Annotated in this window: 53 protein-coding genes (2 of these 53 running past the window's edge); 18 read left to right on the top strand and 35 right to left on the bottom strand. The window is 60.4% G+C overall.

The features are described 5' to 3' along the window. From clpB to rluD, 3 genes are all read right to left on the bottom strand, one after another. Window positions 1-2365, bottom strand: the 5' portion of a protein-coding gene (gene clpB / locus HX821_RS19425) for an ATP-dependent chaperone ClpB (RefSeq protein ID WP_003215904.1). Its footprint begins 200 nt before the window's first position; the window shows 2365 of its 2565 coding nt (coding positions 1-2365); its start codon is at window positions 2363-2365; the stop codon falls past the left edge of the window. A 151-nt stretch (window positions 2366-2516) separates the two neighbouring features. Next, on the bottom strand, window positions 2517-3242 hold the full coding sequence (gene pgeF / locus HX821_RS19430; protein ID WP_008432852.1) for a peptidoglycan editing factor PgeF: 726 nt from the start codon (window positions 3240-3242) through the stop codon (window positions 2517-2519). Next, on the bottom strand, window positions 3239-4201 hold the full coding sequence (gene rluD / locus HX821_RS19435; RefSeq protein ID WP_003215899.1) for a 23S rRNA pseudouridine(1911/1915/1917) synthase RluD: 963 nt from the start codon (window positions 4199-4201) through the stop codon (window positions 3239-3241). The genes pgeF and rluD overlap by 4 nt, the downstream gene beginning before the upstream one ends. 149 nt (window positions 4202-4350) lie before the next feature. Between rluD and HX821_RS19440 the strand changes: the two genes are divergently transcribed. Both HX821_RS19440 and HX821_RS19445 read left to right on the top strand, forming a co-directional pair. Beyond that, complete coding sequence (locus HX821_RS19440) at window positions 4351-5376, top strand: outer membrane protein assembly factor BamD (protein WP_177036240.1); 1026 nt, start codon at window positions 4351-4353, stop codon at window positions 5374-5376. A gap of 126 nt (window positions 5377-5502) precedes the next feature. Beyond that, the gene (locus HX821_RS19445; RefSeq protein ID WP_003215896.1) at window positions 5503-5736 is read left to right on the top strand and encodes a PP0621 family protein; all 234 of its coding nucleotides are present in this window, start codon (window positions 5503-5505) and stop codon (window positions 5734-5736) included. Here HX821_RS19445 and thiO read toward each other — a convergent pair. The 5 genes from thiO to pilV all read right to left on the bottom strand — a co-directional run bounded on the left by thiO (window position 5723) and on the right by pilV (window position 9024). Continuing rightward, a complete protein-coding gene (thiO, locus tag HX821_RS19450) occupies window positions 5723-6832 on the bottom strand; it encodes a glycine oxidase ThiO (RefSeq protein WP_003215894.1) in 1110 nt (369 codons plus the stop codon). The two genes, HX821_RS19445 and thiO, sit on opposite strands and share 14 nt — an antisense overlap. Before the next feature lie 62 nt (window positions 6833-6894). After that, window positions 6895-7296 (bottom strand): type IV pilin protein, encoded by a 402-nt coding sequence (locus HX821_RS19455; RefSeq protein WP_003215892.1) that lies wholly within the window; start codon window positions 7294-7296, stop codon window positions 6895-6897. Between the two features lie 12 nt (window positions 7297-7308). Further along, complete coding sequence (locus HX821_RS19460; RefSeq protein WP_087695242.1) at window positions 7309-7836, bottom strand: PilX N-terminal domain-containing pilus assembly protein; 528 nt, start codon at window positions 7834-7836, stop codon at window positions 7309-7311. A 7-nt stretch (window positions 7837-7843) separates the two neighbouring features. Then, window positions 7844-8551 carry a PilW family protein gene (locus HX821_RS19465; RefSeq protein ID WP_102369925.1) on the bottom strand — a complete coding sequence of 236 codons (708 nt, stop codon included), beginning with the start codon at window positions 8549-8551 and terminating at the stop codon, window positions 7844-7846. Next, window positions 8548-9024, bottom strand: a complete 477-nt coding sequence (gene pilV, locus HX821_RS19470) for a type IV pilus modification protein PilV (protein ID WP_177027818.1) — start codon at window positions 9022-9024, stop codon at window positions 8548-8550. The genes HX821_RS19465 and pilV overlap by 4 nt, the downstream gene beginning before the upstream one ends. Window positions 9025-9242: 218 nt before the next feature. Between pilV and HX821_RS19475 the strand changes: the two genes are divergently transcribed. Then, complete coding sequence (locus tag HX821_RS19475; RefSeq protein ID WP_003215883.1) at window positions 9243-9824, top strand: GspH/FimT family pseudopilin; 582 nt, start codon at window positions 9243-9245, stop codon at window positions 9822-9824. On the opposite strand, the gene ispH is transcribed toward HX821_RS19475, so the two are convergent. The 6 genes from ispH to murJ form a co-directional block, all read right to left on the bottom strand. Beyond that, complete coding sequence (ispH, locus tag HX821_RS19480; RefSeq protein WP_003215881.1) at window positions 9778-10725, bottom strand: 4-hydroxy-3-methylbut-2-enyl diphosphate reductase; 948 nt, start codon at window positions 10723-10725, stop codon at window positions 9778-9780. The two genes, HX821_RS19475 and ispH, sit on opposite strands and share 47 nt — an antisense overlap. Window positions 10726-10841: 116 nt before the next feature. Further along, entirely contained in the window at window positions 10842-11279 is a 438-nt protein-coding gene (gene fkpB / locus HX821_RS19485) for an FKBP-type peptidyl-prolyl cis-trans isomerase (protein ID WP_177036251.1), read from the bottom strand. Between the two features lie 7 nt (window positions 11280-11286). Next, window positions 11287-11796 carry a signal peptidase II gene (gene lspA / locus HX821_RS19490; RefSeq protein WP_003215877.1) on the bottom strand — a complete coding sequence of 170 codons (510 nt, stop codon included), beginning with the start codon at window positions 11794-11796 and terminating at the stop codon, window positions 11287-11289. Next, window positions 11789-14620 (bottom strand): isoleucine--tRNA ligase, encoded by a 2832-nt coding sequence (ileS, locus tag HX821_RS19495; RefSeq protein ID WP_087695246.1) that lies wholly within the window; start codon window positions 14618-14620, stop codon window positions 11789-11791. Before ileS ends, lspA begins: the two co-directional genes overlap by 8 nt. Before the next feature lie 13 nt (window positions 14621-14633). Beyond that, window positions 14634-15572: a bifunctional riboflavin kinase/FAD synthetase gene (ribF, locus tag HX821_RS19500; protein ID WP_003215874.1), complete on the bottom strand. Its 939-nt coding sequence runs from the start codon at window positions 15570-15572 to the stop codon at window positions 14634-14636. Between the two features lie 118 nt (window positions 15573-15690). Beyond that, window positions 15691-17229, bottom strand: coding sequence for a murein biosynthesis integral membrane protein MurJ (gene murJ / locus HX821_RS19505; RefSeq protein ID WP_003215872.1), 1539 nt, complete (start codon window positions 17227-17229; stop codon window positions 15691-15693). A gap of 254 nt (window positions 17230-17483) precedes the next feature. On the opposite strand from murJ, the gene rpsT reads away from it, so the two are divergent. Then, on the top strand, window positions 17484-17762 hold the full coding sequence (gene rpsT / locus HX821_RS19510) for a 30S ribosomal protein S20 (RefSeq protein ID WP_003215870.1): 279 nt from the start codon (window positions 17484-17486) through the stop codon (window positions 17760-17762). Between the two features lie 100 nt (window positions 17763-17862). Here the strand turns inward: rpsT and HX821_RS19515 are convergent, their stop codons facing one another. From HX821_RS19515 to rplU, 5 genes are all read right to left on the bottom strand, one after another. After that, window positions 17863-18327, bottom strand: a complete 465-nt coding sequence (locus HX821_RS19515; protein WP_008432835.1) for a CreA family protein — start codon at window positions 18325-18327, stop codon at window positions 17863-17865. A gap of 17 nt (window positions 18328-18344) precedes the next feature. Further along, window positions 18345-19463 carry a glutamate 5-kinase gene (gene proB, locus HX821_RS19520; RefSeq protein WP_177036241.1) on the bottom strand — a complete coding sequence of 373 codons (1119 nt, stop codon included), beginning with the start codon at window positions 19461-19463 and terminating at the stop codon, window positions 18345-18347. A gap of 123 nt (window positions 19464-19586) precedes the next feature. Then, a complete protein-coding gene (cgtA, locus tag HX821_RS19525) occupies window positions 19587-20810 on the bottom strand; it encodes an Obg family GTPase CgtA (protein WP_003215864.1) in 1224 nt (407 codons plus the stop codon). Between the two features lie 193 nt (window positions 20811-21003). Next, window positions 21004-21279: a 50S ribosomal protein L27 gene (gene rpmA / locus HX821_RS19530; protein ID WP_003215862.1), complete on the bottom strand. Its 276-nt coding sequence runs from the start codon at window positions 21277-21279 to the stop codon at window positions 21004-21006. A 34-nt stretch (window positions 21280-21313) separates the two neighbouring features. Continuing rightward, window positions 21314-21628, bottom strand: a complete 315-nt coding sequence (gene rplU / locus HX821_RS19535; RefSeq protein ID WP_003176051.1) for a 50S ribosomal protein L21 — start codon at window positions 21626-21628, stop codon at window positions 21314-21316. Between the two features lie 239 nt (window positions 21629-21867). On the opposite strand from rplU, the gene HX821_RS19540 reads away from it, so the two are divergent. The 3 genes from HX821_RS19540 (at window position 21868) to HX821_RS19550 (ending at window position 23821) form a co-directional block, all read left to right on the top strand. After that, window positions 21868-22836, top strand: a complete 969-nt coding sequence (locus tag HX821_RS19540) for a polyprenyl synthetase family protein (RefSeq protein ID WP_003215860.1) — start codon at window positions 21868-21870, stop codon at window positions 22834-22836. Window positions 22837-23024: 188 nt separating this feature from the next. Further along, window positions 23025-23366: a zinc ribbon domain-containing protein YjdM gene (locus HX821_RS19545; protein WP_003215858.1), complete on the top strand. Its 342-nt coding sequence runs from the start codon at window positions 23025-23027 to the stop codon at window positions 23364-23366. A gap of 197 nt (window positions 23367-23563) precedes the next feature. Beyond that, window positions 23564-23821 (top strand): hypothetical protein, encoded by a 258-nt coding sequence (locus tag HX821_RS19550; RefSeq protein WP_003215856.1) that lies wholly within the window; start codon window positions 23564-23566, stop codon window positions 23819-23821. Between the two features lie 54 nt (window positions 23822-23875). On the opposite strand, the gene HX821_RS19555 is transcribed toward HX821_RS19550, so the two are convergent. Then, window positions 23876-24493 carry an FKBP-type peptidyl-prolyl cis-trans isomerase gene (locus HX821_RS19555; protein ID WP_003215854.1) on the bottom strand — a complete coding sequence of 206 codons (618 nt, stop codon included), beginning with the start codon at window positions 24491-24493 and terminating at the stop codon, window positions 23876-23878. 113 nt (window positions 24494-24606) lie between these two features. Continuing rightward, a complete protein-coding gene (locus tag HX821_RS19560; protein WP_003215853.1) occupies window positions 24607-25095 on the bottom strand; it encodes a TIGR00645 family protein in 489 nt (162 codons plus the stop codon). Window positions 25096-25261: 166 nt separating this feature from the next. Between HX821_RS19560 and HX821_RS19565 the strand changes: the two genes are divergently transcribed. Beyond that, the gene (locus tag HX821_RS19565; RefSeq protein WP_177036242.1) at window positions 25262-27097 is read left to right on the top strand and encodes a hypothetical protein; all 1836 of its coding nucleotides are present in this window, start codon (window positions 25262-25264) and stop codon (window positions 27095-27097) included. Between the two features lie 51 nt (window positions 27098-27148). Here the strand turns inward: HX821_RS19565 and HX821_RS19570 are convergent, their stop codons facing one another. Next, window positions 27149-27475 (bottom strand): hypothetical protein, encoded by a 327-nt coding sequence (locus HX821_RS19570; RefSeq protein ID WP_003215849.1) that lies wholly within the window; start codon window positions 27473-27475, stop codon window positions 27149-27151. 200 nt (window positions 27476-27675) lie between these two features. Beyond that, entirely contained in the window at window positions 27676-30114 is a 2439-nt protein-coding gene (locus HX821_RS19575; RefSeq protein WP_003215847.1) for a Lon protease family protein, read from the bottom strand. A gap of 267 nt (window positions 30115-30381) precedes the next feature. Between HX821_RS19575 and HX821_RS19580 the strand changes: the two genes are divergently transcribed. From HX821_RS19580 to HX821_RS19595, 4 genes are all read left to right on the top strand, one after another. Beyond that, complete coding sequence (locus HX821_RS19580; protein WP_003215845.1) at window positions 30382-30870, top strand: DUF3015 domain-containing protein; 489 nt, start codon at window positions 30382-30384, stop codon at window positions 30868-30870. Between the two features lie 93 nt (window positions 30871-30963). Continuing rightward, the gene (locus HX821_RS19585) at window positions 30964-32817 is read left to right on the top strand and encodes a DUF4105 domain-containing protein (protein ID WP_087695249.1); all 1854 of its coding nucleotides are present in this window, start codon (window positions 30964-30966) and stop codon (window positions 32815-32817) included. Window positions 32818-33206: 389 nt separating this feature from the next. Beyond that, a complete protein-coding gene (locus HX821_RS19590; RefSeq protein ID WP_003215838.1) occupies window positions 33207-33563 on the top strand; it encodes a hypothetical protein in 357 nt (118 codons plus the stop codon). 70 nt (window positions 33564-33633) lie between these two features. Further along, window positions 33634-34131 (top strand): GreA/GreB family elongation factor, encoded by a 498-nt coding sequence (locus tag HX821_RS19595; RefSeq protein WP_177021861.1) that lies wholly within the window; start codon window positions 33634-33636, stop codon window positions 34129-34131. On the opposite strand, the gene gdhA is transcribed toward HX821_RS19595, so the two are convergent. After that, the gene (gdhA, locus tag HX821_RS19600) at window positions 34128-35465 is read right to left on the bottom strand and encodes an NADP-specific glutamate dehydrogenase (RefSeq protein ID WP_003215835.1); all 1338 of its coding nucleotides are present in this window, start codon (window positions 35463-35465) and stop codon (window positions 34128-34130) included. The two genes, HX821_RS19595 and gdhA, sit on opposite strands and share 4 nt — an antisense overlap. 349 nt (window positions 35466-35814) lie before the next feature. Further along, entirely contained in the window at window positions 35815-37479 is a 1665-nt protein-coding gene (gene ettA, locus HX821_RS19605) for an energy-dependent translational throttle protein EttA (RefSeq protein ID WP_003215833.1), read from the bottom strand. A 285-nt stretch (window positions 37480-37764) separates the two neighbouring features. Here ettA and HX821_RS19610 point away from each other — a divergent pair, with 285 nt between their 5' ends. Together HX821_RS19610 and glyA are read left to right on the top strand one after the other, a co-directional pair. After that, window positions 37765-41616 carry a bifunctional diguanylate cyclase/phosphodiesterase gene (locus HX821_RS19610; RefSeq protein ID WP_023659180.1) on the top strand — a complete coding sequence of 1284 codons (3852 nt, stop codon included), beginning with the start codon at window positions 37765-37767 and terminating at the stop codon, window positions 41614-41616. A 241-nt stretch (window positions 41617-41857) separates the two neighbouring features. Next, window positions 41858-43111: a serine hydroxymethyltransferase gene (glyA, locus tag HX821_RS19615; protein ID WP_008432824.1), complete on the top strand. Its 1254-nt coding sequence runs from the start codon at window positions 41858-41860 to the stop codon at window positions 43109-43111. Between the two features lie 196 nt (window positions 43112-43307). Here the strand turns inward: glyA and yjiA are convergent, their stop codons facing one another. The 3 genes from yjiA to HX821_RS19630 form a co-directional block, all read right to left on the bottom strand. Beyond that, window positions 43308-44267, bottom strand: a complete 960-nt coding sequence (gene yjiA, locus HX821_RS19620) for a GTPase (RefSeq protein ID WP_003215828.1) — start codon at window positions 44265-44267, stop codon at window positions 43308-43310. A 147-nt stretch (window positions 44268-44414) separates the two neighbouring features. Further along, complete coding sequence (locus HX821_RS19625) at window positions 44415-44612, bottom strand: YbdD/YjiX family protein (RefSeq protein ID WP_003176208.1); 198 nt, start codon at window positions 44610-44612, stop codon at window positions 44415-44417. 15 nt (window positions 44613-44627) lie between these two features. Continuing rightward, entirely contained in the window at window positions 44628-46694 is a 2067-nt protein-coding gene (locus HX821_RS19630) for a carbon starvation CstA family protein (protein ID WP_177036243.1), read from the bottom strand. Between the two features lie 173 nt (window positions 46695-46867). On the opposite strand from HX821_RS19630, the gene HX821_RS19635 reads away from it, so the two are divergent. Next, window positions 46868-47236 (top strand): PilZ domain-containing protein, encoded by a 369-nt coding sequence (locus HX821_RS19635; RefSeq protein ID WP_003215824.1) that lies wholly within the window; start codon window positions 46868-46870, stop codon window positions 47234-47236. 115 nt (window positions 47237-47351) lie between these two features. Here HX821_RS19635 and radA read toward each other — a convergent pair whose 3' ends face one another. From radA to katB, 3 genes are all read right to left on the bottom strand, one after another. Next, on the bottom strand, window positions 47352-48719 hold the full coding sequence (radA, locus tag HX821_RS19640) for a DNA repair protein RadA (RefSeq protein WP_003215821.1): 1368 nt from the start codon (window positions 48717-48719) through the stop codon (window positions 47352-47354). Window positions 48720-48754: 35 nt separating this feature from the next. After that, window positions 48755-49294: an ankyrin repeat domain-containing protein gene (locus tag HX821_RS19645; protein ID WP_087695252.1), complete on the bottom strand. Its 540-nt coding sequence runs from the start codon at window positions 49292-49294 to the stop codon at window positions 48755-48757. A 105-nt stretch (window positions 49295-49399) separates the two neighbouring features. Next, on the bottom strand, window positions 49400-50941 hold the full coding sequence (katB, locus tag HX821_RS19650) for a catalase KatB (protein ID WP_003215817.1): 1542 nt from the start codon (window positions 50939-50941) through the stop codon (window positions 49400-49402). Window positions 50942-51227: 286 nt separating this feature from the next. Between katB and mscL the strand changes: the two genes are divergently transcribed. After that, window positions 51228-51644, top strand: coding sequence for a large-conductance mechanosensitive channel protein MscL (gene mscL / locus HX821_RS19655; RefSeq protein ID WP_003215816.1), 417 nt, complete (start codon window positions 51228-51230; stop codon window positions 51642-51644). A 40-nt stretch (window positions 51645-51684) separates the two neighbouring features. Here the strand turns inward: mscL and HX821_RS19660 are convergent, their stop codons facing one another. Further along, entirely contained in the window at window positions 51685-52461 is a 777-nt protein-coding gene (locus tag HX821_RS19660; RefSeq protein ID WP_177036244.1) for a ferredoxin--NADP reductase, read from the bottom strand. Between the two features lie 405 nt (window positions 52462-52866). Here HX821_RS19660 and HX821_RS19665 point away from each other — a divergent pair, with 405 nt between their 5' ends. Beyond that, entirely contained in the window at window positions 52867-53577 is a 711-nt protein-coding gene (locus HX821_RS19665; RefSeq protein WP_003215813.1) for a LuxR family transcriptional regulator, read from the top strand. Between the two features lie 128 nt (window positions 53578-53705). Further along, the gene (locus HX821_RS19670; protein ID WP_177036245.1) at window positions 53706-54830 is read left to right on the top strand and encodes a methyltransferase; all 1125 of its coding nucleotides are present in this window, start codon (window positions 53706-53708) and stop codon (window positions 54828-54830) included. Between the two features lie 41 nt (window positions 54831-54871). On the opposite strand, the gene HX821_RS19675 is transcribed toward HX821_RS19670, so the two are convergent. The 3 genes in view from HX821_RS19675 to HX821_RS19685 are tightly spaced (at most 12 nt apart) and all read right to left on the bottom strand, a layout consistent with a single transcriptional unit that may run on beyond the window. After that, window positions 54872-55039, bottom strand: a complete 168-nt coding sequence (locus tag HX821_RS19675) for a DUF2474 domain-containing protein (RefSeq protein WP_003215809.1) — start codon at window positions 55037-55039, stop codon at window positions 54872-54874. A 12-nt stretch (window positions 55040-55051) separates the two neighbouring features. Next, window positions 55052-56059 carry a cytochrome d ubiquinol oxidase subunit II gene (gene cydB / locus HX821_RS19680; protein ID WP_008432810.1) on the bottom strand — a complete coding sequence of 336 codons (1008 nt, stop codon included), beginning with the start codon at window positions 56057-56059 and terminating at the stop codon, window positions 55052-55054. A 3-nt stretch (window positions 56060-56062) separates the two neighbouring features. Further along, a protein-coding gene (locus HX821_RS19685; protein ID WP_008432808.1) for a cytochrome ubiquinol oxidase subunit I crosses the window boundary here: on the bottom strand, window positions 56063-56613 show its 3' portion. It continues 889 nt past the right edge of the window; the window shows 551 of its 1440 coding nt (coding positions 890-1440); its start codon lies off the right edge, out of view; its stop codon occupies window positions 56063-56065.

A 56613-nucleotide genomic window follows, 5' to 3' on the forward strand; every position in this document is an offset into this window, starting at 1 on the left:
ACTCGCGCTCCGCCAGACGGCTGCGCAGGCGGCCCAACTGGATCTCGGTAATGCCCGCGATCTGATCCCGCGCCAGAGGCTCGAAGATCACCACTTCGTCGACCCGGTTGATGAACTCCGGCCGGAAGTGGCTGGTCAGCGCGTCCATTACGGCTGCACGCTGGGCCTCACGATCACCCACCAGCTCCTGAATCTGTACCGAGCCCAGGTTGGAGGTCATCACGATCACCGTATTGCGGAAGTCCACGGTGCGCCCGTGACTGTCCGTCAGGCGGCCATCTTCCAGCACTTGCAGCAACACGTTGAACACATCCGGGTGGGCCTTCTCGACCTCGTCCAGGAGGATCACCGAGTAAGGCTTGCGCCGTACCGCTTCGGTCAGGTAACCGCCTTCCTCGTACCCTACATAGCCTGGTGGCGCCCCGATCAGGCGAGCCACGGAATGTTTCTCCATGAACTCGGACATATCGATCCGCACCATCGCCTCTTCGGTATCAAAGAGGAATTCGGCCAGGGCCTTGCACAGCTCGGTCTTGCCCACGCCGGTCGGGCCGAGGAACATGAACGAGCCGCTCGGACGGTTCGGATCGGACAACCCCGCCCGCGAACGCCGCACCGCGTTGGACACCGCGACCACCGCCTCTTCCTGGCCGATGACGCGCTGGTGCAACAGGCTTTCCATCTTCAGCAGCTTGTCGCGCTCGCCTTCGAGCATTTTCGACACCGGGATACCGGTCCACTTCGAGACGACTTCGGCGATTTCTTCCTCGGTCACCTTACTGCGCAGCAGCTGGTTCTCAGGCTTGCCGTGCTGGTCGACCATCTGCAGGCTACGCTCCAGGTCCGGTATCACCCCGTACTGCAACTCGGCCATGCGGTTCAGGTCGCCTTTACGGCGGGCTGCTTCCAGTTCCTGACGGGACTGCTCGATCTTTTGCTGGATCTGCGCAGAACCCTGCACTTCGGCTTTTTCCGAGGTCCAGATTTCTTCGAGGTCCGAATACTCGCGTTCCAGGCGAACAATTTCTTCCTGGAGTTTTTCCAGGCGTTTCTTCGCCGGCTCGTCTTCTTCTTTCTTCAGGGCCTGGGATTCAACTTTCAGCTGAATCAGGCGCCGATCCAGACGGTCCAGCACTTCGGGCTTCGAATCGATCTCCATCCGAATGCGGCTGGCCGCTTCGTCGATCAAGTCGATGGCCTTGTCCGGCAACTGCCGATCAGTGATGTAGCGATGGCTCAGTTTCGCCGCCGCGATGATCGCACCGTCGGTGATCGCGACTTTATGGTGGACCTCATACCGCTCTTTCAAACCACGCAGGATCGCGATGGTGTCTTCTTCGCTCGGTTCTTCCACCAATACTTTCTGGAAGCGACGCTCAAGGGCCGCGTCCTTCTCGATGTACTGGCGGTATTCGTTCAGCGTGGTCGCACCCACGCAATGCAACTCGCCCCGCGCCAGTGCCGGCTTGAGCATGTTGCCCGCGTCCATCGAGCCTTCGCCTTTACCGGCGCCGACCATGGTGTGCAGTTCGTCGATAAACAGAATGATCTGCCCTTCCTGCTTCGACAGTTCGTTCAGCAGGGATTTGAGGCGCTCTTCGAACTCGCCACGGAACTTGGCGCCGGCAATCAGCGACCCCATGTCCAGGGACAGCAGGCGCTTGCCTTTAAGGCCGTCCGGCACTTCACCATTAATGATGCGCTGGGCCAGGCCTTCGGCAATCGCGGTTTTACCCACGCCAGGTTCACCGATCAGCACCGGGTTGTTCTTGGTGCGACGCTGCAGGACCTGGATGGTGCGACGAATTTCGTCGTCACGACCGATCACCGGGTCAAGCTTGCCTTCTTCGGCGCGCTTGGTCAGGTCGACGGTGTATTTGTCCAGGGCCTGGCGGGACTCCTCGTGGTTAGGGTCATTTACCGCCTCGCCGCCGCGCAGGTTGTTGATGGCGTTTTCCAGGGCTTTTTTGCTCACGCCCTGGCCCAGCAACAATTTGCCAAGTTTGCTGTTGTCGTCCATCGCGGCGAGCAGCACCACTTCACTGGAGATGAACTGGTCACCCTTTTGCTGCGCCAGTCGATCCGCCTGGTTAAGCAGACGCGCCAGATCCTGGGACATGTTCACGTCGCCAGTCGGGTTTTGGATTTTCGGCAGTTGGTCGAGCTCTTTGCTCAACTCCTTGCGCAGGCTGTTGACGTCGAAGCCCACCTGCATCAGCAAGGGTTTGATGGAACCGCCTTGCTGCTCCAGGAGCGCTTGCATCAAGTGCGCAGGCTCGATGGCCGGATGATCCAGGCCAACCGCCAGAGATTGGGCATCGGATAAAGCCAACTGCAATTTGCTGGTTAAACGATCAATACGCATTAGTCACCTTCCTTTTGAGCAGGCCGGAGCTATGAACAAACACATCCTGAATGAAGAAACCTGCCAGATACCCTTATAGATGGGGTGGATTCTGGAAGATTCAAGCGGGCGACCGCTGACTTGCGTCAGGATTGACCCAAGTCAAAGGAGTCTAGCGTTCAAGCCAGACAAGGGAGGCAAACCGACCGGTGCGCGGGCTGCGACGGTAGGAATAGAAGCGGGGATCCGTCACGGTGCACAAGCCACCACCGTACACGGCAGTGACGCCGCGGGCGGCAAGCCGCAGGCGAGCCAGTTGGTAAATGTCGGCCATGAACTTGCCCGGGTTCTGACTGGGCACGAACGCCTCAATCGTTTCCGGAAGTTGCTGCATAAAGGCTTCACGCACTTCCGGGCCGACTTCAAAGGCTTGCGGACCGATGGCCGGCCCCAGCCACACCAATACGTCGGCAGGCTCGGTATCCAGGCTTTCAACGGTCGCTTCCAATACGCCAGCGGCCAGGCCACGCCAGCCGGCATGGGCTGCCGCGACGCGGGTACCGGCGCGATTGCAAAACAAGGCAGGCAGGCAATCAGCCGTCATCGAAGTGCAGGCGATGCCCGGAGTGCTGGTCCAACTGCCATCGGCTTCGGCAGTCCGGCCGGGATCCGCCTCGACGACAACCACACCGTGAACCTGGCGCAACCAAGCGGGCTGGATATTGAAGGCAGCGCAGAGACGACGGCGATTTTCGAGCACGGCATCGAGGCTGTCCTCGACATGATCGCCGAGATTTAGGCTGTCGAACGGCGCCACGCTGACGCCGCCCGCACGGGTAGTAACGCAGGCTTTCACCCCGGCCGGCGCGGGCCAGTCAGGAATCAGCCAGTCACTCATCCGATAAACGCCTCGCGATCCTGCTTGAGCAGCGACAACAACCAGACAAAATCGTCTGGGAGTGGCGATTCCCAGCTCATCCGTTTACCGCTCGTCGGATGATCCAGCTCCAGGAAGCGTGCATGCAGCGCCTGGCGCGGGAAGGTTTTCAGCGAATCAACCATGGTTGCACTGGCCGCCGGCGGAATGCGGAAGCGCCCACCGTAGGCCGGATCTCCGACCAACGGGAAGTTGATGTGCGCCATGTGCACCCGAATCTGGTGGGTACGACCGGTTTCCAGCTTTACCCGCACGTGAGTGTGGGAGCGGAAACGCTCAAGCACGCGGTAGTGGCTGACGGCTTGCTTGCCGCCTTCCATCACCGCCATGCGCTGGCGCTGCTGGCCGTGGCGGCCGATCGGGGCATTGATTTTGCCACCGGCGGTTACCACGCCGATCACGATGCATTCGTAGATCCGGCTGACGCTGCGGCTCTGCAGTTGTGTGACCAGCTGCGTCTGCGCCTGAATGGTCTTGGCTACCACCATGAGGCCGGTGGTGTCCTTGTCCAGGCGGTGCACGATGCCGCAGCGCGGGACATTGATGATGTCCGGCACGTGGTGCAACAAGGCATTGAGCAGCGTGCCATCAGCGTGCCCGGCGGCCGGGTGAACCACCAGGCCGGCAGGTTTGTTGATCACCAGGATGTCGTCGTCTTCGTAGACGATGTCCAGTTCAATGTCCTGGGCGATCCATTCTCCCTGGGCTTCCTGCTCGGCAGTCAGCTCAAGAATCGCACCACCATGGACTATGTCTCGCGGGCGGATAACCGCTCCATCCACAGTCAGGCGGCCGTCTTTGATCCAGGCGGAAAGGCGCGAGCGCGAGTGCTCAGCGAATAATTGTGCGGCGACTTGATCGAGGCGTTGGCCGCCCAATTCGGACGGCACCTCTGCGCGAAGTTCAATTTTATCGGACATGCTCAGACTAGGCGTGGCACAGCCTTTGGTTTCGGCTGCGCGCTTGTGGTTAAATACGGCGTCTTTTGCCCCGAGGCTTTCCAAGGGGCGCTCATCATAACAGGACGGCCCCGCCCAAGACAGCGGCCGTCATAGGGACGCAAGCCGCCATGCAAGTGAAACACCTGCTGCTGATCGCCATCCTCGCCATGACTGCTGCTTGCTCGTCAACAAAGGAAGTCGTCGACGAAAACCTGAGCGAGGTCGAGCTGTACCAACAAGCTCAGACCGACCTGAACAACCACAGCTACACCAGCGCCACGACCAAGCTCAAGGCACTGGAGTCGCGGTATCCGTTCGGGCGCTACGCCGACCAGGCCCAGCTCGAGCTGATCTACGCCAACTACAAGAACGCCGAGCCGGAAGCTGCCAAGTCCGCCGCCGAGCGTTTTATCCGCCTGCACCCTCAGCACCCGAACGTGGACTACGCCTACTACCTCAAGGGCCTGACCTCGTTTGACCAGGACGTTGGCCTGCTGGCGCGCTTCCTGCCGCTGGACATGACCAAGCGTGACCCGGGCGCTGCCCGCGACTCCTACAACGAGTTCGCCCAGCTCACCAGCCGCTACCCCAACAGCCGCTACGCGCCGGACGCCAAGCAGCGCATGATCTACCTGCGCAACCTGCTGGCTTCCTACGAGATCCACGTAGCCGACTACTACCTGACCCGCCAGGCGTATGTCGCTGCCGCCAACCGTGGCCGTTACGTAGTGGAAAACTTCCAGGAAACCCCATCGGTGGGTGACGGCCTGGCCGTGATGACCGAGGCTTACCAGCGCCTGCACCTGGACGCCCTGGCGGCCACCAGCCTGGAAACCCTGAAGCTCAACTACCCGGACCACCCAAGCCTGAAGGACGGCCAGTTCGTACCGCAGGTTGCCGAAGCCGACAACCGCTCGTGGTTGAGCAAGTACACCCTGGGCCTGATCGAGTCCCGTCCACCGCTGCCGCCGGGCGAAACCCGCGCCAACCAGGACATCATCAAGCAATACCAGGACGCCAAGGATTCGATTCCATCGGACCTCAAGCCGCGTGACGAAAACGGCGACATCATCGAAGAGCAAGGGCCTCAAGCCCTGGGCAATAACGAAGATCGCTCGTGGTTCAGCTACATGACTTTCGGTATCTTTGACTGATTGTTCGCCGCGATGCAAAAAGGGAGCTCTTCGGAGCTCCCTTTTTTATTGCGCTGCATAATTGCGCTGTGCGCCCATCACGTCCTTGGCTAAACTGCGGGATTCCTTGTCGAGAAGCTGCCTACCATGGTTCGTCTACTGTTCTGGATCGCCGTTATTGCTGCCGCGGTATGGTTTTGGCGCAAATTCAAAAGTCCGGCCGCCAAACAGCAGCGGCCCAGCGAACAGGGCCCGATCCAGATGGTTCGTTGCGCCCACTGTGGCCTTCACCTGCCACAGGATCGAGCCTTGAGCCTGCGCCAGGAATGGTATTGCACCCAGGCGCATCTGGAGCAAGGGCCGAAACCTATCCAGCGTTGATTCGGCCTGCCGGCGCATACGGGGCCGGATCAATGATCGGCTCATGTCCCAGCAACAAATCGGCAAACAGTTGGCAGGACGCCGGCGCCAGCACCAGGCCGTTGCGGTAATGCCCGCAGTTGAGCCACAGCCCGTCGAAACCTGGCACCTTGCCAATATACGGAATGCCCTCCGGCGAGCCGGGCCGCAAACCGGCCCAATGCCCCACCACTTCGGCATCGGCCAGGGCCGGAATCAACTCGACGGCAGAGGCTTTCAGGCTTTCCAGTGCAGAGTCGGTGGGCGTCTTGTCGAACCCCTCGTGCTCCAGCGTGCTACCAATCAGAATGTGCCCATCCCGCCGGGGAATCGCATAACGCCCCTTGGCCAGGACCATGCACGACAAGAAGTCCGACGCACACTTGTACAAGATCATCTGCCCCTTGACCGGCTCCACGGGCAACTCAAGCCCCAGGCGGCCCAGCAACTCACCGCTCCAGGCGCCGGCGGCCAGCACTACCTGATCGCCATGGATCGGCCCGAGCGCCGTATTCACCCCAACAACCTTGCCGCCCTGCTGAATAAACCCATCAACCGCACACTGCTCGTGAATCGTCACGCCCGGCAGGGCCAACAAGGCCGCCTTGAGGGATTTGACCAACCGCGGATTACGCACATTGGCCACATCCGCCATATAGATCGCCTGGGAAAACCCGGCACCCAGCACCGGCACAGCGTCATGGGCAGCTGAAACATCCACCTTGCTCAGCGGGCGCCCTTCGCGGGCTGCCCAGGCAAGCGCCTCGGTTTCATCATCCAGGTCCAGCCAATACAGGCCGGTGGTGTGAACTTCCGGGTCAATGCCAGTAGCCGCGAACAGACGCTCTGCCAGTTGCGGGTAAAAATCCTGGGACCAGTGCGCCAGGGCCGTCACGGCCGGGCTGTAGCGCCACGGGTAGAGCGGGGAGACAATGCCGCCGCCGGCCCAGGAAGACTCCTGACCGACCGCCGAACGATCCAGCAACACAACCGCTTGCCCTTGGGTCGCCAGGTTGAACGCCGTCAACAACCCGATTACCCCACCACCCACAACCACTACTTGCTGTTGCTTAGCCATTGTTCGATCCAGCCGATAAAAAGAAAAAGGCACGCCCGGCGCCCAATCGTCCAGCTTCCTCATCATTGCCCCCAGCACGCCTTGCGCGTCATATCAGGCGCGGCTCCCGGATTGCTTCGCGCACCGGTACTGCTCAGGCTGAAGGCGGCACAGGGATCGCCCGCCATCACCGAGTCAATTGCCGGCGTGGCAAGCAGAACGAAATCCTGAGGGTTCAATGCAGGGGTGATTCTATAGCGATCATTGCCGGCGATGACGCCAGTTGCATCAATAAAAGTGCCGTTCCTCGCGTAATAACGCTCAAGGTACTGTGCCTGCTCACTCAGCAACCCGGCAATTTCCGCGCGATAGACCTTTTTCATATGGCTGAGATACCCGGGATAGGCGACGCCCGCCAGGAGTCCGACGATCGCCACGGCGATCAGTAATTCGATCAGGGTGAAGCCTGTGCAATCCTTGCCCATCGTGCTGCTCACCTATTGAAGTTGTCGCCACATGATTCGTCGAAAACGCTCGCCGGGCCCACTGCCCACACGGGCATACACAGACTCCAGGACGGAGCGTGAGTGCCCACTGACGCCCACTGATGTCACGCGATAGACCGTGGCCTGGGCCTCTGCCGGGAGCTGAGCCAAACCCGTTCCCGGCCCCAGGTTTTGAATACCGTAGACGCCATCTTTCATCCCTATCCAGGTCACAGTCGATACGGGATTCGTCCCCGGCCCCACTACCGAAACCGATTCGGCAGGTGGCGCGCACGCAGCCGTCGAGTGGCAAGGGCGCAGGGCGAAACCTGACGCCTGCACCAAAGACTCGCCAAGCCTGAGGCCGCTTTCGGCCTGCTGAAACGACTGGTTGCGCTGCCGAAGGCTGCCGGTAATTTTTTCTTGCGAGATTGCTCCCTGCATCGAAGACAATCCGAGGAGTGCCAACAGCAGCAGGAATACCAGGCTGATCAGCAAAACCATGCCTGCCTGCCTCGAACGGGAGAGGTAATAACCCATGGGCACGCTACTCCAGGCGATTACGTAGTGCCGCGACCACGCTGTAGGCCTGGTCTTTCACCAACCCATTTGGATCCTGAAGTGTCAGCAGAATCCGCACGCTGCGGATGAGCGACTCATCGCCGGGGTTGGGGTCATATCGGCTGACAACCGTTGAGCCAGGCTTGTCGGCCACGCCGAAACTGATATCGAATGCCCCCACGTTATCCACCAGCACCGCTTTGCTCGGGGCCGCCAGCGTGCTGAACTTCAACTGCCCGCCCTCAAAGGTGTAGGTCAGCTTGCGCAGAGGGAAATGGATTTGCCCGGGCGTCGCTGCCGGCGCGCTTCCAACATAGGCGTGGGCAGAACCGGTGCAATCGGAAAGCACCGTCCAGTCCGGCTTGCTGCCACCCTCCCCGACGTCGGCGGTCACCAGCGTCAGGGACCGGGAACTGCCGGTGGTACCCCATCCAATGGGACGATCAAAACCTGCGGGAGCGTTGCTGATTGATGCAGCGGACAAGCAGCCAAACATGCCCGCCTGGCGTATTTCCTGAATCAGCTTGCCAAGGGCGAACCGTGCATCATCCTGCAACAGCGAAGCCGCACTCTGGCTGGCATAAGTGGTTCGGGAGCTGAGTGCAATCTGGGTCACCCCCAGGATCAACATCAGGCCGAGGGCCAATGCCAGCAGCATCTCCACCAGGCTGAAACCGCACACTGGACCTCTCATGGCAACACCCTCGGGTCGACTGCAACCCGGCTGGTCAGGGTGAATGTTTCCCGGGTGCCTTGAGCCTTCGCTCCACGGGAGTCGTCCCAACTGATGCTGATGGTCACCTCTCGCTGATTGACCGCAACCGACCCCTTGGCGCTTTCCCCGGCGAACCCGGCGATATTCGCTTCAAAGTCGTGCAGGTCCAGATCACGCACACTCGCGACCGAGGTACTGGAGGGCGCGCGTTCACCCTGGCCCCAGGAGTAATCAGCACCCGAATTGGCACGGATCCGGTCGAGCATGTCGTAGGCAATGAAACTGGCCTGACTGGTCATCCTGGAACTGTCGGTGTATTTCAATGCATTGAGCTGAATGACTGCCGCCCCTAGCAGGCCGACAGCGAGGATCAGCACAGATACCAGGACCTCGATCAGCGTCATTCCGGCCTGGGTCGGTTGCGGGTGGGGCGTTACGGGAAAAGCGTTCATTACCATCGCCATCCATGTCGAAGGTCATCAGAAAGCAGCGCAAACCTGCTGTGCGACGCAAGACTAGCGCCGGTATTGCCTGGGCGCTGCCCCCCGGAACAAAGCGAAATACTTTGGACAGAATGGCCACCATTCGACCCGCCGGACTGGGCGCTATAACTATGTCTGCCATCCGGCACCGACTGAAAAAGCACACCGCGTCCACGGAGGGACGGCCCATGAAACAACGAGGTTTCTCGCTGATTGAACTGATACTCGGCCTGTTCCTGAGCGGCATCCTGGCCAATCTGGCAGTGCCGAGCCTCAAGGGGCTGCTCGAGTCGCAACGACGCCAGAGCGCCGCCGAATCCCTTGCCGGCGGACTGCGTTATGCCCGCACAGAAGCCATCGCACGCAATCGCACGGTGGTTATCCATGCATTGGACGATGACTGGAGCCGGGGTTGGAGGGTGATACTGGACCTGAACGGTCGCGGCCATCTGGACGACAAAAACCCGGTGCTGCTGGAGCGCCAGGACAGTGGGCAGATACCGATTGTGGGGAATACGCCGGTGAGAACCCAGATACGCTTCAGCAGCCTGGGCGAACCGCTGCTGTCAGCAGGGGCATTCAGCGCCGGCACCGTCCACGTGTGTGCGACGGACCAGCAACTGAGCCTGTATCAAATAGTGCTGGCCGCCAGCGGGCGTATCAGCCTGCGCAGTAACAAGACCGAGCAGGCTTTGTGCCGGGGCTATGCCGGTACTCCGGGCCTCAGAGCAGCGAACGAACCCGCAGCTCCTTGGGCATGGAGAAAGTGATGTTCTCTTCACGGCCAGCCAGTTCATCAGCGCCCGTGGCGCCCCAGGCCTGCAGTTGCTGAATAACGCCACGCACCAGGACTTCCGGGGCCGAGGCTCCGGCAGTGATGCCGATGCGTTCGACACCGTCGAACCAGCTGCGCTGCATGTCTTCGGCACCATCGATCAGGTAGGCCGGGGTGGCCATGCGCTCGGCCAGTTCGCGCAGGCGGTTGGAGTTGGAGCTGTTGGGGCTCCCCACCACCAGCACAACATCGCATTCGTCGGCCAATTGCTTGACCGCATCCTGGCGGTTCTGGGTGGCGTAGCAGATGTCATCCTTGCGTGGGCCGCCGATGGCCGGGAAGCGCGAGCGCAAGGCATCGATGACGCGGCTGGTGTCGTCCATGGACAAGGTGGTCTGGGTAACGAAAGCCAGCTTTTCAGGGTTGTGCACCTGCAATGCAGCGACGTCTTTTTCGTCTTCCACCAGGTAGATCGCCCCACCATTGCTGCCATCGTACTGGCCCATGGTGCCCTCGACTTCCGGGTGACCGGCGTGGCCGATCAGGATGCACTCACGACCATCACGGCTGTAGCGCGCGACCTCGATGTGCACCTTGGTCACCAGCGGGCAGGTGGCGTCGAACACTTTCAGGCCACGGCCTGCTGCTTCGGTGCGTACCGCCTGGGAAACGCCGTGGGCGCTGAAGATGACGATAACGTCGTCCGGCACCTGGTCCAGTTCTTCAACGAAGATGGCCCCGCGGCTGCGCAGGTCTTCGACCACAAACTTGTTGTGGACGACTTCATGGCGCACGTAAATCGGCGGCCCGAAAACTTCCAGGGCGCGGTTGACGATTTCAATCGCCCGGTCCACGCCGGCGCAGAAGCCACGGGGGTTGGCGAGTTTGATTTGCATGCTGTGCCTCGTGTCTTGCCCTGTAGGATCGAGCTTGTGTGGCGAGGGCGCTTGCTCCCGCTGGGCTGCGAAGCAGCCCCAACAAGCTCGCCCCTGCAGTAGGCCGATTTCGTTAGTTACAGCGCTTTAACGTCGATGATTTCAACATCAAAGGTCAAGGTTTTCCCGGCCAACGGGTGGTTGAAGTCGATGGTCACTTGCGCGTCATCAAAGGCCTTCACCACACCCGGCAGTTCAGTATTCGCCGCATCGTTGAAGATCACCAGCAAGCCTTCCGACAGCTCCATGTCCTGGAACTGCGAACGCGGGATGATCTGCACGTTTTGCGGGTTGGGCTGGCCAAAGGCGTTTTCCGGCAGGATCTGCAGGTTGCGCTTGTCGCCGGCCTTGAAACCGAACAGTGCCGCTTCAAAACCCGGCAGCAGGTTGCCGTCGCCGACCTTGAAGGTCGCCGGGGTCTTGTCGAACGTGCTGTCGACCGTGTCGCCATTCTCCAGGCGCAATGCGAAATGCAAGGTGACTTCCGTGTTCTGGCCAATGCGTTGCTCAGCCAATACCTGTTCAGTCATGAACGGTCTCTCCGGTTTTCTTGCTTTTGAACATATCCAACGCCAGCATGATTGCACCGACGGTGATCGCGCTGTCGGCAAAGTTGAACGCCGGGAAGTACCAGCGGTTCTGCCAATGCACCAGAATAAAGTCGATCACATGGCCCAGGGCAATGCGGTCGTACAGGTTGCCCAATGCGCCACCCAGCACCAGCGCCAACGCAACGGCCAGCCAGGTGTCGTTACGCCCCAGGCGCTTGAGCCAGACTACCAGCACGGCACTGACCACCACGGCAATCAGGGCAAACAGCCAGCGCTGCCAGCCGGAGCTGTCAGCCAGGAAGCTGAACGCAGCGCCGGTGTTGTAGGCCAGGGTCCAACTGAAGTAGTCGGGAATCACCACGATCTGCTGGTACATCTCCAGGGCGCCTTCGAAGTGAGCCTTGCTGAGCTGGTCAATGACCAGCACCAGCACGCTCAACACGAGCAAGCCCAGGCGTCCAAAACGACTGGCTTCAGGCATAGTGACGAACCTCGCCAGCGCCAGAGATGTTGTCGACACAGCGACCGCAGATTTCCGGATGCTCGGGGTTCACGCCGACATCTTCACGGCAGTGCCAGCAACGGGCGCACTTGGCGAAGGAGGACTTGACCACCTTGAGCTTGAGACCCGGGACTTCGGTCGCGACGGCATCTGCAGGCGCCTGGGCAAACGGCGCCAGGCTGGCGGTCGAGGTGATCAGGACGAAGCGCAGTTCGTTGCTCAGCTTGGCCAGGTCAGCGGTCAGGCCTTCTTCGGCAAACAGCGTAACTTCGGCCTGCAGGTTGCCGCCAACGGCCTTCGCCGCGCGCTGCACTTCCAGCTCCTTGTTCACGGCAACCTTGACGGCCATTACGCCTTCCCAGTACTCGCGGCCCAGCTCGAAGTCGGCCGGCAATTCGGTCAGGCCTTCGTACCAGGTGTTGAGCATCACGGACTCGTTCCGCTCGCCCGGCAGGTATTCCCACAGTTCGTCGGCGGTGAATGCCAGGATCGGGGCGATCCAGCGCACCAGCGCTTCAGAGATGTGGTACAGCGCGGTCTGCGCCGAACGGCGGGCCTTGCTGTTGGCGCCGGTGGTGTACTGGCGGTCCTTGATGATGTCGAGGTAGAAACCACCCAGCTCCTGCACGCAGAAGTTGTGGATCTTCGAGTAGACGTTCCAGAAGCGGTATTCGCCGTAGTGCTCTTGCAGCTCGCGCTGCAGCAACAGGGTACGGTCCACGGCCCAACGGTCCAGGGCGAGCATTTCCTCGGCCGGCAGGATGTCGGTGGCCGGGTTGAAACCGGTCAGGTTCGACAGCATGAAGCGTGCGGTATTACGGATCCGGCGGTAGGCATCGGCGCTGCGCTGCAGGATCTGCTCGGAAACGGCCATCTCGCCCGAATAATCGGTAGAGGCGACCCACAGGCGCATGATGTCGGCGCCCAGGGTGTCGTTGACCTTTTGCGGCGCGATCACGTTGCCCAGGGACTTGGACATCTTGCGACCGTTCTCGTCGACGGTGAAACCGTGGGTCAGCAGCTCGCGGTACGGGGCGTGATCGTCGATCGCGCAACCGGTCAGCAACGAGGAGTGGAACCAGCCACGGTGTTGGTCCGAACCTTCCAGGTACAGGTCGGCACGCGGGCCGGTCTCGTGGCCCATCGGGTGCGAGCCGCGCAGTACGTGCCAGTGGGTGGTACCCGAGTCGAACCAGACGTCGAGGGTGTCGCTGATCTTGTCGTACAGCGGTGCTTCGTCGCCCAGCAGCTCGGCGGCGTCCAGCTTGAACCAGGCTTCGATGCCCTCTTGTTCAACGCGCTGGGCAACCTCTTCCATCAGCTCGACGGTACGTGGGTGCAACTCGCCGCTTTCCTTGTTCAGGAAGAACGGGATCGGCACGCCCCAGTTGCGCTGGCGGGAGATGCACCAGTCCGGACGGTTGGCGATCATCGAGTGCAGGCGCGCCTGGCCCCAGGCCGGAACGAACTTGGTGTCTTCGATCGCCTTGATCGCACGCTTGCGCAGGGTTTCGCCGCGGGTAGGCTCCTTGTCCATGCCGATAAACCACTGCGCAGTGGCGCGGTAGATCAGCGGGGTCTTGTGACGCCAGCAGTGCATATAGCTGTGGGTGATGGTTTCGGTGTGCAGCAGCGCACCGACTTCCGCCAACTTGTCGACGATCGCCGGGTTGGCCTTGAAGATGAACTGGCCACCGAAGAATTCCAGGGACGGCACGTACACGCCGTTGCTTTGCACGGGATTGATGATGTCGTCGTTGACCAGGCCGTACTGCTTGCAGATCACGAAGTCGTCTACGCCATAGGCAGGCGAGCAGTGAACCACGCCAGTGCCGGCGCCCAGCTCAACGTACTCGGCCAGGTAGATTGGCGACAGGCGGTCGTAGAACGGGTGACGGAAGTTGATCAGTTCCAGCGCGGACCCGGTAGTGGTCGCGATCACCGAGCCTTGCAGGTTGTAGCGGGCCAGGCACGCCTCCACCAGCTCTTCAGCCAGCACCAGCAGTTTGTCACCGACGTCCACCAGGGCGTAGGTGAATTCCGGGTGCACGTTCAGCGCCTGGTTGGCCGGGATGGTCCACGGGGTGGTGGTCCAGATCACGATGGAGGCTGGCTTGGCCAGGCTCGCCAGACCGAAGGCTTGCGCCAGTTTGGCTTCGTCGGCGATCGGGAAGGCCACGTCGATGGTCGAGGACTTCTTGTCTTCGTACTCGACTTCGGCTTCAGCCAGGGCCGAGCCGCAATCGAAGCACCAGTTCACGGGCTTGAGGCCCTTGAACACGAAACCGCCCTTGACGATTTCGGCCAAGGCACGGATTTCACCGGCCTCGTTCTTGAAGTTCATGGTCTTGTACGGGTTGGCCCAGTCGCCCAACACCCCCAGGCGGATGAATTCGGACTTCTGCCCTTCGATCTGCTCGGTGGCGTAGGCACGGCACAGTTCGCGGGTTTTATCCGCGCCCAGGTTCTTGCCGTAGGTCACTTCGACCTTGTGTTCAATCGGCAGGCCGTGGCAGTCCCAGCCCGGGACATAAGGCGCGTCGAAACCCGAAAGGGTTTTCGAGCGGATGATCATGTCCTTGAGAATCTTGTTCAGCGCATGACCGATGTGAATCGTGCCGTTGGCATAAGGAGGGCCGTCGTGCAGGACGAATTTCGGACGATCCTTGCCAATCTCGCGCAACTTTCCGTACAGGCCAATACTGTCCCAGCGCTGCAGGATCTGCGGTTCGCGCTGTGGCAGGCCGGCCTTCATTGGGAAGGCGGTGTCCGGAAGGTTTAGCGTGGCTTTATAGTCGGTCATTTAAGGCTCTTCATTAGCGATGGGCGCTAGGTGCGGCTAGTGCACGGGCGGCGGCGACATCCGCATTGATCGCCGTTTTCAACGCCTCCAGGGAGGCGAAACGCTGCTCTTCACGCAGCTTTTGGTGGAAAGCCACCGTCAAACGCCGGTCATACAAATCACCGGCAAAATCCAAAAGGTGAACTTCCAGGTGGGCTTTGCCATCACCTGCAACCGTGGGCCTGACGCCTATGTTGGCGACTCCGGGCCACGATTGGCCGTCGATGTCGACACTCACCAGGTAAACCCCGGTCAGTGGCACACGACGGCGCTTGAGCTGCACGTTGGCGGTTGGCGTGCCCAGTTGGCGCGCCAGCTTCTGGCCGTGCAGCACCCGCCCGGCAATCCGGAACGGGCGACCGAGCAAACGCTCGGCCAAGGCGAAGTCGGCAGCGGCCAGGGCGTTACGCACCTGGGTACTGCTCACGCGCAGGCCGTCCAGTTCGACGGTTTGCGCGGCTTCGACGGTAAAACCCTGGGTGACGCCGGCCTGCTGCAGGAAATCGAAATCCCCTACCCGGTCGCAACCGAAACGGAAGTCGTCGCCGACCTCCAGATGCTGCACGCCAAGGCCGTCCACCAGGATACGGTCGACGAACTCGGCGGCGCTGAGGCTGCGCAAGCGCTGGTTGAAAGCCAGGCAGAGGACGCGGTCCACACCTTCTTCAGCCAGCAGTTGCAGCTTGTCCCGCAGGCGGGCCAGACGCGCCGGCGCCGTCTGCGGGGTAAAGAATTCGCGCGGCTGTGGTTCAAAAATCACCACGCAGCTGGGCACGCCCAACTCAACCGCACGCTCACGCAGGCGGGCCAGGATAGCCTGGTGGCCACGGTGAACACCGTCAAAGTTGCCAATAGTGGCGACGCAGCCCCGATGCTGGGGGCGCAGGTTGTGGAGACCTCGAACCAGCTGCATAACGCGCTTCTTGCTCATAAAGTGGTCGATTATAACCACACCCGGCCCCGGACGACAGGCAACAGCGCAGGCCATTTGCGCGAATCGATAAAACAACCGTCTTATCGACGAAAAGTCTCTAGCTCAGCGACTTGCGATTGAAATCCCGCAAGCGGAAGCCCATCAGCAGCAACATGCCGAAGTACACCAGCACACCAGCCGCCACCAACGCTCCCAGGCGCATGAAGCGCTCGAGCATATGGCCCTGCTCCCAGGCCGGCATGAAGTGCATCAGGCCCAGCAGTACCGCGGCCATCGTCCCCACCGCCACCACCAACTTGAGCGCAAACAAGCCCCAGCCCGCCTGAGGCTGGAACATTTTCTGTTTACGCAGCTGATAAAACAGCAGCCCGGCGTTGATGCAGGCCCCCACACTGATCGCCAGCGCCAGCCCGGCATGCTTCAGCGGACCGATGAACGCCAGGTTGAGCAGTTGGGTAACCACCAGGGTGAAGATCGCGATCTTTACCGGGGTACGGATGTTTTGTTGAGCATAAAAGCCGGGAGCCAGCACCTTGATCACGATAATGCCCAGCAGCCCAACGGAATAGGCGATCAGCGCACGCTGGGTCATCGAGGCGTCAAACGCAGTGAACTGGCCGTACTGGAACAGCGCGACCGTCAGTGGCTCGGCGAGCAACCCCAGGGCCACGGCACACGGCAGCACCAGCACGAAGCACAGGCGCAGGCCCCAGTCGAGAATCCGCGAATATTCGTGGCGGTCTTTGCTGGCATAGGTACGCGACAGCGTTGGCAGCAGGATGGTGCCGAGTGCCACGCCGAGCACGCCGGACGGCAATTCCATCAGACGGTCGGCGTAGTACATCCACGACACCGAACCCGAGACCAGCAGCGAGGCGAAGGCGGTGTTGATGATCAGGGAAATCTGGCTGACGGAAACCCCGAGGATGGCCGGCAGCATGTTGCGCATCACCCGCCAGACGCCGGTGTCCTTGAGATTCAAACGCGGCAGCACGAGCATGCCGATTTTCTTCAGGTGCGGCAGCTGGTACAGCAGTTGTGCCAGGCCACCAGCCAGGACCGCCCAGCCGAGGGCCATCACAGGCGGATCGAAATACGGTGTCAGGAACAGCGCAAAAATAATCATGCTGACGTTAAGCAGGGTCGGCACGAAGGCCGGCACCGAGAAACGGTTCCAGGTATTGAGGATCGCCCCGGCCAGGGACGACAGGGAAATCAGCAATATATAAGGAAAGGTCACCCGCAACAGATCAGTGGTCAGGGCGAATTTTTCCGGTGTATTGGCAAAACCGGGGGCCGTGGCCCAGATCACCCAGGGCGCGGCGAGCATCCCGGCGATCGTCACCAGCGTCAGCACCAACGTCAGCAAACCCGAAACATAGGCAATGAAGGTGCGGGTCGCCTCCTCGCCTTGCTGGGCCTTGTACTCCGCCAGAATCGGCACGAATGCCTGGGAAAAAGCCCCCTCGGCGAAGATCCGCCGCAGCAGGTTGGGCAGTTTAAAGGCAATGAAGAAGGCATCCGTGGCCATGCTGGCGCCAAAAATACGTGCCAGCAGCGTGTCACGCACAAACCCCAGAACCCGGGAAATCATAGTGATAGAGCTGACAGCGGCCAACGATTTGAGCAGATTCATTGAAAGAGTTTTTGCCTATAGATAAAGAGCAGGCGAACAAACGGCCCACATATGCGATACTCCGCGCCTGCAACAAGCACAGAGCCAAAGCTCGCGAGTTTACAGGTCAAGCGCCGGAAATAAATCACCCGCCTCTTAAGATCGACCACTCAGCAGTTCGCATCACACGCCCTTGACAAGACTTCAACTCATCGGCATGATTCGCGGCCTATTTTGTTTGCTATTTCCTAAAAAGTCTTTCGAGGAGCTCGACGGTGGCCAACACACCTTCCGCCAAAAAACGTGCAAAACAGGCTGAGAAGCGTCGCAGCCACAACGCCAGCCTGCGTTCCATGGTTCGTACCTACATCAAGAATGTAGTTAAAGCCATTGACGCAAAAGACGCTGAAAAAGCTCAAGCTGCTTACGTTCTGGCTGTGCCAGTTATCGACCGTATGGCCGATAAAGGCATCATCCACAAGAACAAAGCTGCTCGCCATAAAGGTCGTCTGAATGGCCACATCAAGGCTCTGAACCTTGCTGCTGCAGCCTAAGCGATAAGCTTGTTAAAAAACCGACCCCAGGGTCGGTTTTTTATTGCCTGCGATTTGGGAAAGCCAAAAAAAGAGCCGGCATGCCGGCTCTGCTTCAGATTTATTGCGCTGTGGGCCACGGCAGGATCGGAATCGCCGTCACCGCATTCTGCGGGCTGCCTTCGATCAAGCGGTCGCTGTAGACCAGATACACCAGGGTATTGCGCTTCTTGTCGAGGAAACGCACCACCTGCATGGTCTTGAAGACCAGGGACGTGCGCTCCTTGAACACCTCATCCCCATCCTTCAGCTCGCCCTTGAAGCGAATCGCGCCCACCTGGCGACAGGCAATCGACGCCTCGGCGCGATCCTCCGCCAGACCCAACCCACCCTTTACCCCGCCCGTCTTGGCGCGAGACAGGTAGCAGGTCACGCCATCCACCTTCGGGTCGTCAAAGGCCTCGACCACGATCCGGTCATTGGGGCCGACAAACTTGAACACCGTCGACACCTGGCCAATCTCTTCGGCCGACGCCAGCAACGGCATCGCCAGCAGCAAACCGAGCAATCCCTTCATTACGCGCATCGAGACTTCCTTTTTACTTAAACCAGAATCAGGTTATCCCGGTGAACCAGCTCCGGCTCAGCCATGTAACCCAACAGACCGACAATCGCCTCAGACGACTGCCCGATGATTTTCTGCGCCTCAAGGGCGCTGTAGTTGGCAAGGCCACGGGCAATCTCACGACCGTCCGGCGCCACACACACCACCATTTCGCCACGGCGGAAGCTGCCCTGGACCAGTTTTACACCCACCGGCAGCAAGCTTTTGTTGCCTTGGGACAACGCTGAAACCGCACCAGCATCCAACACCAGGGTACCGCGCGTCTGAAGATGCCCCGCCAGCCACTGCTTGCGCGCCGCCAGCATGCCACGCTCAGGCGACAGCAGCGTACCGATGCGCTCGCCCGCCTTGAGGCGATCCAGCACCCGCTCAATCCGACCGCCAACGATGATGGTATGTGCGCCGGAACGCGCCGCCAGACGTGCCGCACGCAGCTTGGTCTGCATGCCGCCACGCCCCAGGGCACCGCCGACACTGCCAGCCACCGCATCCAGCGCCGGATCATCGGCACGCGCTTCGTAAATCAGCTGAGCCTCAGGGTTATTGCGCGGGTCAGCGTCGAACATGCCGTCGCGATCCGTGAGGATCACCAGCAAATCAGCCTCAACCAGGTTGGCCACCAGCGCTGCCAGGGTGTCGTTGTCACCGAAGCGAATCTCGTCGGTCACCACGGTGTCATTCTCGTTGATCACCGGGATCACCTTGAGTTCAACCAGGGCGCGCAGGGTGCTGCGGGCATTCAGGTAGCGCTTGCGGTCGGACAAGTCGTCATGGGTCAGCAGAATCTGCGCCGTGTGGCGCCCGTGCTCGGCAAAGCTGGACTCCCAGGCCTGTACCAGGCCCATCTGACCAATCGCGGCGGCAGCCTGCAGCTCATGCATCGCGCTGGGTCGCGCGGTCCAGCCGAGGCGGCTCATGCCGGCGGCAACCGCCCCGGACGACACCAACACCAACTCGACGCCGGCCTCATGCAAGGCCACCATCTGGCCCACCCAGACACTCATGGCCGCACGATCCAGCCCCTTGCCATCCGCCGTCAGCAGCGCGCTACCGATCTTAACGACCCAACGCTGCGCACCTGTCACCTTGCTCCGCATCATCTTCAACCTTAGATAGAGGGCCGCGCGACCCAGCGCCGCCCATAACGTTATTCGTGACTACCGATTTCCAGATACCAAAACGCCGCTCGATTGAGCGGCGCTTAAGTTTACTGCAACGAATCAGTCGCGCACGTAAATGATTTCCGGACCATCTTCATCATCCACGTCTTCCTCGTCCCAATCATCGTCACCGATATCATGGACCGACTTGACGCCACTGCGACGCAGGGCACGCTGATCATCCAGCGCCTGCAACTGGGCACGAGCCTCGTCTTCGATGCGCTGATCCAGTTCAGCCAGCTCGGCCTTGTAGACAGGGTCGGCGGCCAGGCGATCGGCACGGTCTTCGAGGTAACGCATGATGTCGCGAGTCAGGCGCTCAGTGCCTTCTTTGGCAATGGCCGAGATCACGTAGACCGGACCGGTCCATTCCAGGCGATCAACGATCTCCTTGACGCGCTCTTCGTGCTCTTCCTCGAGGATCTGGTCGCACTTGTTCAGCACCAACCAGCGATCACGCTCAGCCAGGGACGGGCTGAACTTGGTCAGCTCGCTGACGATCACTTCAGCAGCGTCCGGTGCACTGGTGTCATCCAGCGGCGCCATGTCGACGAGGTGCAGCAGCAAACGGGTGCGGGACAAGTGCTTGAGGAAACGGATCCCCAGGCCTGCGCCGTCGGAAGCGCCTTCGATCAGGCCCGGAATGTCCGCAACCACGAAGCTTTTCCAGCGGTCGACGCTGACCACACCCAGGTTCGGCACCAGGGTAGTGAACGGGTAATCGGCGACTTTCGGCTTGGCAGCAGACACCGAGCGAATGAACGTACTTTTGCCGGCGTTCGGCAGACCCAGCAGGCCCACGTCAGCCAGCACCTTCATTTCCAGCTTCAGGTCACGCTGCTCGCCTGGCTTGCCCGGCGTGGTCTGGCGTGGCGCACGGTTGGTACTGGACTTGAAACGGGTGTTGCCCAGACCGTGCCAGCCGCCATGAGCCACCAGCAGGCGCTGACCGGCTTTGGTCAGGTCACCAATGACTTCCTGGGTTGCGGAGTCGATCACGGTGGTACCAACCGGAACCCGCAGCACCAACTCTTCGCCTTTTTTACCGGTGCAGTCAGTGCTGCCGCCGTTGGAGCCACGCTCGGCATCAAAGTGCCGGGTGTAACGGTAGTCCACCAGGGTGTTGAGGTTTTCGTCGGCGATCATGTAGACCGAGCCGCCATCACCACCATCACCACCGTTAGGACCACCGTTTTCGATGAATTTTTCCCGACGGAAACTCATGCAACCGTTACCGCCGTCGCCAGCTTTTACTCGGATCGAAACTTCATCAACGAACTTCATAACAAAACGCCTCTCGCCACACGGACGAGCTTAAGAAACCAAGACATAAGACTCTTGCAAAAATGAGCGCAGCGACCTCAAGCAACGACCGCAAATCCACTGCTTTCGCCCATCACAAACAGCTTTGCAAGAGACTCACCCCACAAACGAAAAAGCCCCGTCGCGAGACAGGGCTTTTCCAGCAACTACGTAATTATGCCGCGACGACTTCAGTCTTCGGGACAATGCTCACGTAACGGCGGTTGAAAGCGCCTTTTACTTCAAACTTGATCACGCCGTCGATTTTAGCGAACAGAGTGTGATCTTTACCCATGCCAACACCGTAACCGGCGTGGAATTGGGTGCCGCGCTGACGCACGATGATGTTGCCCGGAATGATAACCTGGCCGCCATACATCTTCACGCCAAGGCGTTTGGCTTCTGAGTCGCGACCGTTACGGGTACTACCACCAGCTTTTTTGTGTGCCATGAGTCAATTCTCCTAGTGAGGAATTAGGCTGAAATTAAGCCTGAATACCGGTGATTTTGATCTCGGTGTACCACTGGCGGTGGCCCATACGCTTCATGTGGTGCTTACGACGACGGAACTTGATGATGCGGACTTTATCGTGACGACCTTGGGAGATCACTTCAGCCACAACGGTAGCGCCTGCAACAACTGGAGCGCCGATGTTCACGTCATCGCCATTGGCGACCAACAGAACGCGATCAAAAGTAACGGATTCGCCAGTAGCGATTTCCAGCTTCTCGATCTTCAGGTATTCACCTGGGGCGACCTTGTATTGCTTGCCACCAGTAACAATTACTGCGTACGACATGGTATTTCTCCGATAATCCTGCTCACCCAGCGCTTTATAAGAAGAGGTATTGGCTGGCATGGCTGCATGGGATGGACGTCCCGAATGCAATTGCGTAAGGCAGGTGCTGCCCAGGAAGTTCAGGGTGCGCGATTGTACGCAAGCTATGGAGGTGTTGCAAGTAGCCGTCTATCGCGCCTTGACACTACGGGACGCGGGTCCTAGCATGCCGCGCAACCCTTCTGGAGCGACTGTCGCTGATGCAACCCCAAGCTTTCTACCGCGCGGTGGCGGACGATTTTAGCGCCGTCGACGGCATCATCAAGAAGCAGCTGACTTCTAAAGTGCCGCTGGTCTCCAAAATTGGCGACTACATTACGTCGGCCGGCGGTAAACGCCTGCGTCCTTTATTAGTGTTGCTGTGTGGCAAGGCCCTGGGCCGCGAAGGCGATGACCTGCGCCTGCTGGCCGCGACCATCGAGTTCCTGCACACCGCCACCCTGCTGCACGACGACGTGGTCGACATGTCCGGCATGCGCCGTGGTCGCGAGACGGCCAACGCGATGTGGGGCAATGCGCCGAGCGTGCTGGTGGGCGACTTCCTGTACTCGCGCTCGTTCGAAATGATGGTCGAGCTGGGCTCGATGCCGGTGATGAAGATTCTTTCACAGGCCACGCGCATCATCGCCGAAGGCGAAGTGTTGCAGCTGTCGAAGGTTCGCGACGCCAGCACCACCGAAGAAACCTACATGGAAGTGATTCGCGGCAAAACCGCGATGCTCTTCGAAGCCTCGACCCATAGCGCCGCCGCCCTGTGCGAAGCGACGCCCGAGCAGAGCGAAGCCCTGCGCACGTTCGGCGATCACCTGGGCGTGGCCTTCCAGCTCGTGGACGACCTGCTGGACTATCGCGGCGACGCCGAAACCCTGGGCAAGAACGTCGGTGACGACCTGGCCGAGGGCAAGCCGACCTTGCCACTGATCTACACCATGCGCGAAGGCACGCCGGAACAGGCCGCCCTGGTGCGCAAGGCGATCCAGAAAGGCGGGATCGAAGACCTGGAAAGCATCCGCGAAGCCGTGGAAGCCTCGGGTTCCCTCGAATACACGGCGCAACTGGCCCGTGACTACGTGGCTCGCGCGATCCAATGCCTGGAAGCCCTTCCAGCCAGCGAATACCGGGACGCCCTGGTTGAGCTGAGTGAGTTCGCGGTCGCCCGTACTCACTGATTCTGCTCTGCTCCATGCAGGAGCTGGCTTGCCTGCGATTGCATCACTGCGGTGTAACAGACAAACCGAGGTGCCTGCATCGCAGGCAAGACAGCTCCCACAGCGTTCTCTGGCGTTGCTGCCCCCTGCCCGGCTAAAACCCTATACAATGTGCGCTTTTTAGCCATCCTGAAACCAAAGGAGCTTTAGTGAGCACGTTGCCACCCTGCCCGAAATGCAATTCCGAATACACCTACGAAGATGGCGCCCAGCTGATTTGCCCGGAATGCGCCCATGAGTGGGCCGTCGGCGGCGAAGCCGAGGCGGCCAGCGATGAATCTGTGAAGAAAGACTCTGTGGGCAACGTCCTGCAGGACGGCGACACCATCACCGTGATCAAGGACCTCAAGGTCAAGGGCACGTCCCTGGTGGTCAAGGTCGGCACCAAGGTCAAGAACATCCGCCTGTGCGATGGCGACCACGATATCGACTGCAAGATCGACGGTATCGGCCCGATGAAACTCAAGTCCGAGTTCGTCCGCAAGGTCTGAATATGCTGCCTCCATCCCGTGCCCTGCACGGGATGGCGCTTCACCCTCCCAGCGTCAGCTCCGCACTGGCGGCAAAAGGCCAGGCCTTTTGATCAAAAACAATATCCACACAGAAAAGTCCGGAAATGGCCAATAGGGACTTGCTATTCTACGAATAAGAATTATTCTCATTGAAACCCATCAAGGAGATACTTCCCATGACTTATTTGATCGATGCCTGGCTGGACCGTCCACACCCTTACCTGCGAATCCTCCATCGGGAAACCGGGGAAGTCTGCGCGGTGCTGGAAGAAGAGGCGTTAAGCGAACTGCAGGATCAGGGCGACCTGGACGTCAATGGCCTGAGTTCCAGTGAGCCCGGGGTGCTGAAGGAAGTGGTGAGAAATCTGTTTCTGTTCTGCTATGCCCGAGCGTTGCGCCCGGTGACGGATCTCAATGGCAAGTTTCATCCATGAGCAACCGCGCAAAACACTGCAGGAGCGAGCAGGCTCGCTCCTGCAGGTAAGGTCTTACAGAACGTCGAGCAGCTCGACGTCAAACACCAGAACGCTGTGCGGCGGGATGCTGCCAACGCCTTGAGCGCCGTAAGCCAGTTCGCTCGGCACGTACAGGCGCCATTTGCTGCCGGCATTCATCAGTTGCAGGGCTTCGGTCCAGCCGGCGATCACGCCGCCAACCGGGAATTCCGCAGGCTGGCCGCGCTCGTAGGAGCTGTCGAACACAGTGCCGTCGATCAGGGTGCCGTGGTAGTGCGTACGCACCTGGTCTTCACGGGTCGGCTTGGCGCCGCTACCTGCAGTCAGCACTTCAAATTGCAGGCCGGAAGCCAGGGTGGTGATGCCGTCACGCTTGGCGTTTTCAGCCAGGAAAGCCAGGCCTTCGCCAGCAGCAGCTTCAGCCTTTGCAGCGGCTTCGGCTTGCATGATTTCGCGGATGACCTTGAAGCTGGCGGCCATTTGCTCCTGGTCCACACGGCTAGGCTTGCCGGCAAAAGCGTCGGTCAGGCCAGCCAGGATCGCGTCCAGGCTCACGCCCGGTGGCGGGTTGTCGCGCAGCTGGTCGCCCAACTGACGGCCAATGCCGTAGCTCACGCGGGTTTCGTCGGTGGACAGATTAACTTCGGACATGGAAAGGCTCCGCTGTAGGACGACACAGGTGCCGTCCAAACTAAAAGGGCGAGCAGACTAGCACACAAGCCACACCCTTGATGAGCCCCGCGCAGGAGAGCGCCAGGGGCTGATTAATGCTTGGTAACCTTGTCCAGGTAGCCCATGGCAAACGCCGACACCACGAAGGTCATGTGAATGATCACGTACCATTTCAGGTGCTCGGGATCGACGTTCTTGGCGTCCATGAAGACCCGCAGCAGATGGATCGACGAAATCGCCACGATGGACGCCGCGACCTTCATCTTCAGCGACGAGGAGTCCATGGTCCCCAGCCAGTTGAGCTTCTCCTTGCTTTCGTCGATGTCCAGCTGGGAGACGAAGTTCTCGTAGCCGCTGATCATCACCATCACCAGCAGGCCGCCCACCAGGGCCATGTCGATCAACGACAGCAGCACCAGGATCACATCCGACTCGCTCATGGTGAACACGATGGGAATCACATGAAACACTTCCTGGAAGAACTTCAGGCCCAGCGCCAGCAGCCCCAGGGACAGCCCGAAATAGATCGGCGCCAACAGCCAGCGTGAGGCATACATTGCATTTTCGATAAAGCGTTCCATTGAATCTCACACAGCTTGGCTAAAAATGGCGGCGAGTATACCAGCCGCACCCAAACCCCAGAAACCGTCGAGAAAACTGATCTGTACGGCATCTGTTAAGGAATTTTTCTGCTAGTGTCGAGCTCATCAACTCGGCTCGATGATGTCGGACAGGAAAACTCAGATAATGGATGTGCGATCCCCTTTGGCCAGCCTTGGCCTGTGTGCGGCGTTGCTGATGGGCAGCGGTTGTTCCCCAAGCGATGAACACAAGCAAGCCAGTCTCGAAGAGAAAACCGCCAAGTTCGAACAATCCCTGGACGCCATCCAGGACCCCAAGCTCAAGGACGCCGTGTCCGAGCTTGGAGGCTCGCTGCTGTTGCTGGAACGGGCACGGGCCAAGCTCGCCACCAAGCCCATCGAGGCCGAGTACAGCGAAGACGCCCTGGCGCTGCTCAAGCATTACCCTACACCGCAGGCCCTGGTCGATACCTACATCAATGGCCTGTTTGTCCTGCGCAAGGCGTCCCATTCGGACTACCTGACGGACCTGCAGCCGATCTTCCCGTTCAACTTCAACGTGCCCGACCAGTTCCCCTTCCCTCACGGCCTGGAATGGCAGTCGGTGACCCTGAGTAACAACAAGGTCATCCCGTTCCAGCCGGAATGGTCGGAAACCGATCCGGGCATCCAGTTGAGCCCCACCAGTTCCAACCTGACCAACCCCGATGACCTGACGGTGACCTACCCGTTCGTCGAAGGCGTCGAGACGGAGAACAAAAGCCAGCCGCAGCCCGTCACCCTCAAGGGCAAGGTGGAAGTGATTGCCCCGCGTAAAGTCTTCACCTTCGACTTGTCGAAAAAGGACGTGGGCCGCAAGCGCACCGAAGAAAACGTCACCGTCACCCTGCTGGCCCTGGAAAAGAACTACGCCGAGATCGAACTGACCAACAGCGCCCCGCTGGCGCCGGAAGTCGCGGACGAATCGCCGAACCCGTTGCTGGTGCAGGCTCGTGACACCACCGGGCAATTTCTCTCGCGCTCGGGCTCGATCAACGAAAACGCCGCGCAACTGGCGTTCTACGAGAAGCAACTGGCCGAAATGCAGAAGCAGAAGGCCTGGTCCGACGCCTTCGAGAAACAGCTGGAAGACGAGCAGAAAGCCTTCGAGCTCAAGCAGAATAGCCATTACACCAAGGTGTACTTCAATGGCCTGATCGACAATGTGCAAGTCAGCGTGCTCGACTTTTCCCAGGCCACGGTGACCCGCAAGGACCTGGACCTGCCCGTACGGCGCTTCGACAAGAACAGCCTGGAAAAAACCGTACAGCCGTTGCCGATGCCCGTCACGGTGTATGACGACCAGGCTGCGGATTGGCTCAAGGACGCCACCCTGTCCGAAGACCAACTGAAGAAAAGCGTCACCATCAACCAGTCGGTGGATGACGCCAGTGCGGCGCACGTTGAGTTCGATCACCCCTACACCTTCAACGACGACCTGCTGGGCGAGGACCGCGGCGGCGGCGATGCCCCGGTGACGTTCCTCACCGCCAACGACGAAGGCAAGCTTGGCGAGCCGATCGAACTGCCCGCCGAAGCCTACGAGGTCGACCCGGGGCGCGGCACCATCACCTATGACTTGAACCTGTTTCCTGAAAACCCGGGGTTTGCCGTCGGATCGATGCCGCTGTTCCTGGCGACCATCGAGAAAGGCAGCCTCACTGCCGGGCAACTGCCCAAGGGCCTGGAGCTGAAGGACAACGCGCTGATTGTCGACCAGAAGCTGTTCCCCTCTGACAGCTGGCGGTTCTATGCCAAGGACGCCAGCGGCAACTACCTGAAGGAAATTCTCGGCGTCAGCCACCGCGCCGAGGAATACGGCACGGCGCTGTTCGACGTGCATTACTTCTACGGCCAGCCGACGACATTGGAAACCTACCAGCGCACCGGCCTGGACACGGTGCAGTATGGGTTCGAGGTCAAGCTGGACAAACCCGAGGCGGCCCCTGCCCCCAAGCCATAGCCCCTCCCCCGTAGCAGCTGTCGAGCGCCAGCTGCTACGGGGGGAGTGCGGTCAGCGGATATCGCTTAGCACCGTCTGCCGCCCACCGTTGAGTTGTCGCAAGTGCGCCTGCAGGTGCAGGCACCAGATCTGCGGGTCGTCAGCCAGCTCGTACCCGTGCAGGGTCAGGCTTTCAACAATCGAATCGAGGATGGTTTGTGCCACGAAAGGTCCGTGGAACGGGCCTTGGGACTTGATGGTGGAGGGTTGTTCGCCGGTCATTCCGGCGGCAAACAACAAGGTCCACATCCCGGTATCCCCCGCGAGAGGGCGAATGGAACATTCGATACGGGTGACCAGGCCCAGGCACTGGCGGGTGAGGCAGAGGTTGCGCGACATGGCGGCGACCCTCGGTAGATCCGGTATTCAGCCTCGCAGGGCAAGACTGTTTCTATCCAGCGACTCCTGTGGCTATCCCTTGAGCTGAGAATAGAAGAAACCCGGTACAAACCAAGGCTGGGGGACCAACGGATGACTGCCGTCACGACGGCGTCAAAAATATGCCGAAGGGACCTGGAACCAGGCCCCTTCGGCATTGATTACACCGGCTTGGTCTCAGCCAGTGCTTCCTGCGCCAACTCCTTCTCGGCTTCCTTCAGGTCATCTTCACTGATCATCTCGGCGATCGCCCGCAGACGCTCCACCACCCGCGCATTGACGCTGCCTTCGGGGAATTGCCCCTCCTCGTCGGGCGAACCCGCAGGCTCACCCACCAGCAGGCTCAAGGCCTCGTCGGCCTGACGCACCGCATAGACGTGGAATTGCCCCTGCCGCACGGCCTGCAACACCTTCTCATCGAGCATCAGTGTCGCGACGTTGGCCTGGGGAATGATCGCCCCCTGCTCGCCGGTCAGCCCGCGGGCCTCGCAAAGACGGAAGAAACCTTCGATCTTCTCGTTGACCCCGCCGACCGCCTGCACCTCACCAAACTGGTTGATCGAGCCGGTGATGGCAAAGCACTGCTTGAGCGGCGTCTTCGACAGGGCCGAGATCAAGGTGCAGGCTTCGCCCAGGGACGCGCTGTCGCCGTCGACATAGCCGTAGGACTGCTCAAGGGCGATACTCGCCGATATCGCCAACGGGAATTCCTGGGCATAACGGCTGCCCAGGTAACCGGTGAGGATCATCACGCCCTTGGAGTGAATCGGCTGGCCGAGGTTAACTTCACGCTCGATATCGACGATGCCGCTGCCGCCCGGGTACACCGTGGCAGAAATCCGCGCCGGCACACCAAACGCCGAGTCACCCACCTCCAGCACCGTCAGCCCGTTGCACTTGCCCACCGCCGCGCCGGCGGTGTCGATCAGGATCACCCCGGCGAGCATGTCGTCGAGAATCCGCGCCGACACCCGCCCGGTGCGCGTGGCCTTGGCCTTGAGTGCGCGCTCGATGTGCCCGGAGTCGGTGCGCTCATCACCGGCCAGGTGACGAATGAAGTCCGCCTCGCTGACCAGCTGGAACAAATCACCGATACGCGCCGACAAGCGGCCCTGGTTCTCCGCCAACCGCGCGCTGTAGGTCGCCAGCCGCGCCACCGCATCGGAGGTCAACGGCGCCATGCCTTCTTCCGAGGTGCGGGTTTTCAGCAACTGGGCGAACTGCTCCAGGCTTTCATCCACCATCGGGATGTCTTCGTCAAAATCCACCAGTACCCGGAACATCTCCTGGAAGTCCGGATCCGCGTCCTGCAACGCGTAGTACAACTGGCGGGAGCCGATGATGATCACCTTGAGCTGCAACGGGATCACTTGCGGGTTGAGGGTCACCGTGGCCAGGCGGCCCAGTTCGCCCAGCGGTGATTCCATCTTCAGCTTGCGCGATTGCAAGGCACGCTTGAGGGCGTCCCATACAAACGGCTCGCTGAGCATCTTCTCGGCTTCAAGGATCAGGAAACCACCGTTGGCACGGTGCAGCGCACCCGGACGCAATTGGCGATAGGTGGTGTAGAGCGCGCCCTGGTCGGTGCTGTATTCAATACGGCCGAACAGGTTGTCGTAGGTCGGATGCGGCTCGAAGACCACCGGCGCGCCACCGTTGATCGGATGCCCCACCACCAGGCTCGGGCAGTACTGTTCTTCCAGCAACTTGCGGGCCTGGGCGTCGGTTTTCGCATCGTCCACCAGTTGCTCGACCACGGTTTTCAGCAGGTAGACCTGCATCGCCTGCAAGTAGCCGCAGACGGCCGCGTTCTCCGCATATTTTTCGGACAACGGCGCCAGCAGTGGCTGCAAGGCCAGCGTGATGGTTTCTTCGTTGAACTGGCGCATCTGGTTATTGGACTCGCGCTTCCACTGGGGCAGGCTGGCGAGTTCTTCGTTGAGGCGTTCTTCCAGTTCGGAAATATCGGTGTGGAAACGCTCGCGGTCGGCTTCGGGCAACTGCGAGAACTCGGCCTCGTCCAGGGCCTTGCCGTCGAGCATCGGGGTAAACGCAATGTTGGTGCTGTCACGGTACAGCGCCACGTCTTTTTCCAGGGCCAGGCGCTCGATGACGTCCAGGGCACGGTCGTAACGCTGGTTGAAGGCACGGTCGATGGCGCTTTTGCGCTGTTGATACGTCGGGTGTTCAAACACCGCCGGGAAGGTCGCGACCAGGTTGTCGATCAGGCCGTTGATATCGGAGATGAACGCGGCAGCACCGCCCGCAGGCAGTTCCAGCGCGCGGGGTTCGCGAGGCTCATCGAAATTATTGACGTAGACCCAGTCGGCCGGGGTCTGCAGGCGCTTGCCTTCGGCCTTGAGGTAGCGTTTGACGAACGAAAAGCGCCCGGTACCGGGCTCGCCCATCACAAATACGTTGTAACCGGGGCGTGGCATGGCCACACCAAACTGCAAGGCTTCGACCGCACGTTCCTGGCCAAGCACACCGCGAAAGGGCTCCAAATCATTGGTGGTCGAGAAGCTGAACTGTTCAGCGGAAAAAGGACGAGTCAGCGCTTCGGGCGCTAGACGCAAGCTGGCAGCAACAGGATCAGGCATCGGGCTTCCTTACATCAGGCGGGGCAGATGACGGCATTCTGGCGCCGGGTTGGGCCGGCTGGCAAGGACGGCTTGGGGAAAGCATAGACCCGTGTTCGGGGCTGTAAAAAAACCGAGTGTTTCCGGCTTGTTTCATAAAAAGTCACGGAACCCTTGGATCATGCCTAAACTCCAACCTGCTGCGGGTTGGACTAATAACCGACCCCTAGGGTGCTGTCAGGCACCTGAACCCTTGTCCATTGGTTTGCACACAAAGAGAACAAAGCTATGAAACGGATCCTTCTCGGTACTCTCTTCACCGTCGTCTCCCTCAATGCAATGGCAGAAGCGCCAGGTGGCCCGAACTGCGGTTGGGGCAACATGTTGTTCGAAGGCCAACGCGGCACTCCGGCTCACTTCCTGGCCTCCACCACCAACGGTACCTCGGGTAACGCCACGTTCGGCATGACCTCGGGCACCAACGGCTGCAGCACCAACAGCGCACTGACCTACGGTGGCAAATCGTGGATTGCCATGAATGGCATGATGAACGAGCTGTCCGAAGACATGGCCAAGGGTAACGGCGAAGCGCTGACTACCTACGCTGTAGTACTGGGCGTTGCTCCTGAAGATCGCGAGCACTTTGCCGCTGTGACTCACGAGCACTTCCAGCAAATCTTCAGCAAGGCTGACGTAACCGCTGATGACGTGCACAACAACACCCTGGCTGTACTGAAAAGCGACACCCGTCTGGCGAAATACGCTACCCAGGCTTAAGCTCGACCCGCCCGTGCCTTTCGAGGCACGGGTTTTATTATTTTTGGACCTGCCTCCCCTTTGGGTCTTTTTATCTCGACTTAAGTTGCCCACATGCTCAAACGCCTTGCCTACCTGGCACTCTTCGCCTGCGCCCCGCTTTATGCGGCGCCGCACCTTGATGATCAACGTTTGCAGCAGCTGGCCAACGACCCGTTCTGGCTTTCGCTGGGGCACTACGAATCCGGTAAGTTCAAAGGCTGGCGCAGCTATGTCAGCGACAAGAAATTCTTCCTCGCTCCCGATGGCGCCCACCATCCGGACCAGGAGCTGAAGGCCACTGTCGAGGCGCTGTATGCCCCGGCCAGCCTCGGCGAAAAGCACGCCCAATGCGTTTACCCGGCACGTACACGCTGGCTCAAGGACCAGTTGCACCTGAGCGACTTGCCGGCGCTGGACTGCAAGGAGTTCAAGCAATGGTTCAAGGACGTCGCCCCCCACAGCGCGGTGATGATCTTCCCGGCGGCCTACCTCAACAGCCCATCATCAATGTTCGGCCATACCCTGCTGCGCATCGACCAGGCTGACGTGCAGAGCAACAACACCGCCCTGCTCAGCTACGCGATCAACTTTGGCGCCTATATCGAAGGCTCGGACAACAGCATCCTCTACGCCTGGAAGGGCCTGATGGGCGGCTACCCGGGCCTGTTCGCGCTGGTGCCCTACCAGGAAAAACTCTCGGAATACCGTAGCCTGGAGAACCGCGACCTGTGGGAATACCGCCTGAACCTGACCCAGGTCGAGACCGAGCGCATGGTCGAGCACGTGTGGGAACTCAAGCAGATCCAATTCGACTATTTCTTCTTCGACGAAAACTGCTCCTATCGCCTGCTGGAACTGCTGCAAGTGGCCCGCCCAAGCCTGCGGTTAACCGAACAATTCCCGCTGACCGCGATCCCTACCGACACGGTAAAAGCCGTGAAAGAAGCCGGCCTGGTGGAGAAAATCGATTACCGCCCTTCCCGTGAACGGGAGCTGCTGGAACGCGCCAAGCCGCTGGACAGCGACGAGCAGCAATGGGTGCTGAAGATCAGCGACGACCAGAAACAACTGCAGGACCCGGCGTTCAAGGCCATCGCCAAAGACCGCCAGGCCCTGATCATCGACGCCGCCTACCGCCTTGGCCGCTACCGCGCCAACGGCCTGGAGCGCGACACCGAACGTTCCCAGCGCAGCTTCGAACTGCTGAGGGCGATCAACCAGAACCCGGCGCCGGACCTGAAGATCGAACGCCCCGGCCTGCCCGAAGACGGCCACGAATCCCGCACCTGGCAAGCCGGCATCGGCACCCGGGGCGACAAGGCTTTCGGCGAATACGGCCTGCGCATGGCCTACCACGACCTGAACGACAACGCCGAAGGCTTCCCCTTGGGCGCACAGATTGAAATCCTGCAAATGAAACTGCGCCAGTACGAAGGCAACCACTGGCAATTGCAGCAACTGGATCTGGCAACCATCCGCTCACTGACCCCACGCAACGAGCTGCTGCAGCCCTGGTCGTGGCAAGTCACCGGCGGCCTGGAGCGCGTACCGGGCAAGCATGACGACGAGACACTCGTCAGCCACGTCAACGGTGGCGCGGGCGGCACCTGGCAACTGCGCGACGACATGCTTGGCTTCGCCCTTGGCACGGTGCGCGTGGAGCACAACAGCGACTTCGGTGAAGCCATCTCCCCGGCTGCCGGGTTCAATACAGGTGTGTTGTGGCGCAACCCGCTGGGCAACCTGAGCCTGGAAGCCAAGGGTGACTTCTTCACCAATGGCGAGGTGCGGCGCAGTATCAGCCTGAATCAACAGTGGGAATTGTCGCGCAACCTGGGGCTGAGACTGAGTGCGCAGCGGGAATACAGCCACCTCGCGACACCGGTGAACGAAGTGATGCTGGAAGTGAAGTGGTATCACTATTAATCCCTGAGCCGTAGATCGTTCCCACGCTCCGCGTGGGAATGCATCCTGTGACGCTCTGCGTCACGACCTTTAAAAGCGGACGCAGAGCGTCCAGAGCGGCATGCCCACGCAGAGCGTGGGAACGATCTCTAATTAGTCCATAAGGAGCTTGCTCCCGCTGGGCTGCGCAGCAGCCCCAAAACCAGACACCTCACCCTCTCTGGAATATCTCAATACCCTGAACAGGGGCCGCTTCGCGCCCCAGCGGGAGCAAGCTCCCTCGCCACAGGGCGCGCGTGATCGCCCGAAGCCGCAGCGTCACACGGATTTCTCACATCCGTTTCACATACCCCGAACGAATCCACTCCTACACTTCCCCCATCAGCCGTTCAACGGCCAGGGAGCAAGCGATGTGGCGGTACGCTGTAGTGCTGGGCCTGTTGGCCCTGCTGTCGGGTTGCCAATCAACCCATGAGGATTTGCTGGCCAAGGGCTATCCACCCGCCTTCGCCGATGGCTATGACGACGGTTGCAGCAGCGGCCGCCAGGCTGCCGGGGTGATCACCGGGGAATTTCGCAAGAACGTCCCGCGCTACCTGAAAGACCGCACCTACGCCGAAGGCTGGGATGATGGCTTTCGCCAATGCAAGGCCATGCGCGAGAACGAAGACCTGAACGACTACAAGAATCGCCACTGGGACGACCGCGAACGCGCCTGGCAACAGGAAAAAGACCGCGACGCTGCCAGGGCCTTTCGCTCGCAATAGGTCGCTTCCAGACATCCAGCGAAACTTAACCCCTGCGACCATGGCCCAAACTCCATAGCAGGAGAACGTCATGAGTCGAGCTTTCGTCAACGAAGACAGCGCCGCTGCCCAGGCCAGCCAACCGGTGGAACGCCAGGTCAGCGCGCAACCCAATCACCTCACTGCCCGCGGACTTGCACAATTGCAGGCCAGGGTCGCGCAGTTGCAGCATGAGCACAGCGAAGAATCCGCCAAGGGCGAGCAGGCCGATAAACAGCGCCAGGCCGACCTTGAGCGGGATTTGCGTTACTTCAACCAGCGCCTGCAAAGCGCACAGGTGGTGGCGCCGGCAACCTCCACCGACAAGGTGCAAATCGGCAGCTGGGTGACCTTTGCCAACGAACAGGACGAAGAGCAGCGCATTCAGTTAGTGGGCGAAGACCAGGCCGACGCCACGGTGGGCCTGATCAACTGGGGTTCGCCACTGGGCCGCGCGCTGCTGGGTGCACAGGTGGGCGACGAGGTGCTGTGGAAGCGCCCCGTCGGTGATCAGTTGATCGAAATCCTGCGCATCGAACCCGAGGGTTAAACGATGCCCTGGGCCAGCATTGCATCCGCAACCTTCACGAAGCCTGCAATGTTGGCGCCCTTCACGTAGTTGACCCGGCCGTTCTCTTCGCCGTAGTGCACGCACGCATGGTGGATCGACTGCATGATGTTGTGCAGCTTGCTGTCCACTTCACCGGCGGTCCACAGCAGGCGCATGGCGTTCTGCGACATCTCCAGCCCGCTCACCGCCACCCCGCCGGCATTGGACGCCTTGCCTGGCGCGAACAGGATGCCGGCCTCGATAAAGATATCCACCGCCTCCAGAGTGGTCGGCATGTTGGCGCCTTCGGCCACGCAGACGCAGCCATTGCGCAACAGGGTGCGCGCCGCTTCGGCGTCCAGTTCATTCTGGGTGGCGCAGGGCAACGCGATGTCGCAGGCCAGTTCCCATGGTGCTTTGCCGGCGCGGAATTCCAGGCCGAAACGCGATGCCAGCTCGCTGATGCGCCCGCGCTGTACGTTTTTCAGTTCAAGCAATGCCGACCATTGTTCTTCGGTCAAACCGCTTTCGCAGTACAGAGTGCCTTCGGAGTCGGACAAGGAAATCACCTTGCCGCCCAGGTCCATGACCTTGCGCGCCGCGTACTGGGCGACGTTGCCGGAGCCGGAGATGGCCACGCGCTTGCCTTCGACCCGCTCGCCGTTGCGCTTGAGCATTTCTTCAGCGAAGTACACGCAGCCAAAACCGGTGGCCTCCGGGCGAATCAGGCTGCCGCCGTAGCTCATGCCCTTGCCGGTCAGCACCGAGGTGAACTGGTTGCTCAGGCGCTTGTACTGGCCGAACAGGAAGCCGATCTCCCGGGCGCCCACGCCAATATCACCGGCGGGCACGTCCACGTCCGAGCCGATATGGCGATACAGCTCGCTCATGAACGCCTGGCAGAAACGCATCACCTCGGCGTCGCTCTTGCCCTTGGGATCGAAGTCCGAGCCGCCCTTGCCGCCGCCCATGGGCAGCGAGGTCAGGGAGTTCTTGAAGGTTTGTTCGAAGGCGAGAAATTTCAGCACGCCCAGGTTCACCGACGGGTGGAAGCGCAGGCCGCCTTTGTAGGGGCCGATGGCGCTGTTCATCTGGATCCGGAACCCGCGGTTGACCCGTACTTTGCCTTGGTCATCTTCCCACGACACCCGGAACACAATCGCACGCTCCGGCTCGCAGATGCGCTCCAGGATGCCCGAGTTCAGGTAGTGGGGATTGGCTTCAAGAAACGGCCACAAACTGCGCAGGACTTCTTCCACGGCCTGGTGGAATTCCGGCTGGTCGGGGTCGCGTTTCTTGAGGCGGGCAAGGAAGGATTCAACGGATTCGATCATGAAAAGTCTCGGCAAATTTATTGTCGTTAAAGGAGATTTGTCCCGGACTTTATCAATTCATGTCGCACCGCGACAGGGCAAAATGTCGCCTTTGTGAATTTAAATGGTGCATTAGATATAAATACAGGCGTTTTTTGCACCTTAATGAGGATTTCAATCCAGGCTTTGCACCAACAGTTAATCCGCTATCGCAGGCAAGCCAGCTCCTACATTTGATCCAGTACATCCATGACAATGCGGTCAACTGTGGGAGCTGGCTTGCCTGCGATGCAGACGACGCGGTCCACCTGAAAACACGCAAAAAAAAGCGGAACCCGAAGGCTCCGCTTGTTCAAACCACCAACCCGGATCAGGCCAGCTTCTTGTGCCGTACACGATGCGGCTGGGCAGCAGCTTCGCCGAGGCGTTTCTTGCGATCGGCTTCGTATTCGGTGTAGTTGCCTTCGAAGAACACCGCCTGGGAGTCGTCTTCGTACGCCAGGATGTGAGTGGCCACGCGGTCAAGGAACCACCGATCGTGAGAGATCACAATGGCGGCGCCCGGGAAGTCCAGCAGGGCTTCTTCCAGGGAACGCAGGGTTTCAACGTCGAGGTCGTTTGACGGTTCGTCGAGCAGCAATACGTTGCCGCCTTCTTTCAGGGTCAGGGCCAGGTGCAAGCGACCGCGCTCACCACCGGACAGGTCCTTGACGAACTTCTGCTGGTCGCCGCCCTTGAAGTTGAAGCGACCCACGTAGGTGCGCGACGGGATTTCGTAGTTGCCGATGCGGATCTGGTCGGAACCGTCGGAAATCTGCTGGAACACCGTCTTGCTGCCGTCGAGGTCGTCGCGGCTCTGGTCAACGCAAGCCAGTTGCACGGTTTCGCCGACTTCGATGGTGCCCGAGTCCGGTTGCTCCTTGCCCATCAGCATGCGGAACAGTGTGGATTTACCCGCACCGTTACCGCCGATCACGCCAACGATGGCGCCTTTTGGCATGGAGAACGACAGGTTGTCGATCAACACGCGGTCGCCGTAGCCCTTGCAGACGTTCTTGAACTCGATGACCTTGTCACCCAGGCGCGGACCGGCCGGGATGTAGATTTCGTTGGTCTCGGAACGCTTCTGGAATTCCTGGGACTGCATCTCTTCGAAACGCGCCAGACGGGCCTTGGATTTCGACTGACGCGCCTTGGCGCCTTTACGCACCCATTCCAGCTCGTCTTTCATGGCCTTTTCATGGGCCGACTGTTGCTTGGATTCGGCGGCCAGACGGTCGGACTTGGCTTCCAGCCAACCGGAGTAGTTGCCCTCGTAAGGGATACCGGCGCCACGGTCGAGCTCGAGGATCCAGCCAGCAACGTTGTCCAGGAAGTACCGGTCGTGCGTGATCGCAACCACGGTGCCCGGGAAGTCGTGCAGGAAATGCTCCAGCCAGGCGACGGAATCGGCGTCCAGGTGGTTGGTCGGTTCGTCGAGCAGCAGCATGTCGGGGGCCGACAGCAGCAGGCGGCACAGGGCCACACGACGCTTTTCACCACCGGACAGGTGTTCAACCTTGGCGTCCCACGCCGGCAGGCGCAGCGCGTCGGCGGCGACTTCCAGTTGGCGGTCCAGGTTGTGACCGTCGGCGGCTTGCAGGATGGCTTCGAGCTTGGCCTGTTCTGCCGCCAGTTTGTCGAAGTCGGCGTCTTCTTCAGCGTAGGCCGCGTAGACCTCGTCCAGGCGGGCCTGGGCGTTCTTGATCACGCTGACCGCTTCCTCGACCACTTCACGCACGGTCTTGGTCGGGTCCAGGATAGGTTCCTGTGGCAGGTAGCCGATGTTCAGGTCGGGCATCGGGCGGGCTTCGCCGTCGAACTCGGTGTCGACGCCGGCCATGATTTTCAACAGGGTGGATTTACCCGAACCGTTGAGTCCGAGCACGCCGATCTTGGCGCCCGGGAAGAAGGACAGAGAAATGTTTTTCAGGATTTCCCGCTTCGGCGGAACAACTTTTCCCAGCCGATGCATGGTGAAGACGTATTGAGCCATGGTGAACCTAGCGTCAGTGACTGATGAATTAAGCGGGCGAAACCCGTGCCAGGCCATGCGCCGCGCGGGCCGTTGATGTCTACCAATGCCTGCGTGCGGTAGATGCCTGATTGTCTGGGGCTGGAACGCCCTCGCGTAACCGGCAAAGCTACCTGAATGCGGGTGGGCAGTCCAGCCAGGCGGGGCTGGCACTTTGCCACAACACAAGGCATGCTAGCCGCCCTCCGGGCGTCCGGCTTATAGTGCACGTCGCGCGCCAGTCCAGCCAAACCGCAGGATCACAGTTTGTCCAACGTAACGCCGCCAACTCCCCTGCGCGCCGCTCATATAGCGCCGGGAGCGCCCCTGCACGGAACCCTGAAGGGCGCATTGGCGACGCTGGTTTTGTTGCTGCTCGCGTTATTGTTCTGGCAACTGCTGGACCAGTTGCAGCAAAACCAGAAAAACCAGCAGCAATACACCATCGACTACAGCGCCGACCTGGCCGAACAGATCAGCCTGAACATGGCCCTCAGTGCGCAGATTGCGCTGAACCTGCTGCCGATCGTCGAACCGCCGCGGGACGCCGAACAGCAACAAATCCTGATGCGCACCTTGCAACGCTCCTTGCCGGAGTTGCGCAGCGTCGCCCTGCTCGCCCCCAGCGGCGCGATGATCAGTGACAGCGCCAGCGACAGCCAGGACAGCGCCTGGCTCGAAGAACTGGTCAAGCGCAGCCACGCCCAGTCCTATTACCTGAGCAACAACAACGACGGCACCGTCATCTACCTGCTGCTGCACCAGCCCAGCGGCGGCACCAAGATGTACTGGGCCTTGCGCCTGGCCCCCAATTACCTGGCCAACCTGACCCGCCAGGATGGCCAGGGCCAGCGCCCGATGTGGGTCATCGAAAACCGCCTGAACCACCGGGTGGTCAGCCGTGACAGCGGGATGCCGGCCCAATGGGCCACCGCGTTGACCCCGGACGAGTTGAACAAAAGTGTACTGGTCACGCCCCTGAGCAAGAGCGACTGGCAACTGCGCGGCCTGTTCGACCGCGCCGCCGTGCTGGAGCAACTGCTGCCAGCCTTTATCGGCAAATGCCTGCTGGGCCTGGCCTTCTCGCTGATCCCGGTGATCGTGCTGCTGAACATGCGCCGCCGCCAGCGCCAGGTGCACGAGGGCCGCCGGCGCTACCAGGATATTTTCGAAGGCACCGGCGTGGCCCTTTGCGTGCTCGACCTGTCGGGCCTGCGCGCGTTCTTCGATAGAGCCCGACTGCAAACCCGCGAGCAGTTGCAACAGTTGCTGCAAGACAACCCGGAACAGCGCCAGCAACTGCTCAAGGAACTGCGCATCACCGAGGTCAACCAGGTGGCGGTGCGCCTGCTGAATGTCGCTTCTTGCGAGCAGGCCTGGGAGCGCCTGATCGACGCCTGCCCGTCGAGCCCGACCGCCATCGGCAACCAGGTGATCGACGCGGTGCTGACCCAGCAGAAGCAGCTTGAACTGGAAATCCAGCTCAGCGATATCGAAGGCAACGACCAATACCTGTGGCTGGTGATGCGCCTGCCGGAACAACAGGACGACTTCAAGGCCGTGATCCTGAGCATCAGCGACATCACCAGCCGCAAGCTGATCGAGTTGTCACTGGTGGAGCGCGAGAGTTTCTGGTCGGACGTGGTGCGCACCGTGCCCGATCACCTGTATGTGCAGGACGTGATCAGCCAGCGGATGATTTTCAGCAACCACCACCTGGGCCACACCCTGGGCTACAACAAGCCCGAGCTGCAGCAGATGGGCGAGTACTTCTGGGAGATCCTGCTGCACCCCGAAGACGCCGAGCGCTACCACGACCTGCGCCTGCAACAGCGCCAGGCCGGCTACCTGAGCCAGTTGCAGTGCCAGTTGCGCTTTCGCCACCGCAACAACCAATGGCGGCGCTTCGACATCCGCGAACAGGCCCTGGCCCGTGACAAGACTGACCAGGTGACGCGCATCATCGGCGTCGCCAAGGACATCACCGACCAGATCGAAGCCAGTGAATCCCTGCGTGACAGCGAACAGCGCTACCGCATGCTGGCGGAAAGCATCAGCGACGTAATCTTCTCCACCGACAGCAAGCTGGCCCTCAACTACGTCAGCCCTTCGGTGAACGCGGTGCTGGGCTATGACGTCGACTGGATCTTCGAAAACGGCTGGCAATCGACCATCGCCAACCCGCAGCAACTGACCGGTATCTACTCCCTGGTGGAGCAAGTCAGCCGCGCCCTGGACCAACCCGAATCCCTCGCGGCCTTGCGCAACGACGTGCAGACCCAACTGTTCCTGTTCGACTGCCTGCGGGCCGACGGGCGCAAGATCCCCATCGAACTGCGCCTGGTGCTGGTGTGGGACGAACACGGCGCATTCGAGGGCATCCTTGGCGTGGGTCGTGATATCAGCCAGCAGCGCCGTGCGGAAAAAGACCTTCGCATGGCGGCCACGGTATTCGAACACTCCACCTCGGCGATCCTGATCACCGACCCGGCCGGCTACATCGTGCAGGCCAACGAGGCGTTCAGCCGGGTCAGCGGTTATGCGGTGGCGGACGTGCTCGACCAGTTGCCGAACATGCTCACCGTCGACGAACAGCAGGAAGCCCACCTGCGCTACGTGCTCAAGCAATTGCACCAGCACAGCACCTGGGAAGGCGAAGTGTGGCTCAAGCGCCGCAACGGCGAGCATTACCCGGCCTGGGTCGGAATTACTGCCGTGTTCGATGACGAAGGCGACCTGGCCAGCTACGTGTGCTTCTTCAGCGACATCAGCGAACGCAAGGCCAGCGAGCAGCGCATCCATCGCCTGGCCTACTACGACGCCCTGACCCACCTGCCCAACCGCACGCTGTTCCAGGACCGCCTGCACACCGCGCTGCAATCGGCGGAACGGCAGAAGTCGTGGGTGGTGTTGATGTTCCTCGACCTAGACCGCTTCAAGCCGATCAACGACTCCCTGGGCCACGCCGCCGGCGACCGCATGCTCAAGGAAATGGCCACCCGCCTGCTGGGCTGCGTCGCCGAAGACGACACCGTGGCGCGCATGGGCGGCGACGAATTCACCTTGCTGCTGCAACCGCGGGTCAACCGTGAGATGGCGCTGAACCGGGCGATTCACGTGGCCGAGCAGATCCTGGCCAGCCTGGTGAAGCCGTTTGTGCTGGAGGGCCGCGAGTTCTTCGTCACCGCCAGTATCGGCATCGCCCTGAGCCCGCAGGACGGCAATGAACTCAGCCAGTTGATGAAAAACGCCGACACGGCGATGTACCACGCCAAGGAGCGGGGCAAGAACAACTTCCAGTTCTACCAGGCCGACATGAACGCCAGCGCCCTGGAACGCCTGGAGCTGGAAAGCGACCTGCGCCACGCCCTGGAACAGAACGAATTCGTGCTGTATTACCAGCCGCAGTTCAGCGGCGACGGCAAACGTTTGACCGGCGCCGAAGCCCTGCTGCGCTGGCGCCATCCGCGTCGCGGGCTGGTGCCGCCGGGGGACTTCATCCCGGTGTTGGAGGAGTTGGGGCTGGTGGTGGACGTGGGTGACTGGGTGATCAGCGAAGCCTGCCGCCAACTCAAGACCTGGCACCAGAACAAGGTGCGGGTACCCAAGGTCTCGGTCAACATTTCGGCCCGGCAGTTCTCCGACGGACAACTGGGCGAGCGCATCGCCACCATCCTCAAGGACACCGGCCTGCCGCCGGCGTGCCTGGAGCTGGAGCTGACCGAAAGTATCCTGATGCGCGAGGTCAACGAAGCGATGCAGATCCTCGCCAGCCTGAAAAACCTCGGCCTGAGCATCGCGGTAGATGACTTCGGCACCGGTTATTCATCGTTGAACTACCTCAAGCAGTTCCCCATCGACGTGCTGAAGATCGACCGTACCTTTGTCGACGGCCTGCCGTCGGGTGAGCAGGATGCGCAGATTGCCCGGGCGATTATCGCCATGGCCCACAGCCTGAACCTGGCGGTGATCGCCGAGGGTGTGGAAACCCATGAGCAGCTGGACTTCCTGCGGGAGCACGGTTGCGATGAGGTGCAGGGCTACCTGTTCGGGCGACCGATGCCGGCGAACCGGTTTGAGGCGCAGTTCAGCAATGATGCGCTGTTCATGTTCGACTGAAATCCTCAGGTGATGCGGATGGCCTCTTCGCGAGCAAGCCCGCTCCCACATTCGACCGTATTCCACCTGAAGGAACCCGATTGAATGTGGGAGCGGGCTTGCTCGCGAAGGGGCCCGAACAAACACCACCTATCCCCAGATGAGCCCCGCTTGTCCGCGACATGATGTCCTTTCATATGCCATCTAAAACCCATTGGGTTAGAATGCGCTTCTTTTCTGCCCCCGATCCTTGAGGACCGCCATGTTCAGCCGTGATTTGACTATTGCCAAGTACGACGCCGATCTCTTTGCCGCCATGGAGCAAGAAGCTCAGCGCCAGGAAGAGCACATTGAGCTGATCGCTTCGGAAAACTACACCAGCCCCGCCGTGATGGAGGCTCAAGGTTCGGTTCTGACCAACAAGTACGCCGAAGGCTATCCGGGCAAGCGCTACTACGGCGGTTGCGAGTTCGTCGACATCGTTGAGCAACTGGCCATCGACCGCGCCAAGGAACTGTTCGGCGCCGATTACGCCAACGTCCAGCCACACGCCGGCTCCCAAGCCAACAGCGCCGTGTACCTGGCCCTGCTGCAAGCGGGCGACACCATCCTGGGCATGAGCCTGGCCCACGGCGGTCACCTGACCCACGGCGCCAGCGTTTCCTCCTCCGGCAAGCTGTACAACGCCGTTCAGTACGGCATCGACGGCAACGGCCTGATCGACTACGACGAAGTCGAGCGCCTGGCCGTTGAGCACAAGCCAAAAATGATCGTGGCCGGTTTCTCTGCCTACTCGCAGATCCTGGATTTCCCACGCTTCCGCGAAATCGCTGACAAGGTCGGCGCCTACCTGTTCGTCGACATGGCCCACGTGGCCGGTCTGGTCGCCGCTGGCGTCTACCCGAACCCGGTTCCGTTCGCTGACGTCGTGACCACCACCACCCACAAGACCCTGCGCGGTCCACGTGGCGGCCTGATCCTGGCTCGCGCCAACGCCGAGATCGAGAAGAAGCTGAACTCCGCGGTATTCCCGGGCGGCCAGGGTGGCCCGCTGGAGCACGTGATCGCCGCCAAAGCGATCTGCTTCAAGGAAGCCCTGCAGCCTGAGTTCAAGACCTACCAGCAGCAAGTGGTGAAAAACGCCAAGGCCATGGCCGGCGTGTTCATCGAGCGCGGTTTTGACGTGGTGTCCGGCGGTACTGAGAACCACCTGTTCCTGCTGTCGCTGATCAAGCAGGACATCTCCGGTAAAGACGCTGACGCCGCTCTGGGCAAAGCCTTCATCACCGTGAACAAGAACTCGGTACCGAACGACCCACGTTCGCCGTTCGTCACCTCCGGCCTGCGCTTCGGCACCCCGGCTGTGACCACTCGTGGCTTCAAGGAAGCAGAGTGCAAGGAACTGGCTGGCTGGATCTGCGACATCCTGGCTGACCTGAACAACGAAGCAGTGATTGACGCTGTGCGTGAGAAGGTCAAGGCCATCTGCAAGAAGCTGCCGGTATACGGCGCTTGATTGCAGTTGCTTGAATGAAAAGCCCGGCTCTTGAGCCGGGCTTTTTTATGCCTGAAAACGCTGCTTTCTCAATTTGAAATGACATCAAATGTGGGAGCGGGCTTGCTCGCGAAAGCGCTGTGTCAGTGATGCATGGGCTGACTGATACACCGCTTTCGCGAGCAAGCCCGCTCCCACATTTTGACTGCGTTTCAAGTCAGGATTGGTAAACCCGCGCAAAGCCTTCGCGAATCTTCTCTTCCGGCAACTCGTCAGCAATAAACACAATCACACTTTCCCGCGCTTCGCCTTCGGCCCATTCGGTGTCCCAATCGAACCCGTAGAGCTTCAGCACGCCCTGGAACACCATGCGCCGGTCTTCCCCGGCAATGTTCAGCACGCCTTTGTAGCGCAGCAATTGCTTGCCGTGGTCTTCCAGCAGCTCGTTCATGAACTCGCTGAGTTTGTCGATATCCAGCGGCTGGTCAGTGCGCAGCACCAGGCTGGAAATACGATCGATGGACGGCGCCTGGCTCACCGGGCGCAGGCTCATGCCGGCGTTGAGGTTGAAGCCGCGCACATCCAGCAGTTCGGCGAGGTCGATCTTGCCGTGTTCCACCACACGAATCGGCGCCCGGCGGTTGATACGAGTCAGGCGCTCGCTGAGGGCGTCGAAGGTGGCATCGTCCACCAGGTCGCGCTTGCTCACCAGCAGGCGGTCGGCAAACCCGATCTGCGCCTGGGCGATGGTCTGGGTCAGGTGGTGCTCGGCGTGGGCCGCGTCCACCAGGGTGATGATGCCGTCGAGGATGTAGCGCTCGCGCAGTTCTTCATCGATGAAAAAGGTCTGGGCCACAGGGGCCGGGTCGGCCAGGCCGGTGCACTCGATCACCAGGCGGTCGAAGGCGATCTCGCCGCTGTCCAGGCGCTCCAGCAACAGGTACAGGGCCTTGGTCAGGTCAGTGTGGATGGTGCAGCACACGCAGCCATTGGAGAGGGTCATGACTTGCACCGGCTCGCTGCCCAGCAGTTGGGTGTCGATACCGGCGTCGCTGAATTCATTTTCGATCACGGCGATTTTCAAGCCGTGCTCGGCCTTGAGCAGGTGACGCAACAAGGTGGTCTTGCCAGCGCCGAGGAAGCCGCTGAGGACGGTGACGGGAATGGGAGAGGACAAAGAATTCTCCTTGAAGAAACACAAAACAAATGTGGGAGCGGGCTTGCTCGCGAAGGCGGCGTGTCAGTCAGCACATGCATCACTGAAAGACCGCCTTCGCGAGCAAGCCCGCTCCCACAAGGGATTACCGCAGCCCGAACTACCGGGCTAGCAGCACTTGGGCCCACCCTTGCCGCCGTAACGGGCTTCCTGGCGTTCCCGGAAGAACGCCTTGTAGTCCATCATCGGTTTGTCCGGGTGCTTGGTTTGCATATGCTCGACGTAAGTGTCGTAGTCGGGCATGCCGACCATCAGGCGCGCGGCCTGACCGAGGTATTTACCGAGGCGACTGATGTCATTGAACATGATTGCAATCCTCTATCACGCGTCCGGGATGGCCTGGTATGGCGCTTCTTTGTCCGTACGTTCCTTTTTGCCCCAGGCGGCAATGCCGACTTTGAGCGCATAGAACAGGATGCTGAGGACCACGAACAGGAACAGCGCCGTCAGCGTTGCGTTGGTGTAGGCGTTCCAGATCACGTGTTGCATCTGGTCGATGCTCTTGGCCGGTGCGAGGATCTGGCCGCCGGCCAGGGCGTCGCTGTATTTCTTGGCCAGGGACAGGAAGCCGATCGCCGGGTTAGCGTCGAACAGCTTGATGAAGCCTGCGGTCACGGTGCAGATCAGCAGCCATACGGCTGGCAGCATGGTCACCCAGATGTAGCGCTGGCGTTTCATTTTGATCAGCACAACGGTGGCGAGCATCAGCGCGATACCGGCCAGCATCTGGTTGGAGATACCGAACAGCGGCCACAAGGTGTTGATGCCGCCCAGTGGGTCGATCACGCCTTGATACAGCAGGTAACCCCACATCGCCACGCAACCTGCGGTAGCGATCAGGTTGGCCGTCCAGGACTCGGTACGCTTGAGCGCCGGCACGAAGGAGCCGAGCAAATCCTGCAGCATGAAGCGACCGGCACGGGTACCGGCGTCGACCGCAGTCAGGATGAACAGCGCTTCGAACAGGATCGCAAAGTGGTACCAGAACGCCATGGTGTTTTCACCCGGCAGGACGCTGTGCAGGATCTGCGCGATACCCACCGCCAGGGTCGGCGCACCACCGGCACGGGCCAGGATGGTGGACTCACCAATGTCATGGGCCACCGCCTGCAACGCTTCCGGGGTAATTGCAAAACCCCAGCTGCTGACGGTTTGCGCCACAGCCACCACGTCACCGCCGACAATCGCGGCCGGGCTGTTCATGGCGAAGTACACCCCTGGCTCGATCACCGAAGCGGCAACCATCGCCATGATGGCCACGAACGACTCCATCAACATGCCGCCGTAGCCGATGTAACGGGCGTGCCCTTCACTGGCCAGCAACTTGGGCGTGGTGCCCGAGGAGATCAGTGCGTGGAAACCCGAGACCGCGCCACAGGCGATGGTGATGAACAGGAACGGGAACAGGCCGCCCTTCCACACCGGGCCGGTGCCATCGATGAACTGGGTCAGCGCCGGCATTTTCAGGTCGGGCATGGTCACCAGGATGCCAATCGCCAGGGCGATGATGGTGCCGATTTTCAGGAACGTAGACAGGTAGTCCCGTGGTGCGAGGATCAGCCACACTGGCAGCACGGCAGCCACGAAGCCATAACCCACCAGCATCCAGGTGATCTGGATGCCGGTGAAGCTGAAGGCCTTGGCCCACACCGGGTCAGCGGCAATCTGCCCGCCCAGCCAGATCGAACCCAGCAGCAACAGCACGCCGACAATCGAGATTTCACCGATGCGGCCCGGGCGGATGTAGCGCATGTAAATGCCCATGAACATCGCGATCGGAATGGTTGCCATCACCGTGAAGATGCCCCACGGGCTTTCGGCCAGGGCCTTGACCACGATCAGCGCCAGCACCGCGAGGATGATGATCATGATCAGGAAGCAGCCGAACAGCGCGATGGTCCCGGGCACACGGCCCATTTCTTCGCGGACCATGTCCCCCAGGGAACGGCCGTTGCGACGAGTGGACAGGAACAGGACCATGAAGTCCTGCACCGCCCCGGCCAGCACCACGCCGGCGATCAGCCACAACGTGCCGGGCAGGTAGCCCATCTGCGCCGCCAGTACCGGGCCGACCAATGGCCCTGCGCCGGCGATTGCCGCGAAGTGGTGACCAAAAAGGATGTGTTTGTTGGTCGGCACATAGTCCAGACCGTCGTTGTTCAGCACAGCGGGGGTAGCCCGCAGTGGATCGAGCTGCATCACATGGTTAGCGATGAACAGACTGTAGTAACGGTAAGCAACCAGATAAATGGCCACTGCTGCGACCACGATCCACAAGGCGTTGATCGCCTCGCCGCGGCGCAAGGCCACTACGCCCAGGGCGCACGCTCCTACGATTGCCAGCAGCAGCCAGGGTAGATGGCGTAGCAGGCTATTATTATTTTTCATTTTTATATTCCAGCCAGGGTGGACAGAAAGACAGCCATCCCGAGTTTAGCGCTACTGGCCTTAAAGGCCACCCCCCTACGTTGGTCTAGAGCCTTGCCGGAGCGAAAAAAGCAGAAAAAACCGTCCCATGATGGCGCACGGCTACAATTCCTTTATCCACAGAGGGTTTCACCATGAGCGAACAGCCTTCAGACCGACGCCGTTTCCGACGCATTGCCTTCGACGCCAGGACCGAGCTCACGCAAGACGGCCATGTCTGGTCGGTGCAATTGGTAGATTTGTCGCTCAAGGGCTTGCTGGTGCAACGGCCGCAAGAATGGCACGGCCATCGCTACGAATCGTTCGATGTGGACATTCATCTCGACGCCGAGACCGACGTGAAGATGCAGGTGCGGCTAACCCACGACGATCATGGGCAGCTCGGCTTTGTGTGCGAACACATCGACCTCGACTCCATCAGCCACCTGCGGCGGATAATCGAGCTGAACCTCGGTGATCAGGCAGAGCTGGAGCGGGAATTCGCCGCCTTGCTGGAGACCTGAACATGTGGGAGCTGGCTTGCCTGCGATGGCGGTGTGTCAGTTTGCATATTAATCAGCTGATACACCGCCATCGCGGGCAAGCCCGGCTCCTACAGGGGTGATGGGTGGCTGGCGACTATTCGAACAGGGCATCCAGCGCCTGCTCCAGGCGCGTCACCCCGATCACTTGCAGCCCCGGTGGCATTTCTTTCGGCGCATTGCCCTTGGGCACGATGGCGCGCTTGAAGCCGTGCTTGGCCGCTTCCTTCAAACGCTCCTGGCCACTGGGCACCGGGCGCACTTCACCCGACAGGCCCACTTCGCCAAACACCAGCAAATCATGGGGCAACGGCCGGTTGCGCAGGCTGGACATCACCGCCGCCATCAACGCCAAGTCAGACGCGGTTTCCAGCACCTTGACCCCGCCCACCACGTTGAGGAATACATCCTGGTCATGGGTGGGAATGCCGCCGTGGCGGTGCAATACCGCCAGCAACATCGCCAGCCGGTTCTGGTCCAGGCCCAGGGTGACACGACGCGGGTTGGCCAAGTGGCTGTCGTCCACCAGCGCCTGGACTTCCACCAGCATCGGTCGGGTGCCTTCCCACGTTGCCATCACCACACTGCCCGGGACTTCTTCCTGGGCGCGGGTAAGAAAAATCGCTGACGGGTTGGAGACCTCTTTCAAGCCCCGGTCAGTCATGGCGAACACACCCAGCTCGTTGACTGCGCCAAAACGGTTCTTCACCGCCCGCAACAAACGCAACCGCCCATCGGACTCGCCTTCGAAATACAGCACGGTGTCGACCATGTGTTCCAGCACTCGTGGGCCGGCCAGCGCGCCTTCTTTCGTCACGTGGCCCACCAGGAAAATCGCCGTACCGCTCTGTTTCGCATAGCGCACCAGCAGCGCGGCACTTTCCCGCACCTGGGACACGCCACCCGGTGCCGATTGCAGTTGTTCGGTGAAAATCGTCTGGATCGAATCGATCACCATCACCTTGGGCTTTTCCAGGCGCGCGGTGGCGATGATGCTTTCGATGCAGGTTTCGGTCATCACCCGCAGTTGGTCCTGAGGCAAGCCCAGGCGGCGCGCACGCATGGCCACCTGCTGCTGGGATTCTTCGCCGGTGACATACAACGCCGGCATGCGGCTGGCGATGCTGCACAGGGTTTGCAGCAGGATCGTGGATTTACCGATGCCCGGGTCACCGCCGATCAGTACCACCGAACCATCCACCAGGCCGCCGCCCAGCACCCGGTCCAGTTCACCGGAAGCGGTGGAGAAACGCGGGATTTCTTCGACGCTGACTTCGGCCAGGGTCTTGATCTGGGTTTGTTGCCCGGTCCAGCCGGAACGGCCGCTGGGGGCCACGGCGCCGCCGCTCTCGATCATGGTTTCGGTCAGGGTGTTCCACGCACCGCATTCCGTGCACTGGCCGGCCCACTTGGGAAAGGTCGCGCCGCACTCCGTGCAGCCATACATGCGCTTGGCCTTTGCCATTTGAGAACCTCCAACCGAAAAACCGCGATGATAGCTCAGCGCGGCGCCGGGGTACGGATTTCACCGCTGGCCAAACGTGAAGCGCTGTTACCGATCGGGTCTTCGGCATTCAGATCGGCGCCCTTGGCTTTCAGTTCATCCAGCAGTTCCACGCGCTTGAACAGCCCGGCATACATGGCCGCCGTTTGTCCGGCGCCGTTGCGCTGGTCGGGGTTGCAGTCGGTGGCGAGCAGGCGCTGGGCGATTTTCAGCTCACCCTTGAAGATCGCGCCCATCAACGCCGTGTTGCCACGTTTGTCCTGCACGCAGGCATCGGCGCCGGCGGCGAGCAATCGGTCCACGTAGGCACTTTCGCCGTGATAGGCGGCGAGAATCAGCGCCGTGTAGCCTTTTTCATCCTGGGTGTTCAGCGGATAGCCGGATTCGATGAAGGTGTTGAGCATTTCCACGTCGCCACGGCGGGCGGCGTCGAAGTAGTAATCCTGCAGTTGTGCCTTAAGCGCGGCCGGGTCAGCTTGTTCGGCCAATACGCTGAACGACAAACACGCAAGGACAGCGCCTATAAAGATTCGCATGGCAAATTCTCAGTGATGTGCCACCTGTAGGAGCCGGCTTGCCGGCGATGGCGTACTTGTGTGCGCTATCGCCGGCAAGCCGGCTCCTACAGGGAGCGTGGGCGGTTAGTCGGTCAGCTTTTCGGCCAATGCCTTGACGCGGGCCAGGTCGCCCTTGGCCACTTTGGTCACGCCGGTGCCGTACTCCGGATCCGCCTTGTAGAGGAACGACAGGATGATGTGCTTGCTCTCGTCATCGGTGGTGGCCAGGGAGCCTCCGAAGTTGTCGATCAAGTCCTGACGCTCTTTCTTGTTGAACGAGCGGTACAGGTCGCCGGCCTGCTTGAAGTTCTGCTCACGCTGGATCTTCGCTTGCTGCGTACTGCCCGACAGGGCCGACTGGCTGTACCGCGCGGTTTGCGGCTCTTCCCGTGGCAGCAGGCGGCTTGGCTGGTAGTTCACGCCAGTGGTGGTCTTGCCGAAATTCATCGCGCCGTCCTGGTTACCGTTGTTGACGGTCACCCGGGGTGCGTTGATCGGCAGTTGCAGGGCGTTTGGCCCCAGGCGGTACATTTGCGTATCGGCGTAGGAGAACACCCGGCCTTGCAGCAGGCGGTCTTCCGACGGCTCGATGCCCGGCACCAGGTTGGCCGGCGCCATGGCGACTTGCTCGGTTTCCTGGAAGACGTTGGCCGGGTTGCGGTTCAGCACCATCTGCCCGACTTTGCGCTCCGGTACGTCCGGCCAGATCTTGGTGGCATCCAACGGGTCGAAATCAAACTTGGCCAGGTCTTCCGGTTTCAGCACTTGCACATACAGGTCCCACTTGGGGAAGTCGCCCTTATTGATGTGCGTGACCAAATCATTGGTCATATGGCTGTAGTCACGGCCCTGTACTTCAGTCACTTGTTTAGGATCGAGGTTCTTGATGCCTTGCAGGCTCTTCCAGTGAAACTTGACGTAGTGCACTTCGCCCTTGGCGTTAATCAACTTGTAGGCATGTACACCGTTACCGTCCATTTCCCGGTAACTGGCTGGAGTACCGGAGTCCGAGTACAACTCGGTCAACGTACGAGTGGACTCCGGAACATGGGAGAAGAAGTCAAAGCGACGGGAATCATCGTCCAGGTTAGTGCGCGGATCGGGTTTAAAGGCGTGAACCATGTCCGGAAACTTGATCGCATCGCGAATAAAGAATGTCGGGAAGTTATTACCGACCAGGTCCCAATTACCTTCGGCGGTGTAGAACTTGGTGGCGAAGCCGCGCGGGTCACGCAGGGTTTCCGGCGAATGGTTGCCGTGAACGACCGCAGAGAAGCGCACAAATACCGGCGTGGCTTCGCCGGCGGCAAACACCTTGGCCTTGGTCAGGTCGCTGAGGTTATCGGTGACGGTGAAAGTACCGTGAGCGCCGGTGCCACGGGCGTGCACAACGCGCTCCGGAATACGCTCGCGATCAAAGCGCTGCAACTTCTGGATCAGTTGCACGTCTTGCAACAGGACCGGGCCATTCGCACCGGCGGTTTGCGAGTTCTGATTGTCACCGACCGCCGCGCCATTATCGCGCGTGAGGTTGGCGGCGTGTACGGACAGCGAAAGAAGACTGGCGCTCACTGCAAACAGCACCTGTCGCGCAGAAATAGGCCCGCGGCTAATAGGGTTTTTCATCGAGGTATCCTCTGGTTTTTTTAGTGCACATTGAGTTGTGCTTGCCAGAGGCTAGTGAGACGCGAGTCAGAAGATAAGTAGAAAAGTCTTACCATGGCGATTGAAAAAATAGTGTGGTAACCCACTGAAATAGCGGGTATTCCGCGCGCGATTGGTGGCACTTTGCAAACTATTTGCGATTTAATGTGTCGATAAAAACGGACACTGTTAGCAGTTGTGTCGAGCAAGCCTCGCCACACTGTCTTACACTGGCTTCTACCTCCTCATCTGTAACAAGGAATAACCTATGGGCGTGTTAAGTGAGTTCAAGGCCTTCGCGGTCAAAGGTAATGTGGTCGACATGGCGGTCGGTATTATCATCGGCGCCGCCTTCGGCAAAATTGTTTCATCCTTTGTAGGCGACGTGGTGATGCCACCTATCGGCCTGTTGATCGGGGGTGTCGACTTCGGCGACCTGGCCGTAACGCTTAAAGCCGCCCAGGGCGATGCGCCGGCCGTCGTACTGGCGTACGGCAAGTTCATCCAGAGCGTGATCGACTTTGTGATCGTTGCGTTTGCGATCTTCATGGGCGTGAAGGCCATCAACCGCCTGAAGCGTGAAGAGGCCGTGGCACCTAGCCTGCCGCCGGTCCCGACCAAGGAAGAAGTGCTGCTGGGGGAGATCCGCGATCTGCTCAAGGCACAGAACAGCAAGCCCGAGTAAGCTCGGCAAAAAGTAAAGGCGCCTGCAGGGCGCCTTTGTTTTACCAGTAGTTTTCTACCGCGACCTGCCCCGGACGGCGGGTCAGGCTCAGTTGCATGTCGCGCTGTTTCAGCAACTGACGCGTGTCGTCGATCATCTGCGGGTTACCGCAAATCATCACCCTGGAATGCTCGGGGGTCAGCTCGATGCCTGCGGCGCGCTCCAATTCGCCGTTCTCGATCAGGGTGGTAATCCGCCCATTCAGCGCGCCCGGATGTTGCTCGCGGGTGACAATGGGAATGTAGGTGAGCTTGTGGGCGTATTCTGCCAGGTACTCACGTTCGCCCAGTTCATGGATCAACGACTGGTAAGCCAGCTCCCTTGCTTCGCGGGCGCTATAGACGAGGATGATCCGCTCGAATTTCTCCCACACTTCGAAGTCCTGCAGGATCGAGAGAAACGGCGCAATACCGGTCCCGGTGCCCAGCAGCCACAGATCGCGACCATCCACAAACCGGTCCAGGGTCAGAAAGCCCGTGGCCTGGCGTTCTACCAGCAGGGTATCGCCCTCGCGCAGGCGGCTCAGCTCACTGGTGAACTCGCCACCCGGCACCACGATGGAAAAGAAATCCAGGTGCTCATCAAAGGGCGACGACACCACCGAATAAGCACGCCACACAATGCCGCCATCGGCCTTGGTCACCCCAAGACGCACGAATTGTCCGGCGCGAAAACGAAAACCAGGGTCTCGGGTAGTGCGCAGGGTAAACAGGCTGGGGGTCAGCGATTGCACGCCGAGCAGGGTTTGGCGGGTGTATTTTTCAGCACTGGCCGTCATGGGAAACTCCATTTGCAGAGGCCCCTAGTGTCCCCCAAAGCGCCGGCTGGAAACACCGATGGTTTGTGCTGGCATTGCCGCTGCCCATTGTGGCAACCGCTGGGCGGTACTAAATATTTGGCTATTAGTCGCCTTCCAACAAGCCATTAGATGAGGGAGTGTAACTAAATACTAACAAGGCGCATTTAGAGCAAGTTCTTAAAACTAATGGAAAAAAATCTTATCGAACGCCTGAAACCTGTACACCGTAGCCAGGTTGTACAAATGTTATTGGCCTAACGCCCGCTTGAACATAACCAAATTTTTATTCCGAGCTGTAGCCGTTGTCCTACACTATTTTTTCACGTTGTAACCGGGGGCCTTGGAAGTACCCCATGTAAAAACCGTTCGCATGGAGAGTTACCGATGGTCAACTGGCACAACACTCGCCTGCCCAAACTCGAAGGGGAAAGCGAAATAACCAGTATGTACGAAGCTGCCCTCAACCTTACCTACGAGCTTGGCTTCCAATACTGCGCATTCACCCTTAGTTCCCATCTACCCAACAACCAAACGAAAACTATCAACCTCAACAACTATTCAAATGAATGGAATACGCTGTACAGACAAGAGCACTACTTTGATCTCGACCCTGTGGTTGCGCATTGCAAACGCTCGGTTCTACCGATCGTATGGGACGAGAAAACCTTTTCTTCGGTACCGGACTTATGGGCCCATGCCCAGTCCAACGGACTGAATTTCGGATGGACCCAATCGGTTCATGACTTCCAGGGTGTTTTCAGCATGTTGAGCCTGGGGCGTGCCACCGGCCCAGTGGGCCCTGAAGAACTCTATGAAAAAGCCGGGCAAGTGCTCTGGATTTGCCACGCCATGCACGCGGTGGTGGCCAAAAAATACGCAGACAATCCCAGCCCGCAAGCGCCCAGCAAATTGACCCCGCGGGAAACCGAAATCCTGCAATGGTCGGCCTTGGGCAAGACCGCCTCGGACATCGCCACCATCCTGTGCCTGTCCGAACGCACGGTCGGCTTCCATATCAGCAGTGCGATGAAGAAACTGGGGGTCAGTAACAAGATTGCCGCAGTGATCACGGCAGTCAAATGCGGGTTGTTTTAAACACCGCATGTAATCCAGGGGAAAAAAACGTAACATTTGCGGCCAGTTCCGGGTGATGACGCGAGCCCCTGATGCGCCTCGCGTCGCCGCTCACCTCGATGGTTCGCTTACCCAGAGTCTCCCCCGCCATGCCCCTGCTCGACAGCCCCTTCGCCCAACTCGACCTGATCCGTCAGCCAGAACAGCACAACGACCCGCTGCAAGCGTTTGATGCAGCCGATGAGTATTTGCTCAGCTACCTGGCGGAACAACAGCTGACGACGGCGACCCGCGTCCTGGTGCTCAACGACAGTTTCGGCGCGCTGGCGGCCAGCCTCGAAGGGCATGTGCGGGTCACCTCCAGTGGTGACTCGTTCCTCGGCGCCCTGGGCCTGGAGAAAAACCTGGCGCGCAACGGCAAGGCTTTCGACGCGGTAACGTTCCTGCCCGCCAGCCAGACACCTGCCGGGCCGTTCGACCGCGTACTGATCCGCGTGCCGAAAACCCTGGCCCTGCTCGAAGAACAATTGATTCGCCTGCAAGGTCAACTGGCACCCGGCGCCGAAGTGATTGCCGGGGCGATGGTCAAGCACCTGCCACGGGCTGCCGGCGAACTGCTGGAGCGCTACATCGGCCCGATGCACGCCTCACTGGCGGTAAAAAAGGCCCGACTGCTGATCGCCACCCTGGCCGATCGGCCACACGCCGTATCGCCCTACCCTACGCGCTACAGCCTGGAAACCCCGGCCATCGAACTGCTCAACCACGCCAACGTGTTCTGCCGCGAAGGCCTGGACATCGGCACCCGGGCCTTCCTGCCGCACCTGCCACAAAACCTGGGCGGCGCCCGCGTAGCCGACCTGGGTTGCGGTAATGGCGTCCTGGCGATTGCCAGCGCGCTGCAAAACCCCGAGGCGCAGTACACGCTGGTCGACGAGTCTTATATGGCGGTGCAATCGGCGGCCGAGAACTGGCGCGCGGCGCTGGGCGAACGTGACGTGCTGATTCGCCCCGGCGACGGCCTGGCCGATCAGGAAGCGCAGTCACTGGATGTGGTGCTGTGCAACCCGCCGTTCCACCAGCAGCAAGTGGTGGGAGACTTCCTCGCCTGGCGCATGTTCCAGCAAGCGCGGGAAGCGTTGGTAGTGGGCGGCGCCCTGTATATCGTCGGCAACCGTCACTTGGGTTATCACACCAAGTTGGCGCGGTTGTTCCGCGGTGTCGAGCAAGTGGCGGCCACGCCGAAGTTCGTGATTCTCAAAGCGCGCAAATAAAAAAGCCCTCCATAAAGGAGGGCAATAGTTACAACGGGATGTCAGTGGGTGGTCAGGCCCGCGGCATTCATGAACATGCGCATCAGGCTGGCCACCACGAACAGGGCCAGGACGCTGCCGGTCCAAATCATCGCCAGCCAGCCCAGGCGCTGCCAGAGCGGCTTTTTCTCGGCCTGTTCGATGTCGTGCAACGAAGGTTTGCCGGACATGAGTCAATCCTCCTAGTGATAACCGTCTTCGTGGGTGACCTTGCCGCGGAACACGTAGTAGCTCCAGAAGGTGTAGCCCAGGATGAACGGAATGATGAACAAGGTGCCCACCAGCATGAAGCCCTGGCTTTGCGGCGGTGCGGCGGCGTCCCAGATCGAGACTGACGGCGGGATGATGTTCGGCCACAGGCTGATCCCCAAGCCACTGTAGCCAAGGAAGATCAGCACCAGTGTCAGCAGGAACGGCGTGTAGTGCGCATTGCGGGCCACGGCGCGAATCAGGCCGTACATAGTCACCAACACCAGGATCGGCACCGGCAGGAACCAGAACAGGTTCGGCAGGGTGAACCAGCGCGAGGCGATTTCCGGGTGGGCCAGCGGCGTCCAGAGGCTGACGATACCGATCACCGCCAGCACCACGAAGGCCAGGGGCCGGGCCAGGTTGTGCATCTTCTCCTGCAAGCTGCCTTCGGTCTTCATGATCAGCCAGGTGCAGCCCAGCAGCGCATACGCCACGATCAGGGCCACGCCGCAGAACATCGTGAACGGCGTCAGCCAGTCCAGGGAGCCACCGGCAAACTGCCGGTCGACCACCGGGATGCCATCAATGAACGCCCCCAGCGCCACGCCCTGGAAGAACGTCGCTGCCAGCGAGCCGCCGATGAAGGCCTTGTCCCACAGGTGACGCTTGTCGTCCTTGGCCTTGAAGCGGAACTCAAACGCCACGCCGCGAAAGATCAGCCCGATCAGCATCAGCATCAGTGGCAGGTACAGCGCCGAGAGCACCACCGAATAGGCCAGCGGGAACGCGCCAAACAACGCCGCGCCGCCGAGTACCAGCCAGGTTTCGTTGCCGTCCCACACGGGGGCGACGGTGTTCATCATCACGTCACGGTCGGTCTTGCCCGGGATGAACGGGAAGAGAATGCCGATCCCCAGGTCGAAGCCATCCATGACCACGTACATCATGATGCCGAAGATGATGATCACGGCCCAGATCAGCGGAAGATCAATACCCATGGCTCAGTTCCCCTTGTTCAAGGTGTCGCCGTGATCGGCATCGGCACTGTCATCAGCCGCCGACAACGGACGCGCCGGTGTGCGTTTCTGCCCAGGGCCACCGTGGGTGGGCTCGGTGCTTTCGTGGGTCACAGGCCCTTTGCGCACCAGGCGCATCATGTAGCCCAGGCCAGCGCCGAACAGCGCGAAGTACACCACCACAAACAACACCAACGTAATGCTCATCTGCGCAAAACTGTGGTTGGACGAGGCGTCCGCCGTGCGCATCAGCCCGTAGACCACCCACGGCTGTCGGCCGATCTCGGTGGTGAACCAGCCGGCGAGAATCGCGATCAGGCCGGACGGGCCCATCCACAGCGCCAGGTACAGGAACGGCTTGGACGTGTACATCTTGTCGCCACGGCGCAGCCAGAGGCTGAACAGGCCGGTGAAGATCATCAGGAAGCCCAGGCCCACCATGACCCGGAACGACCAGAACACGATGGTCGAGTTGGGACGGTCCTCAGGCGGGAACTCCTTGAGGGCCGGCACCTGCTTGTCCAGGGAGTGGGTCA

Source organism: Pseudomonas sp. B6001 (genome assembly GCF_013386015.1).
Classification (GTDB): Bacteria; Pseudomonadota; Gammaproteobacteria; order Pseudomonadales; family Pseudomonadaceae; genus Aquipseudomonas.

What these genes read in the sequence shown, in the direction of transcription:
- ettA (WP_003215833.1), bottom strand. Translation starts at nt 37,479, where the DNA reads ATGGCTCAATACGTCTTCACCATGCATCGGCTGGGAAAAGTTGTTCCG.
- cgtA (WP_003215864.1), bottom strand. Translation starts at nt 20,810, where the DNA reads ATGAAGTTCGTTGATGAAGTTTCGATCCGAGTAAAAGCTGGCGACGGC.
- HX821_RS19585 (WP_087695249.1), top strand. Translation starts at nt 30,964, where the DNA reads ATGCTCAAACGCCTTGCCTACCTGGCACTCTTCGCCTGCGCCCCGCTT.
- glyA (WP_008432824.1), top strand. Translation starts at nt 41,858, where the DNA reads ATGTTCAGCCGTGATTTGACTATTGCCAAGTACGACGCCGATCTCTTT.
- HX821_RS19570 (WP_003215849.1), bottom strand. Translation starts at nt 27,475, where the DNA reads ATGTCGCGCAACCTCTGCCTCACCCGCCAGTGCCTGGGCCTGGTCACC.
- radA (WP_003215821.1), bottom strand. Translation starts at nt 48,719, where the DNA reads ATGGCAAAGGCCAAGCGCATGTATGGCTGCACGGAGTGCGGCGCGACC.
- ispH (WP_003215881.1), bottom strand. Translation starts at nt 10,725, where the DNA reads ATGCAAATCAAACTCGCCAACCCCCGTGGCTTCTGCGCCGGCGTGGAC.
- HX821_RS19565 (WP_177036242.1), top strand. Translation starts at nt 25,262, where the DNA reads ATGGATGTGCGATCCCCTTTGGCCAGCCTTGGCCTGTGTGCGGCGTTG.
- HX821_RS19540 (WP_003215860.1), top strand. Translation starts at nt 21,868, where the DNA reads ATGCAACCCCAAGCTTTCTACCGCGCGGTGGCGGACGATTTTAGCGCC.
- HX821_RS19560 (WP_003215853.1), bottom strand. Translation starts at nt 25,095, where the DNA reads ATGGAACGCTTTATCGAAAATGCAATGTATGCCTCACGCTGGCTGTTG.
- ileS (WP_087695246.1), bottom strand. Translation starts at nt 14,620, where the DNA reads ATGACCGACTATAAAGCCACGCTAAACCTTCCGGACACCGCCTTCCCA.
- HX821_RS19555 (WP_003215854.1), bottom strand. Translation starts at nt 24,493, where the DNA reads ATGTCCGAAGTTAATCTGTCCACCGACGAAACCCGCGTGAGCTACGGC.
- ribF (WP_003215874.1), bottom strand. Translation starts at nt 15,572, where the DNA reads ATGCAGCTGGTTCGAGGTCTCCACAACCTGCGCCCCCAGCATCGGGGC.
- HX821_RS19440 (WP_177036240.1), top strand. Translation starts at nt 4,351, where the DNA reads ATGCAAGTGAAACACCTGCTGCTGATCGCCATCCTCGCCATGACTGCT.
- HX821_RS19465 (WP_102369925.1), bottom strand. Translation starts at nt 8,551, where the DNA reads ATGAGAGGTCCAGTGTGCGGTTTCAGCCTGGTGGAGATGCTGCTGGCA.
- HX821_RS19670 (WP_177036245.1), top strand. Translation starts at nt 53,706, where the DNA reads ATGCCCCTGCTCGACAGCCCCTTCGCCCAACTCGACCTGATCCGTCAG.
- rluD (WP_003215899.1), bottom strand. Translation starts at nt 4,201, where the DNA reads ATGTCCGATAAAATTGAACTTCGCGCAGAGGTGCCGTCCGAATTGGGC.
- HX821_RS19645 (WP_087695252.1), bottom strand. Translation starts at nt 49,294, where the DNA reads ATGCGAATCTTTATAGGCGCTGTCCTTGCGTGTTTGTCGTTCAGCGTA.
- HX821_RS19445 (WP_003215896.1), top strand. Translation starts at nt 5,503, where the DNA reads ATGGTTCGTCTACTGTTCTGGATCGCCGTTATTGCTGCCGCGGTATGG.
- HX821_RS19635 (WP_003215824.1), top strand. Translation starts at nt 46,868, where the DNA reads ATGAGCGAACAGCCTTCAGACCGACGCCGTTTCCGACGCATTGCCTTC.
- HX821_RS19665 (WP_003215813.1), top strand. Translation starts at nt 52,867, where the DNA reads ATGGTCAACTGGCACAACACTCGCCTGCCCAAACTCGAAGGGGAAAGC.
- proB (WP_177036241.1), bottom strand. Translation starts at nt 19,463, where the DNA reads ATGCGGAGCAAGGTGACAGGTGCGCAGCGTTGGGTCGTTAAGATCGGT.
- katB (WP_003215817.1), bottom strand. Translation starts at nt 50,941, where the DNA reads ATGAAAAACCCTATTAGCCGCGGGCCTATTTCTGCGCGACAGGTGCTG.
- HX821_RS19625 (WP_003176208.1), bottom strand. Translation starts at nt 44,612, where the DNA reads ATGTTCAATGACATCAGTCGCCTCGGTAAATACCTCGGTCAGGCCGCG.
- lspA (WP_003215877.1), bottom strand. Translation starts at nt 11,796, where the DNA reads ATGCCTGAAGCCAGTCGTTTTGGACGCCTGGGCTTGCTCGTGTTGAGC.
- rpmA (WP_003215862.1), bottom strand. Translation starts at nt 21,279, where the DNA reads ATGGCACACAAAAAAGCTGGTGGTAGTACCCGTAACGGTCGCGACTCA.
- HX821_RS19595 (WP_177021861.1), top strand. Translation starts at nt 33,634, where the DNA reads ATGAGTCGAGCTTTCGTCAACGAAGACAGCGCCGCTGCCCAGGCCAGC.
- pilV (WP_177027818.1), bottom strand. Translation starts at nt 9,024, where the DNA reads ATGAACGCTTTTCCCGTAACGCCCCACCCGCAACCGACCCAGGCCGGA.
- HX821_RS19550 (WP_003215856.1), top strand. Translation starts at nt 23,564, where the DNA reads ATGACTTATTTGATCGATGCCTGGCTGGACCGTCCACACCCTTACCTG.
- HX821_RS19475 (WP_003215883.1), top strand. Translation starts at nt 9,243, where the DNA reads ATGAAACAACGAGGTTTCTCGCTGATTGAACTGATACTCGGCCTGTTC.
- murJ (WP_003215872.1), bottom strand. Translation starts at nt 17,229, where the DNA reads ATGAATCTGCTCAAATCGTTGGCCGCTGTCAGCTCTATCACTATGATT.
- cydB (WP_008432810.1), bottom strand. Translation starts at nt 56,059, where the DNA reads ATGGGTATTGATCTTCCGCTGATCTGGGCCGTGATCATCATCTTCGGC.
- HX821_RS19455 (WP_003215892.1), bottom strand. Translation starts at nt 7,296, where the DNA reads ATGGGCAAGGATTGCACAGGCTTCACCCTGATCGAATTACTGATCGCC.
- HX821_RS19675 (WP_003215809.1), bottom strand. Translation starts at nt 55,039, where the DNA reads ATGTCCGGCAAACCTTCGTTGCACGACATCGAACAGGCCGAGAAAAAG.
- gdhA (WP_003215835.1), bottom strand. Translation starts at nt 35,465, where the DNA reads ATGATCGAATCCGTTGAATCCTTCCTTGCCCGCCTCAAGAAACGCGAC.
- HX821_RS19515 (WP_008432835.1), bottom strand. Translation starts at nt 18,327, where the DNA reads ATGCGCGTAATGAAGGGATTGCTCGGTTTGCTGCTGGCGATGCCGTTG.
- pgeF (WP_008432852.1), bottom strand. Translation starts at nt 3,242, where the DNA reads ATGAGTGACTGGCTGATTCCTGACTGGCCCGCGCCGGCCGGGGTGAAA.
- HX821_RS19575 (WP_003215847.1), bottom strand. Translation starts at nt 30,114, where the DNA reads ATGCCTGATCCTGTTGCTGCCAGCTTGCGTCTAGCGCCCGAAGCGCTG.
- HX821_RS19580 (WP_003215845.1), top strand. Translation starts at nt 30,382, where the DNA reads ATGAAACGGATCCTTCTCGGTACTCTCTTCACCGTCGTCTCCCTCAAT.
- HX821_RS19660 (WP_177036244.1), bottom strand. Translation starts at nt 52,461, where the DNA reads ATGACGGCCAGTGCTGAAAAATACACCCGCCAAACCCTGCTCGGCGTG.
- rplU (WP_003176051.1), bottom strand. Translation starts at nt 21,628, where the DNA reads ATGTCGTACGCAGTAATTGTTACTGGTGGCAAGCAATACAAGGTCGCC.
- thiO (WP_003215894.1), bottom strand. Translation starts at nt 6,832, where the DNA reads ATGGCTAAGCAACAGCAAGTAGTGGTTGTGGGTGGTGGGGTAATCGGG.
- HX821_RS19460 (WP_087695242.1), bottom strand. Translation starts at nt 7,836, where the DNA reads ATGGGTTATTACCTCTCCCGTTCGAGGCAGGCAGGCATGGTTTTGCTG.
- mscL (WP_003215816.1), top strand. Translation starts at nt 51,228, where the DNA reads ATGGGCGTGTTAAGTGAGTTCAAGGCCTTCGCGGTCAAAGGTAATGTG.
- HX821_RS19630 (WP_177036243.1), bottom strand. Translation starts at nt 46,694, where the DNA reads ATGAAAAATAATAATAGCCTGCTACGCCATCTACCCTGGCTGCTGCTG.
- HX821_RS19590 (WP_003215838.1), top strand. Translation starts at nt 33,207, where the DNA reads ATGTGGCGGTACGCTGTAGTGCTGGGCCTGTTGGCCCTGCTGTCGGGT.